The organism is Oceanobacillus iheyensis HTE831 (assembly GCF_000011245.1).
GTDB lineage: Bacteria > Bacillota > Bacilli > Bacillales > Amphibacillaceae > Oceanobacillus > Oceanobacillus iheyensis.
On record NC_004193.1, the window covers coordinates 2,236,344 to 2,294,014 of the forward strand.

Annotated in this window: 49 protein-coding genes, 1 pseudogene, 1 riboswitch and 1 other annotated feature (1 of these 52 only partly in view); of the genes and pseudogenes, 17 read left to right on the forward strand and 33 right to left on the reverse strand. The window is 35.2% G+C overall.

What is annotated here, in order from left to right:
- Window positions 1-35 precede the first annotated feature (35 nt).
- A complete protein-coding gene (locus OB_RS11315; protein WP_011066596.1) occupies window positions 36-518 on the forward strand; it encodes a GAF domain-containing protein in 483 nt (160 codons plus the stop codon).
- Window positions 519-734: 216 nt separating this feature from the next.
- On the opposite strand, the gene OB_RS11320 is transcribed toward OB_RS11315, so the two are convergent.
- Both OB_RS11320 and OB_RS11325 read right to left on the reverse strand, forming a co-directional pair.
- Window positions 735-2,132 (reverse strand): M24 family metallopeptidase, encoded by a 1,398-nt coding sequence (locus OB_RS11320; protein ID WP_011066597.1) that lies wholly within the window; start codon window positions 2,130-2,132, stop codon window positions 735-737.
- Between the two features lie 340 nt (window positions 2,133-2,472).
- The gene (locus tag OB_RS11325; RefSeq protein ID WP_152023705.1) at window positions 2,473-4,257 is read right to left on the reverse strand and encodes a sensor domain-containing diguanylate cyclase; all 1,785 of its coding nucleotides are present in this window, start codon (window positions 4,255-4,257) and stop codon (window positions 2,473-2,475) included.
- Between the two features lie 355 nt (window positions 4,258-4,612).
- Between OB_RS11325 and rpsD the strand changes: the two genes are divergently transcribed.
- Window positions 4,613-5,215 (forward strand): 30S ribosomal protein S4, encoded by a 603-nt coding sequence (gene rpsD, locus OB_RS11330; protein WP_011066599.1) that lies wholly within the window; start codon window positions 4,613-4,615, stop codon window positions 5,213-5,215.
- Between the two features lie 275 nt (window positions 5,216-5,490).
- Here rpsD and OB_RS11335 read toward each other — a convergent pair whose 3' ends face one another.
- The 6 genes from OB_RS11335 to OB_RS11360 form a co-directional block, all read right to left on the reverse strand.
- Window positions 5,491-5,805, reverse strand: a complete 315-nt coding sequence (locus tag OB_RS11335) for a hypothetical protein (protein WP_011066600.1) — start codon at window positions 5,803-5,805, stop codon at window positions 5,491-5,493.
- A 134-nt stretch (window positions 5,806-5,939) separates the two neighbouring features.
- Window positions 5,940-6,647 carry a hypothetical protein gene (locus tag OB_RS11340; RefSeq protein ID WP_011066601.1) on the reverse strand — a complete coding sequence of 236 codons (708 nt, stop codon included), beginning with the start codon at window positions 6,645-6,647 and terminating at the stop codon, window positions 5,940-5,942.
- Window positions 6,648-6,893: 246 nt separating this feature from the next.
- Window positions 6,894-7,928: an aldose epimerase family protein gene (locus tag OB_RS11345; RefSeq protein ID WP_011066602.1), complete on the reverse strand. Its 1,035-nt coding sequence runs from the start codon at window positions 7,926-7,928 to the stop codon at window positions 6,894-6,896.
- Window positions 7,929-8,166: 238 nt separating this feature from the next.
- Window positions 8,167-8,802 carry a queuosine precursor transporter gene (locus OB_RS11350; RefSeq protein WP_011066603.1) on the reverse strand — a complete coding sequence of 212 codons (636 nt, stop codon included), beginning with the start codon at window positions 8,800-8,802 and terminating at the stop codon, window positions 8,167-8,169.
- Between the two features lie 47 nt (window positions 8,803-8,849).
- Window positions 8,850-9,347 carry a preQ(1) synthase gene (gene queF / locus OB_RS11355; RefSeq protein WP_011066604.1) on the reverse strand — a complete coding sequence of 166 codons (498 nt, stop codon included), beginning with the start codon at window positions 9,345-9,347 and terminating at the stop codon, window positions 8,850-8,852.
- Window positions 9,348-9,415: 68 nt separating this feature from the next.
- Window positions 9,416-9,462: riboswitch (PreQ1 riboswitch) on the reverse strand.
- 73 nt (window positions 9,463-9,535) lie between these two features.
- Window positions 9,536-10,303: an SDR family NAD(P)-dependent oxidoreductase gene (locus tag OB_RS11360; protein ID WP_011066605.1), complete on the reverse strand. Its 768-nt coding sequence runs from the start codon at window positions 10,301-10,303 to the stop codon at window positions 9,536-9,538.
- Between the two features lie 164 nt (window positions 10,304-10,467).
- On the opposite strand from OB_RS11360, the gene OB_RS11365 reads away from it, so the two are divergent.
- From OB_RS11365 to OB_RS11385, 5 genes are read left to right on the forward strand one after another with little or no spacing between them, the layout of a single operon-like run.
- Complete coding sequence (locus OB_RS11365; protein ID WP_011066606.1) at window positions 10,468-11,214, forward strand: IclR family transcriptional regulator; 747 nt, start codon at window positions 10,468-10,470, stop codon at window positions 11,212-11,214.
- Window positions 11,215-11,233: 19 nt separating this feature from the next.
- A complete protein-coding gene (locus OB_RS11370) occupies window positions 11,234-12,187 on the forward strand; it encodes a sugar kinase (RefSeq protein WP_041544217.1) in 954 nt (317 codons plus the stop codon).
- Window positions 12,188-12,217: 30 nt separating this feature from the next.
- Complete coding sequence (locus OB_RS11375) at window positions 12,218-12,850, forward strand: bifunctional 4-hydroxy-2-oxoglutarate aldolase/2-dehydro-3-deoxy-phosphogluconate aldolase (protein WP_011066608.1); 633 nt, start codon at window positions 12,218-12,220, stop codon at window positions 12,848-12,850.
- Window positions 12,851-12,865: 15 nt separating this feature from the next.
- Complete coding sequence (gene dgoD / locus OB_RS11380; RefSeq protein ID WP_011066609.1) at window positions 12,866-14,014, forward strand: galactonate dehydratase; 1,149 nt, start codon at window positions 12,866-12,868, stop codon at window positions 14,012-14,014.
- Between the two features lie 41 nt (window positions 14,015-14,055).
- Window positions 14,056-15,417, forward strand: coding sequence for a GntP family permease (locus OB_RS11385; RefSeq protein ID WP_011066610.1), 1,362 nt, complete (start codon window positions 14,056-14,058; stop codon window positions 15,415-15,417).
- 304 nt (window positions 15,418-15,721) lie between these two features.
- On the opposite strand, the gene OB_RS11390 is transcribed toward OB_RS11385, so the two are convergent.
- Together OB_RS11390 and tyrS are read right to left on the reverse strand one after the other, a co-directional pair.
- Entirely contained in the window at window positions 15,722-17,365 is a 1,644-nt protein-coding gene (locus OB_RS11390) for an AMP-binding protein (RefSeq protein WP_011066611.1), read from the reverse strand.
- A 1,089-nt stretch (window positions 17,366-18,454) separates the two neighbouring features.
- A complete protein-coding gene (gene tyrS, locus OB_RS11400) occupies window positions 18,455-19,741 on the reverse strand; it encodes a tyrosine--tRNA ligase (protein WP_011066612.1) in 1,287 nt (428 codons plus the stop codon).
- 57 nt (window positions 19,742-19,798) lie between these two features.
- Window positions 19,799-20,004 (reverse strand) — a binding site (T-box leader).
- Window positions 20,005-20,124: 120 nt separating this feature from the next.
- Between tyrS and OB_RS11405 the strand changes: the two genes are divergently transcribed.
- Window positions 20,125-23,052, forward strand: a complete 2,928-nt coding sequence (locus OB_RS11405) for a transglycosylase domain-containing protein (protein ID WP_041544222.1) — start codon at window positions 20,125-20,127, stop codon at window positions 23,050-23,052.
- A gap of 51 nt (window positions 23,053-23,103) precedes the next feature.
- Here the strand turns inward: OB_RS11405 and OB_RS11410 are convergent, their stop codons facing one another.
- Window positions 23,104-23,574, reverse strand: coding sequence for a VOC family protein (locus OB_RS11410; protein WP_011066614.1), 471 nt, complete (start codon window positions 23,572-23,574; stop codon window positions 23,104-23,106).
- A gap of 134 nt (window positions 23,575-23,708) precedes the next feature.
- Here OB_RS11410 and OB_RS11415 point away from each other — a divergent pair, with 134 nt between their 5' ends.
- The 3 genes from OB_RS11415 to OB_RS11425 are packed head-to-tail and all read left to right on the forward strand — an operon-like array spanning window position 23,709 to window position 26,195.
- Window positions 23,709-24,362 carry a GNAT family N-acetyltransferase gene (locus OB_RS11415; RefSeq protein WP_011066615.1) on the forward strand — a complete coding sequence of 218 codons (654 nt, stop codon included), beginning with the start codon at window positions 23,709-23,711 and terminating at the stop codon, window positions 24,360-24,362.
- Between the two features lies 1 nt (window position 24,363).
- Window positions 24,364-25,011 (forward strand): acetoin utilization AcuB family protein, encoded by a 648-nt coding sequence (locus tag OB_RS11420; protein ID WP_011066616.1) that lies wholly within the window; start codon window positions 24,364-24,366, stop codon window positions 25,009-25,011.
- Entirely contained in the window at window positions 25,008-26,195 is a 1,188-nt protein-coding gene (locus OB_RS11425) for an acetoin utilization protein AcuC (RefSeq protein ID WP_011066617.1), read from the forward strand. The genes OB_RS11420 and OB_RS11425 overlap by 4 nt, the downstream gene beginning before the upstream one ends.
- Window positions 26,196-26,325: 130 nt before the next feature.
- Here OB_RS11425 and motS read toward each other — a convergent pair whose 3' ends face one another.
- From motS to OB_RS11445, 4 genes are all read right to left on the reverse strand, one after another.
- The gene (motS, locus tag OB_RS11430) at window positions 26,326-27,081 is read right to left on the reverse strand and encodes a flagellar motor protein MotS (protein ID WP_011066618.1); all 756 of its coding nucleotides are present in this window, start codon (window positions 27,079-27,081) and stop codon (window positions 26,326-26,328) included.
- Window positions 27,071-27,898, reverse strand: coding sequence for a flagellar motor protein MotP (gene motP, locus OB_RS11435; protein WP_011066619.1), 828 nt, complete (start codon window positions 27,896-27,898; stop codon window positions 27,071-27,073). Before motP ends, motS begins: the two co-directional genes overlap by 11 nt.
- A gap of 103 nt (window positions 27,899-28,001) precedes the next feature.
- On the reverse strand, window positions 28,002-29,000 hold the full coding sequence (gene ccpA / locus OB_RS11440) for a catabolite control protein A (protein WP_011066620.1): 999 nt from the start codon (window positions 28,998-29,000) through the stop codon (window positions 28,002-28,004).
- 500 nt (window positions 29,001-29,500) lie between these two features.
- Complete coding sequence (locus OB_RS11445; protein WP_011066621.1) at window positions 29,501-30,574, reverse strand: bifunctional 3-deoxy-7-phosphoheptulonate synthase/chorismate mutase; 1,074 nt, start codon at window positions 30,572-30,574, stop codon at window positions 29,501-29,503.
- 156 nt (window positions 30,575-30,730) lie between these two features.
- Between OB_RS11445 and OB_RS11450 the strand changes: the two genes are divergently transcribed.
- On the forward strand, window positions 30,731-32,842 hold the full coding sequence (locus OB_RS11450) for a cell division protein FtsA (protein ID WP_011066622.1): 2,112 nt from the start codon (window positions 30,731-30,733) through the stop codon (window positions 32,840-32,842).
- Between the two features lie 54 nt (window positions 32,843-32,896).
- Here OB_RS11450 and OB_RS11455 read toward each other — a convergent pair whose 3' ends face one another.
- The 7 genes from OB_RS11455 to OB_RS11485 form a co-directional block, all read right to left on the reverse strand.
- Entirely contained in the window at window positions 32,897-33,412 is a 516-nt protein-coding gene (locus OB_RS11455; protein WP_011066623.1) for a YtxH domain-containing protein, read from the reverse strand.
- A gap of 20 nt (window positions 33,413-33,432) precedes the next feature.
- Window positions 33,433-33,846, reverse strand: a complete 414-nt coding sequence (locus OB_RS11460; protein ID WP_011066624.1) for a DUF948 domain-containing protein — start codon at window positions 33,844-33,846, stop codon at window positions 33,433-33,435.
- A 235-nt stretch (window positions 33,847-34,081) separates the two neighbouring features.
- Window positions 34,082-35,398, reverse strand: a complete 1,317-nt coding sequence (murC, locus tag OB_RS11465; RefSeq protein ID WP_011066625.1) for a UDP-N-acetylmuramate--L-alanine ligase — start codon at window positions 35,396-35,398, stop codon at window positions 34,082-34,084.
- Window positions 35,399-35,795: 397 nt separating this feature from the next.
- Window positions 35,796-38,273, reverse strand: a complete 2,478-nt coding sequence (locus OB_RS11470) for a DNA translocase FtsK (RefSeq protein WP_011066626.1) — start codon at window positions 38,271-38,273, stop codon at window positions 35,796-35,798.
- Window positions 38,274-38,418: 145 nt separating this feature from the next.
- A complete protein-coding gene (gene ytpR, locus OB_RS11475) occupies window positions 38,419-39,027 on the reverse strand; it encodes a YtpR family tRNA-binding protein (protein WP_011066627.1) in 609 nt (202 codons plus the stop codon).
- Window positions 39,028-39,044: 17 nt separating this feature from the next.
- The gene (locus OB_RS11480) at window positions 39,045-39,851 is read right to left on the reverse strand and encodes a DUF1444 domain-containing protein (RefSeq protein WP_011066628.1); all 807 of its coding nucleotides are present in this window, start codon (window positions 39,849-39,851) and stop codon (window positions 39,045-39,047) included.
- Between the two features lie 17 nt (window positions 39,852-39,868).
- Window positions 39,869-40,261: a thioredoxin family protein gene (locus OB_RS11485; protein ID WP_081427515.1), complete on the reverse strand. Its 393-nt coding sequence runs from the start codon at window positions 40,259-40,261 to the stop codon at window positions 39,869-39,871.
- 93 nt (window positions 40,262-40,354) lie between these two features.
- On the opposite strand from OB_RS11485, the gene OB_RS11490 reads away from it, so the two are divergent.
- Complete coding sequence (locus OB_RS11490; RefSeq protein WP_011066630.1) at window positions 40,355-40,795, forward strand: YtoQ family protein; 441 nt, start codon at window positions 40,355-40,357, stop codon at window positions 40,793-40,795.
- A 133-nt stretch (window positions 40,796-40,928) separates the two neighbouring features.
- Here the strand turns inward: OB_RS11490 and OB_RS11495 are convergent, their stop codons facing one another.
- Together OB_RS11495 and OB_RS11500 are read right to left on the reverse strand one after the other, a co-directional pair.
- The gene (locus OB_RS11495; protein WP_011066631.1) at window positions 40,929-41,441 is read right to left on the reverse strand and encodes a DUF84 family protein; all 513 of its coding nucleotides are present in this window, start codon (window positions 41,439-41,441) and stop codon (window positions 40,929-40,931) included.
- Window positions 41,442-41,493: 52 nt separating this feature from the next.
- Window positions 41,494-42,564 carry a M42 family metallopeptidase gene (locus tag OB_RS11500; protein WP_011066632.1) on the reverse strand — a complete coding sequence of 357 codons (1,071 nt, stop codon included), beginning with the start codon at window positions 42,562-42,564 and terminating at the stop codon, window positions 41,494-41,496.
- A 166-nt stretch (window positions 42,565-42,730) separates the two neighbouring features.
- Here OB_RS11500 and OB_RS11505 point away from each other — a divergent pair, with 166 nt between their 5' ends.
- Window positions 42,731-43,045 (forward strand): PepSY domain-containing protein, encoded by a 315-nt coding sequence (locus OB_RS11505; RefSeq protein ID WP_011066633.1) that lies wholly within the window; start codon window positions 42,731-42,733, stop codon window positions 43,043-43,045.
- A gap of 48 nt (window positions 43,046-43,093) precedes the next feature.
- On the opposite strand, the gene OB_RS11510 is transcribed toward OB_RS11505, so the two are convergent.
- Complete coding sequence (locus OB_RS11510) at window positions 43,094-43,936, reverse strand: YtnP family quorum-quenching lactonase (RefSeq protein ID WP_041544226.1); 843 nt, start codon at window positions 43,934-43,936, stop codon at window positions 43,094-43,096.
- Window positions 43,937-44,150: 214 nt separating this feature from the next.
- On the opposite strand from OB_RS11510, the gene OB_RS11515 reads away from it, so the two are divergent.
- From OB_RS11515 to OB_RS11525, 3 genes are all read left to right on the forward strand, one after another.
- Complete coding sequence (locus OB_RS11515; protein ID WP_011066635.1) at window positions 44,151-44,333, forward strand: hypothetical protein; 183 nt, start codon at window positions 44,151-44,153, stop codon at window positions 44,331-44,333.
- Window positions 44,330-45,802, forward strand: coding sequence for a sodium:solute symporter family protein (locus OB_RS11520; protein ID WP_011066636.1), 1,473 nt, complete (start codon window positions 44,330-44,332; stop codon window positions 45,800-45,802). Before OB_RS11515 ends, OB_RS11520 begins: the two co-directional genes overlap by 4 nt.
- Window positions 45,803-46,060: 258 nt before the next feature.
- A complete protein-coding gene (locus tag OB_RS11525) occupies window positions 46,061-46,531 on the forward strand; it encodes a YndM family protein (RefSeq protein WP_231846942.1) in 471 nt (156 codons plus the stop codon).
- A 70-nt stretch (window positions 46,532-46,601) separates the two neighbouring features.
- On the opposite strand, the pseudogene ltrA reads toward OB_RS11525, so the two are convergent.
- From ltrA to OB_RS11570, 8 genes and pseudogenes are all read right to left on the reverse strand, one after another.
- A pseudogene (ltrA, locus tag OB_RS11530) lies at window positions 46,602-47,861 on the reverse strand (group II intron reverse transcriptase/maturase).
- 616 nt (window positions 47,862-48,477) lie between these two features.
- The gene (locus OB_RS11540) at window positions 48,478-48,666 is read right to left on the reverse strand and encodes a hypothetical protein (RefSeq protein ID WP_041544228.1); all 189 of its coding nucleotides are present in this window, start codon (window positions 48,664-48,666) and stop codon (window positions 48,478-48,480) included.
- A 132-nt stretch (window positions 48,667-48,798) separates the two neighbouring features.
- Window positions 48,799-49,851, reverse strand: coding sequence for an FUSC family protein (locus OB_RS11545; protein WP_011066638.1), 1,053 nt, complete (start codon window positions 49,849-49,851; stop codon window positions 48,799-48,801).
- A 92-nt stretch (window positions 49,852-49,943) separates the two neighbouring features.
- Complete coding sequence (locus tag OB_RS11550) at window positions 49,944-51,332, reverse strand: NAD-dependent succinate-semialdehyde dehydrogenase (protein WP_011066639.1); 1,389 nt, start codon at window positions 51,330-51,332, stop codon at window positions 49,944-49,946.
- 208 nt (window positions 51,333-51,540) lie between these two features.
- Window positions 51,541-52,707, reverse strand: coding sequence for a hydroxymethylglutaryl-CoA synthase (locus OB_RS11555; RefSeq protein WP_011066640.1), 1,167 nt, complete (start codon window positions 52,705-52,707; stop codon window positions 51,541-51,543).
- Between the two features lie 120 nt (window positions 52,708-52,827).
- Window positions 52,828-53,529 carry a ribonuclease H family protein gene (locus OB_RS11560; RefSeq protein WP_231846943.1) on the reverse strand — a complete coding sequence of 234 codons (702 nt, stop codon included), beginning with the start codon at window positions 53,527-53,529 and terminating at the stop codon, window positions 52,828-52,830.
- Between the two features lie 36 nt (window positions 53,530-53,565).
- Window positions 53,566-56,655, reverse strand: coding sequence for an AAA family ATPase (locus tag OB_RS11565; protein WP_011066642.1), 3,090 nt, complete (start codon window positions 56,653-56,655; stop codon window positions 53,566-53,568).
- A 15-nt stretch (window positions 56,656-56,670) separates the two neighbouring features.
- On the reverse strand, window positions 56,671-57,671 hold the 3' portion of the coding sequence (locus OB_RS11570) for an exonuclease SbcCD subunit D (protein WP_011066643.1). It continues 166 nt past the right edge of the window; only the last 1,001 of its 1,167 coding nucleotides appear in the window; its start codon lies beyond the right edge, outside the window; its stop codon occupies window positions 56,671-56,673.

Here is a 57,671-nt window from a genome sequence, read left to right on the forward strand (position 1 = left end):
GTCATACGTTGTAAAACCATGTTAGGGGGATATATATGTTTGAACAAAAAAATTATTCTGGTGAAAAAGCAAAAGATTATGAACTACTGATTAAACAACTTGATGCATTATCTGAAGGTGAAAATAATAAAATCGCATTATTATCAAATGCCTCTGCATTATTAAACCAATTCTTAACCGAAGTAAATTGGGTAGGTTTTTATCTTTGGGAAGAAAACGAACTCATCCTGGGGCCTTTTCAAGGTTTACCAGCATGCATACGAATTCCATATGGAAAGGGAGTATGTGGTACGGCTGTCTCTGAGCAACAGACACAGAGAGTTGATGATGTTCACGCCTTTCCTGGTCATATTGCTTGTGATGGTGCCACTAATTCAGAAATCGTAGTACCTATCACCATCAATAACCAAATCTATGGAGTACTTGATATTGATAGCCCGATTAACAATCGTTTTGATGAAGAAGACCAATATTTCTTAGAAAAGTTTGTACTGCATTTAACAAAACACTTACAGTAGAGTGTAAAGTATCCATTCAAGTCGGATAAATGAACCTAAACTAGAAATATACAACAAGAAATAAGAAAAACCACCTAAACTGCCTTCTCCCTGGATGAACAAGGGAAAGGCAGTTTTGATTTTGAAAACAGTCGTTTATAAATATAATAATACTTCTTTTTAAATAACGTAAATCTAATTCCTTAAATTAGTAATAATTTATCTATATTTTGCCTACTATTCAACACATGTTAATGCTGCTGATTTATTTAATAAAAACGGTCGAAGATAGGCCACCAAATTAGAAAGCGGCAATACATGTTCTGGTAGAAGAATTCCTAACTCGTTCGCTATATAATTTCTACGCTCTTCGATTCGTCCCCATAAATCTGTATACCCATTCTTAATTTGACCTCGTAGATCCTCATCGGCTAGAGCTATACACTCTTCTGCACTTACTCCTCCATAACCGGGTATAGAGGGAATAATATCTACCTGAAATATCATTCCGCTTTTTAAAATCTCTTTTGAAGATGGATATATCGGGGATGACATCCATTCTTCATCAGCGACTAGATGCCCTGGGTTTAGATGCCAATGATTCTCTTCCTTTGGATATACATCTTCAATCATTTTATAAAACTCTCCACCCTGCATTCCAATACGAATGTTTTCTAGCCAAAATACCACAGCCTTAAAGTATGGAATTACTACTCTTTCCAGATAGTCTCTTTGTTTATTAGGTAGTTGTTCTGCGCTTTCAACCACAAACCCAGCTCTACTAGATAGTCCACCTTTATAACCTGTAGTAAGCGAAAGTGTGTCTCCTAAAGAAACTTGTTTACTTGTAGGATAAAGATTTGCATTTTCAAACCTTACTCCAGTAGCTGCAATTGTAACCACATTGTTTGTTTGACCATCAGCATTTAACAAATTTCCTAAATGACTTTCCTTCACCCCCACTTCAACAGCATTCATCGCTTTAAGCATACTAGTTGAAGACAAGTTAGCACCATATTCATAGTGAGCAATTTCATTAGCATTGTTAATGGTCCTTGCTCCCTTATCTCCCCCAATAAATAAATATGCTGCATTCACAATTTCATTTACTTCAGTACAAATGTTACGAACAGCATCAACAATAAAATATGGTATATCAAAGATTGTAGAATTGTCATATTGAGTTGAGGTAAACATTTTCCATCCAATCAGTCCAATTTTTTTATCATTTGAGAAATCGATTTCATTGAATATTGAGACCAGACTTTTTTCATTATTCATCGGTTGATTACTCAATGAAAATAGCGGGTAGTGATAAAGATTTCCTTGGAGACGCGAATGTTTTGGCATTTTCAAGTTTTCATTGCCTAGGATGTAAGATGCTTGTCCTGATTTCTTGAGTACTAGCAAACCTTCTTCAAATCTAGGAATAAATCCAGTTAAATACTCAAAATTATTCCCGTGCTCCTTATCTGCATAAATTATCAGAGAGTCAAACTTATCTTCTTTCATTCGTTCTAAAATTTTTTTCTTTCTATGTTCCATCGTAGTTTCAGTTAGGTATACTGGATCAACCTCACTAAAAGTTTTTGGTAATTGAATATTTCTAAGTTGTACTTTTGAATTGTGATTCATCGATTATTCTCCTCTTTTTTAATTCAGCAATTAAGAAGCGGCACTACCAACGCATTTACAACATATTGATATGACATTCTATCTGCAACTAACCTCAATCTTATCCAAGAAACAGACTTTACAGAAACCAAATATATCAATCTCGGTATGGTTAGCTAGAGCAACATAAGAAAAAGACTTCCCTTTTTTATTTAAGGAAAGCAACTATTAGTTTTAAAGTATATTCGTTAAAAAGTTGAACGATTATCCGTAAAGCTAGATGCTTCAGTTAATCGTTCAACTTGGTTTTTACTATTATTGAGTATAATAAAATTTTAGCATATAACAGATTCAAATGCTTCTATTTATATACCACTTTATTCTTCCCGAGTTCCTTTGCTTCGTACAAAGCTTTGTCAGATCTTTCCCATATCGTGTTTGCAGTATCATTTTCATCACTTGACCAAGATGATACTCCCGAAGAAATTGTCACACGTGGATTGGTTGTATGCTCTACAATCTCACAAGCTTCTTTAGAAATTCTTATTGCTTCTTCAAGAGAAATTTGCTTAGCATATATAGCAAGCTCTTCTCCCCCCCACCTAGCAGCTATATAATTATCCGCTACTACTTCCTGTAAGGCCTCTGCAACTTGAATTAGCACTTGATCTCCAATTAAATGTCCATACGAGTCATTTACTCGTTTGAAATCATCAATATCAAATAGCATTAACGCACCTTTATTTCCTTCTTGCATATGATTAGTTACCGTTTCTTCTAAATATTTCCTCGAGTATAGTCCAGTTAGATGATCTACAGCCAATGCTTTTGTAAGCTGTTCTTTCTGCAATGAATTTGCAAAAGCTACTACTGAATGCTGTATCATACTTTCCATTAATTTATATTGATGATAATCATATTGATATTCATCTTTATGTCCTATAAATACAATTCCAATTAAGCTATTTTCATGTTTCATGGGAACTGCCATAACTGATTGAAATATAGAAGCAGGCTCATTATCTTTAAAATTACCACTAAAAAATGTTTCTTCATAATTTTTCGTATAGGTTTTCAAGTTATCAAGAAACAACATTCCTTCTTCTTTTTCAAAGTACGAATCATTACCTACACTTGTTGCAGCATAATTACCATCTAACGGTAAGATAGCAAAAGTAGAGTCTGAAGAATAAGAAGCAAACTGATCCTTTAACGTATTAATAATCTCACGAAAATCTAATCTAGAATTTAAATGATTAGTTGTTTGATTTATCATCGTTAATTGATCGATTTTATTTCTAGAATGTTGAAATAAAAAAGCTGTTTCTAACGATTTACCACACACTTTTGCAACTTCAGTCAAAAAATATTTTTCATTATTATTCATTCCATTTATAAGGCTTCCTTGCATTTCAATAACTCCATAGTTACCTTGCTTACCCGTAATAGGTAAGTAAACGGTTGAATTATCATTATCAAATTGCATAAGACCGCTCATAAAAGTTTGTTTCACTTCTCTACTGAGTGTCGCGTCATTCCAAGTCATTATTTTTACGTTTATATGATCAGGAACGGTAAAATCCTGAGTTACCAAATAGGTTACTGTAATATCATGGAATGCTGATTGGATAACTTCAGTTATTTTTTGGAATACAAATGAACTGTGAGTGGAACCTGATAATTCATTATTTAATTCCAAAAGCCGATTATTGAATAGAGACATATGTATATTATGTGAAATAGATGCAAAAGTACTAAGAAATTTGTTGACTTCTATTTTTACAATATTGACTTTTAATTGATCCATGCTATCGTTCGGAGTATTATTTATAATAATAACCCAAGGGCATAAATAGGAATCTAACTTTAAAATTATAGTTGATTTATCATGAACAACTTCAAAATGATTTGCCATTAATACATAAGGTACTTTATTATTATTAGAATGGTAATTTAAATAATAACAAGATTCACTTTCATTCCACTCATAAACCGTAATATCCCTACAGTTTAAATACGTACCAATTGTATCGATTAATGAAGGAATCCAATTTAAATTCTTATTTTCAATAAAATCAGACATATTACGGTATAGCTGTTCTATAAATTTACTTCGTGATTGATTCGAAACGTGCAAAATAATCACCTTTTCTTCATAGCTAAACGAATTATTTAAAATTAAATCACCAAATCGATTATTTTCTACTATAATTATACATCAACTAGTCAAATTTTCCTATACCAAGAAAATTATTACTTTTATTATGGCTATTGACATGGATATATATAAATTATATACTGTAGTTTGTGTAAAATAATTAGGTAGCCTAAGTGCATCGACGCTTGCAACTATTTTGTTCCTTACTTATCCAATCGATAAGAAGGTGTATCGTGTAACTCTCTGCTGCTGGAGCGATGGTACATGAAAACAAAATAGACAACGAAACGATCACGCTCGTTTTATTTTATGCAAATAAAACATATAAAGGAGGAAATGACCTATGGCACGATATACTGGATCCGTATGGAAAAAATCCCGTCGTCTTGGCATTTCATTAACTGGAACTGGTAAGGAATTAGATAAGCGCCCTTACGCTCCTGGTCAACATGGACCGAACCAACGCAGAAAACTATCAGAATATGGCTTGCAAATGCAAGAGAAGCAAAAATTACGCTTCATGTATGGATTGAACGAACGTCAATTCCGCACACTATTCGATAAAGCTGGAAAAATGAAAGGTATTCATGGTGAGAACTTCATGATTCTTCTTGAATCTCGTCTTGACAACCTTGTTTATCGTTTAGGACTTGCACGTACTCGTAGACAAGCTCGTCAGCTTGTAAATCACGGTCATGTAACTGTTGATGGTGGACGTGTAGATATTCCATCTTATGCTATTAAACCAGGTCAAGTTATTGGACTTCGTGAAAAGTCTAAAAACCTTGATGTTGTAAAAGAAGCATTGGAAGCTAATAGCTTTGTACCAGAGTACACTAGCTTTGATGCTGACAAAATGGAAGGTTCTTACACTCGCTTCCCTGAGCGTTCTGAACTTCCAGCTGAAATTAACGAACAACTTATCGTTGAGTTCTACTCTCGTTAAGAGATATTGTTTGTGAGTTTGTATAAAATCCCCTTGAAATTGTTGTTATATCAACTTTTCAAGGGGATTTTGCTTTTGAATACATAATAGGATAGAAGCTAGATTTTTTGAACTAAAAAAGAGGGAACCGAGATTAAAAATAGTGACTGGCAATAATCACGGAAAGTAAACTAGCGGTTTATAAGTGTTCAGAGTTTGTTGATACACTATTTTTGATGAATAAAACAAGTTTATTGGATAGTTGTTAGTTGAGGTAAATATACTATAAAAATATTCTACGGAGCATGCCTAATCGTAGTTTCTGGAGTCATATTGGATCTATTTGTTATTTTCTCTGTCACTTGAGGTTTTTGAGATGGATATTCCTCCTTAATGGTAAGCGAGAGTATAAATCCTGATAAATTAGATATGAATGCTGTTCCATATAAAATAACCGAGTATACGTTATTAAATTTAATACCAATATATAGAGCGAAAATACCCAATAGTAGATAACTGATTACAAAATAAAATCTGTACTTTTTCTTCTTTAATAAAATGGCAATCATGATAATCGCAAAAAGCAGTAGAGATAAAGTAATTAACTCCATATAATCACTCCTTTATATTGCAATAATAACTGGGTTACAGCTATTTCACAATATATATTAAGAACTCTTCATCTGCTCTTTACATTAGTTTAAATTAAGCGTTACAAAAAGGTATTTATCACTATACTCATCTCTTAATCAATCCGAAAAAAATCTAGAACTACAACACCCTGATAATTTATAATGTTTTCTATCCAGCTATTTTCAAGTATTACATCCGGTATATCAGATACAAATACAAATTCATATATGTCCTCTTTTACCTTATTATACAAAATGTGCTCACCTTTTAAATAGTTAACGATAAGATTACTGATAATCTTCATCGTTTGTTGTTGATCTACATTTCCTGCTACGCTTATCTTAAGTTGGTATCTATTCCTTTCCACACTCCCTCCTAGCGTATTAAAATTTAGAAACTGTTTATATAACTTTATTCTTTCAATTCCATCATCCGATAAATGATTGATTTTACTTTCACTACCAATTTTGCATTTGTTTTCCCCTATCTTCTCCATATTGCTCATTTTCTTATGCGCATCTACTAAATCAGTAATATCAAGCATTGTAATATTATCTACTTTAACCGCAACATCTTTTATATGATTAATTACTTCATTTCTCATATTGATTACTGAAGTTAACATGCGTTGATTATCTTTATTCTGCTGCAAGGACATGGATATAGCCACTATAGCTAAGGCAATAGAAACAGAACTAGAAATAATTCCAAAACTCACAGTGAAATCGACTAGCCACAGTGAAAAAGCCAAAATAATAATGGCAATCAGAATTCCAGTTAGCCATTTCCAATCTTTATTCGTCCATTTAGTCACGAGCATATTCGCTCCTTCTTTAATTATTATTAACTTCAAATTGAAGAAGAGGCTGGGACAAAAGTATACATGCAAAAGATAAATAAGAATGATTTGCTTTGGAATACCGCTTTAGAAATATACTACGCTTATTCTAGTTTTCATTCGTCTTTTGACCAGAATTTTTTGTTATGTCCCAGCCTCTATCTAAGCAAATATAATTCTTATCCTATACACTATGCTATTAAAAAAACTATTATTACTCTTACTGAACTAAATTACCCCAAACTGGAATGTTGTTGTTTTTTGATAAGGCTGATTCGCTTCTAATAGAATTGTTTCAAGGTTATCATGGTGTAAAGATGCAGGGCTCCCCTGAGTTTCAAAACACACGGCAATGTATTTCTTTGCCTCGCCTTCATAAAATTGCTGACTAGAATCTACCGAATTTGATGTATACATGACCATCCCTGGTTGATTAGTAGAAATAAAGAGCTGCCTGCCACTTCTAGGTTCAACCATATTCACGACATGTTTTTTTTCATGATTAAATAGAAAAAAGTGATCATATCCCGATCCAACAATCTTATTCTGATAGAAATCGTTGTTTAAGCCAATACTCAGACAACGTCCGCTTCGAAAATCAAATGGTGTCATATCTACATCTACCATTTCTCCTGTTGGAATCAATTCTTCATCTAGTTCCAGAAACTGATCACTGTCCAATGTCATCTCATGTTCATGTATGGTTTGTTCTAGATCTCCACTTAAATTAAAATACGAGTGATTCGTCAATGTAATCGGAGTCTGCTTATCACTTATTGCATTATAATCAATTGTTAATTCATTTTGATTATCCAAATAGTACGTAATAGCTACATTCACATTACCTGGAAAATCACTTTCATTCTCTTTACTTGTATAAGTTAGTCGAATTCCTACATAGTCCGGTTTTTCAATTGTTGTTACATCCCATAAGATCTGATGAAATCCACTCTTCCCACCATGAAGCACATGATAACCTTCGTTGGCTTGTAATTGAATTTCTTTATCTCCTATGGAAAAACTACCATTTTGAATTCTTCCTGCCACTCTACCAATTATCGCCCCAAGATATAATGGATTCTCGATATAATCATCTAAATTTTTATATCGTGCAACAATATTTCTTTTCTGTTCATTCCTATCTGGCGTTATAATACGTGTAATAATCCCTCCATAATTTAATATAGAAACTTCCATGTCACGATCGTTAATTAATGTAAATTGTTTCCAATTATTATGTACATTTTCTCTACGAATTTGCATATTTTATCACTCCAAACTAGTAATCTTTTATAATTTACAGATTGATTTTAAAAATATATTTGAAAAGACTTATCTATTTCGAGTAACACTTATCATTCTATCTATATCTATTATTGTAACCTATCTATCATTTATAAAAAACATAATTAATTACTTGGTACGTACATATTAAAAAAGCTTCAAGCAATATTTACTTTTCCATTACTGGATAAGATGACTTTGCTTAAAGCTTTTTTTATTAAGATGCTTTTATCACATAATCTGGATTATTTCCTTCTTTTTTTCTGGTCCATTTAACCAAAATATAAGCAAATGGTGTATCCAATAATGCAACAAGACATTTCCAAATATATTGAGAAACAATCATACCTAGCAGTACATTTGTTGGTACAATTCCCCAGAATGCAATGGTAATAAATAATACAGTGTCTATAAACTGACTAGACATTGTTGCTAAATTATTTCGTAACCATAATTTTTTCTTACCATGTTTATGTTTAAACCAATGAAATATAGATACATTTAAATTTTGACTTATAACATACGAAGCCAAGCTAGCAAATATAAGTCGAAAACTTCCACCTAGAATTTGTTCAAATTCTGCTTGTGCATGAAAATCAGGTGCAGGTGGTAATTGTATAGAAATGTAAATAAATATCATTGCAATTATTTGCGTAAGAAAACCAGCTAGGACGGTTTTCCTTGCTGCAGCCTTACCATAAACCTCTCCAATAACATCTGTCATTAGATATGTAATAACATAAACGATAGCTGCACTTGGGAGTATAAAACTTCCCATTTCAAATAACTTAACTGAAAGAATATTTGATAGTAATAACAATCCTACAAAGATTGCACTAAAATAAATATACATAATGTCCTCTTCCCCTTTATTAGGCTAGAGGATCTTACACTTTCCCTCTATCGATTATCTATTTTTTCCGGATACATATCATGTTGGATAAGTCGTTGATCCGCCATTTGCTCAAATTTTGTGCCTGGTCGACCATAATTACAATATGGATCAATGGAAATACCGCCACGTGGAGTAAATTTTCCACGAACCTCAATATATCTTGGATTCATTAAATCAATTAAGTCATTCATAATAATATTAATGCAGTCCTCATGAAAATCCCCATGGTTCCTAAAACTAAACAAGTACAATTTTAATGATTTACTTTCGACCATTTTAATATCTGGAATATAGCTAATATAAATAGTCCCAAAATCAGGCTGATTTGTCTTTGGACACAACGTAGTGAATTCTGGACAATTAAATTTAACAAAATAATCACGTGATACATGTTTGTTATCAAAAACCTCTAACACTTCCGGTGTGTAATTAAAATCATAAGTAGTCCCTTGACTTCCTAACAACTGAACATCTTGTAGTTCATTTTCATCTCTTCCCACCATACTTATTACCTCCTTTTCCATAAAAAAAGTCATGTCCCCTAAGGAACATGACTTGAATAAATCATTGTTTGTCCTTAGTTTTTTATAGAGGGTTGAAGCTAAGAACCTCTAACAAAATTATGTTTGTTGTACAATCAATGATTATAAGTATTGTTAGCGTTTATGTCAATCTTATTATTCCATCTTCTTTATACAGAGGTCGCCCCTTGACCTCCATCGATTCGATAATACGAACCACTAATAAATGAAGCTTTATCTGAAGATAAGAATAACATGAGGTTGGCAATCTCCCCAGCTGTAGCATAACGATTCATTGGGACAGATGCTTCAAATTGAGCTCTAGCCTCTTCCGCCTTGTCACCCATTGCATTCTTCTCAATACTTCGCATCATTTCTGTGTTAACTCCTGAAGGTGCAACGGCATTTACGCGTACACCATATTCCGCCATTTCTAGTGCCGCTGTTTTATTTAACCCTATTACAGCGTGTTTAGAAGCAACATATGCACTCATACCCGGTGCTCCTAGTAACCCACCATTAGATGCAGTGTTAATGACTACACCAGATTTTTGTAGTTTCATTACTTGTAGTACATACTTCATTCCAAAAAATACACCCATAACGTTAACATCAAATACATTACTAAAATTCTCTTTTGTCTGTTCTATGATATTTTTGAATTGACCATTGATACCTGCATTATTAATAAATATATCTATTTTTCCATATTGTTCTTTTGTTCTATCCACATAGTTTTTTACATCTTCTTCTTTTCCAACATTAGCTGTAATTAGTAAAATTTCTTCGGTCTCGATCTCACTAGCAGCCTTTTCTAATGCTTCATTTTTAAGGTCTACTAGTGCCAATTTTGCTCCCTCATGCGCATATGCTTTTGCAGCCTCTAAACCTATCCCTCCGGCCGCGCCGGTTATTAAAACGACTTTATCTTTAAACATATCATACACTCCTTTAACAAATTAAAACTTTACTTAGCTTCTACTAATTCGGGCATAATATGCTTTAAAAAAATAGTCTTTACGAGATAAATAAAGTGTGGTATATTCAACAAAATCACATACATGATTATTATTCACATATGTGAATTTAAGGGGGTGGAATAGTGTCTGTTAAATCTGCTAAGCGTGCTTTGGACATTCTTGACTTATTAGCAAAACATACTAACGGTCTAACCATTAAAAACATCGGCGACAAGTTAGAATTACCACAAAGCAGTACGTTTAATCTTTTAAAAACATTACATAGTGAAGGATACGTACGACAGGATAGCATGAAACTATATTACTTAGGTGAAAAGTTAATACCTCTAGGAACAAGTGCTTTAGAATCACTAGATATTCACACGGTTGCAAAACCTTATTTAGCCGATCTAATGAAAGCGGTTAAGGAAACTGTATTTATGGCGATGTTATCTAAAGATGAGTTAGTGTATATTGCAAAAATGGATGCTGACCGGTCGATACGAACAACGGCACAACCCGGATATAAAAAGCCAATATATTGTACCGGACTTGGCAAAACATTCTTAGCTTTTATGCCTGAAACAGAGAAAAACAGCTTATTAAATCACATAACATTAGAGAAAATCACTGCAAATACAATTACCGATAGATCTCAATTAGAAGAACAACTGCAATTATTTCAGAAACAAGGATACAGTATTGATGATGAAGAAAATGAAGAAGGTCTCTACTGTTTAGCTGCTCCCATCTTTGATAGTCAAAGACAGCTTTTAGCAGCCGTAAGTGTGGCAGGTCCAAAAGATAGAATGCTAAAACAAAAAGAAACAGTTATTACAAACTTAAGAGATACAGCCAAACTTATTTCAAATGGTATGGGATATGTTTAAGGAGAGGAGTATGAAAAGAATGGATGTTATTGGAATCGGAGAAACAATGGTATCACTAACCCCAGATAAATACGGTCTTATTAGGCAAACGTCCTCCTTTGAACCACGTGTTGCTGGTACAGAAACCAATACGTTAATTGGATTAAGCAGATTAGGTCACAATACTGGTTTTATAAGTCGATTAGGAGAAGATGAATTGGGAGCAATGGTATTAAAAGAATTACGTGGAGAGAACGTAGATACGAAGTTAATAGACTTGGATCCCTATCATCAGACCGGATTATTTTTAAAAGAAATCATTAATGAGTCAGATGTTCATGTTTATTATTACCGTCAACATTCAGCAGCTAGCCAAATGACTCGAGAGTTACTTGATGAGAGTTATATTTCTTCCGCTTCTTATCTATTTATAACTGGAATTACTCCTGCGATTAGCGAAAGTTGTAAACAAACCATTTTCACAGCAATAAACATGGCAAAAAATAATGGGGTGAAAATAGTATTCGATCCAAATATTCGTAAGAAACTTTGGTCCGAATCAGAAGCTAGACAAACATTAATCGAAATCTTAAAGTTATCGGATATTATTCTACCGGGTATTAGTGAAGGACAATTTTTATTAGATAGTAATGACCCAGAAGAAATCGGTAAAAAATGTGTAGATTTAGGTGCAGAGTTAGTTGTAGTAAAACTCGGTGAAAATGGAGCCTATTATTGTACAAGTGATCATGGGGATTATGTCCCCAGTTTTCCTGTAAAACAAGTGAGAGATCCTGTTGGTGCTGGAGATGCGTTTGCAGCTGGTTTATTATCTGGACTAATTGATGAATTATCTATTGAAAAAGCAGTAGAACGTGCGTGTATTACTGGTGGTTATGCCACAACTTATGTAGGAGATTATGAAGGATTTCCTGATAAATCTCGATTAGAACGTTTAACCAATCTATCTACGAGCGAAGATGTGAGTCGTTAATTTAATCATTTATAAAAGGAGACTAACTCAATGGATATCTTAAAACAGGTTGAAAAAGAAAAGCTAATTGCTATTATACGTGGGTACGATACCAAAGAAACTATTAAAATAGCAAAAGCTCTATATGAGGGTGGTATTAGATTACTTGAAGTTACACTTAATAGCGATAATGCTTTACAAACAATAGGTGCATTACATTCGGAGTTAGAAAATGATGTTGTTATAGGTGCAGGAACAGTACTTGATTCCGAATCAGCTGTTTTAGCTATAAAAGCTGGAGCAAAATTTATTATTTCACCAACATTGGATATAGAAACTATTAAAGCGACCAAAAGATATGGAGTGATTAGCATACCTGCTGCTTTTACACCTACTGAAATTTTATCCGCCCAAGAAGCAGGAGCTGATATAGTTAAATTATTTCCCGCTTCATCATTAGGTCCAAATTATGTTAAAGATGTTCACGGACCATTACCACATATAAAATTACTTCCAACAGGAGGAGTAAATGTAGAAAATGTAACCGAATTCATTCAAAAAGGCGCAGTCGGAGTAGGATTAGGCAGTTCCTTAGTCCCTAATACCGTAAATGTTACAGATGAATTCTTAGAACAAGTAACAAACAATGCAAAGCAATTCACATCAAAAATGAAAACGTTATAAATTGGAGTTGATCATATGAAAATAACAGATTATAAAATATATCAGGTACCACCTCGTTGGTTGTTTTTAAAAATAGAAACAGATGAAGGTATTGTAGGTTGGGGAGAACCAGTTATCGAAGGTAGAGCAGCTACTGTGAAAGCGGCAGTTATAGAACTTATGGAAAATTTAATCGGCAAGGATCCTCAAAGGATTGAAGATCATTGGAATTTAATGTATCGTTCAGGTTTTTATCGAGGCGGTCCCATTTTAATGAGTGCTATCGCTGGGATTGACCAGGCATTATGGGATATAAAAGGAAAATTCTTCAATGCACCTATCCACCAGTTACTAGGTGGAGCTTGTAGAGATTCAATAAAAGTATATTCTTGGATTGGAGGAGACAGACCTTCAGATGTTGGAGCAGCTGCTAAAGAAGTAGTTGATAGAGGATTTCAAGCAGTTAAGATGAACGGGACAGAAGAATTACAATATATTGACTCTCATCAAAAGATTGATGCGGTAATAGAAAGAATTGCTGCTGTTAGAGAATCGGTTGGTCCCTATGTTGGAATTGGAATTGATTTTCACGGTCGTGTCCATAAACCGATGGCTAAAAATTTAGCAAAAGAATTAGAACAATTTAGACCGATGTTCATCGAGGAACCTGTACTCCCAGAAAATAATGAAGCGTTGAGAGATATCGCAAACCATGTGACCACTCCAATTGCAACTGGTGAAAGAATGTTCTCTCGCTGGGATTTTAAACAGCTATTAGCAGATGGATATGTAGACATAATACAACCAGACCTTTCACATGCAGGCGGAATAACAGAAGCGAAAAAAATCTTTTCCATGGCAGAAGCGTATGACGTTGCAGTGGCTCCCCATTGCCCATTAGGGCCAATTGCTCTAGCTTCATGTCTTCAGGTTGATGCATCTTCTCATAATGCATTTATTCAAGAGCAAAGTTTAGGAATCCACTATAACGTAGGAAATGATTTATTAGACTATATTGTTGATAAAGACGTGTTCACCTATGAAAATGGTTATGTCAAAATTCCAGACGGACCAGGACTAGGTATCGAAGTGAATGAAGAATATGTTAAAGAAAAAGCAAATGATGCAGAGAACTGGCGTAATCCAATTTGGAGACATAAAGACGGGTCAATTGCAGAATGGTAGTTTTCAAAAATTAAAGTTTTTATTACAAAGGAGGATTTCTTATGTCCAACACTACTATGTTGATTATGGTTACGATACTTGGTATAGCGCTATTACTTTTCTTGGTTATGCGATCAAAGCTGCAAGCTTTTGTTGCATTACTTATTTCCAGTATCTTTATCGGTATTTTATCCGGAATGGATTTAAATGATCTTATAGCTACCATGGAAGAAGGTATGGGAGGAACCTTAGGTTTTATTGCAGTCGTAGTTGGCCTTGGTGCAATGTTCGGTGAAATGCTCCGAGTTTCTGGGGGCGCGGAACGTTTAGCATTAACGTTAGTTAATAAATTTGGCGATGGGAAAGTTCAGTGGGCACTTGGTTTAACAGGGTTTATTGTAGCAATACCGGTTTTTCTAGATGTTGCCTTGGTAATCTTAATCCCAATTGTATATAGTTTAGCTCAAAAAACGAAAAAATCATTATTATATTTCGGTATCCCTTTACTAGCAGGATTAGCTGTTACCCATAGTTTCATACCACCTACTCCAGGACCAATATCGGTGGCTTCTATTATAAATGCCGATCTAGGTTGGGTAATTTTATTTGGTGCTTTAGCAGGTTTACCTGCGATGATTATAGCAGGACCGATATTTGGTAATTATATTTCTAAAAAAATTCATTTAGAAGTTCCTAAATATATTGTAGATAAAGAATATCTTGAAAACGAAGTAGAAAAAACGAATCGTGAACTACCAAGCTTTAAAACTGTATGTCTATTAATATTAATTCCACTCTTTTTAATACTTATTAACACTGTATTTGGATTAATATTAGAAGAAGGAACGTTTATACATTCATTCCTTACATTTATCGGACATCCATTTATTGCTTTAACAATATCTACCCTATTAACATTCTATATATTGGGTACAAAAAGAGGATATTCAAAAGAAGAAGTACAGAATATTGCAACGAAATCATTAGAACCTGCAGGTATTATTATCCTTATTACTGGTGCAGGCGGAGTTTTCAAACAAACGTTAATTGATAGTGGTGTAGGTGATGTACTAGGTAATATGTTAGCGACATCAAACCTTCCTTTAGTACTGGCAGCATTCATCATTTCGACTTTTGTGCGAATAGCACAAGGTTCAGCTACAGTTGCTATGATTACTGCTGCAGGCTTAATGTCGCCAATTATTGGTATGATGGAAGTTTCTGAACCTATGTTAGGTTTAATTGTTATATCCATAGCGAGTGGTGCTACAGTATTCTCTCATGTAAATGATTCAGGATTCTGGTTAGTTAATAGATTTTTCGGAATGACAGAAAAGCAAACCTTACAAACATGGACAGTAATGGAAACTATCATTGGTTTTGTTGGATTTGCAGTCGTATTTGCAATTAGCTTCTTTGTCTAACATATAAAAATATAGTAGTAGATAGGGACATGAATTCGGATTGACAACCCGCTTCAGAAATATACTCTGCTTTCCCTGGGTGGCTGGTAAGCCTCCGTTTGTTAACGCAACCGGGGTCTTACCAAGGCCTCTTCCCACAAGACAAAGAAGACTTTGACAGCATTGTATCACACGAAGAAAATTGATTTTTATATTCAAGGGGTCTTCATATATTTCTTACGCTCACTTTAATATCATCCATTATGTGAACAAAGTATTTAATTATGTCCCCCCTACTAACTTCCCAGATATAAATTCATGCTATTTATATCTTTCTTTCAACTTCATTCAACGATTTTTCACGTAACTTAAATTTTTGAATTTTTCCTGAAGCAGTCATTGGATACGCGTCAGTTATAAAAATATGTTTAGGAATTTTATATTTAGAAATCTGTCCATTACAAAACTGTTTTATTTCATCAGATGAACTAATCTCTCCCTCTTTTAGTATAATCCAAGCATGAACTTCTTCTCCAAATTTTTCATCTGGTACACCAACAACTTGAGCGTCTAATATTTTCGGATGTTTATATAATAATTCTTCAATTTCTCGTGGGTAGATATTCTCCCCACCTCGAATAATCATATCTTTCAATCTTCCAGTTATCTTACAGTACCCATTATCGTCCATTATTGCGAGGTCACCTGTATGCAGCCATCCGTCTTCATCTATTGTTCGTTGGGTCGCTTCAGGGTTTTTATAATAACCTTTCATTACGTGATATCCCCTTGTACATAACTCCCCTTGTGTATAATGCGGTAATTCCTCATTTGTCGCTGGATCTATAATTTTCACTTCCACATTCGGCAGTGCTTTTCCAACTGATTCTACACGTAACTCGATTGGATCATTTGCTCTCGTTTGTGTAATTACCGGTGATGATTCTGTTTGTCCATAGCAAATGGTTATTTCAGACATATTCATCTTATTCATTACATTTTTCATTACTTCCACCGGGCAATTAGATCCTGCCATTACTCCCGTTCGCAATGAACTCAAATTATATCGTTCAAAATTTGGATGATTTAATTCAGCAATGAACATTGTAGGTACACCATGTAGCGCTGTGACACTTTCCTGCTCTACCGTTTTTAATACTTGTTCTGGTTCAAATTCCTGAATAGGTATCATAGTTGCTCCTACACTAACTGCTGCTAATGTACCAATTACACATCCAAAACAATGAAAAAATGGCACAGGGATACATAACCGATCTTCTGCAGTCAATTTCATACAATTAGCTATATTAAAGCCATTATTTGTGAGGTTACGATGTGTTAACATCACACCTTTAGGAAAACCTGTTGTTCCTGATGTATACTGCATATTAATTACATCATTTGGATCGAGATTTTGAGATTGAAATATTAATTCTTCTCGTGAAATTTCTTCTGCCTTATCAATAATATCATTCCAATGAAAAGCTCCTGGATACCTTTTTTCTCCCATTATTACAACATTTTTCAATGATGGTAATCGTTCAGCATTCAACTCTCCAGGGATTGATTCATGTAGTTCTGGGCAAATTTCGTATAAAGTATCAATATAAGAGTGATCCCGATAATTTTCTATTAAAAATATAGTTGTAGAATCAGATTGTTTAAGTAAATATTCTAATTCATTCGCACGGTAACTCGTGTTTACCGTAACTAGGACTGCCCCCATTTTTCCAGTAGCATATTGAAGAGTTAACCATTCAGGAGTATTTGTACCCCATACTGCTACGTGCTCACCTTTGTCAATCGATAACGCCATTATCCCCCTTGCAACCTTCTCACATAGTTGATTAAATTCTTTATATGTGTATCGCAACCCACGATCTGAATATACCACTGCTTCTTGTCCTGGCATGTCATCTGCACGGTCTTGTAGTAATTGTCCCACTGTTTTGTGAATTAGTTCTGTCATAACATCTACTCCCTTTTATAATTTCATATAATCCAATCAGATATCACTAAGTAACCGCTTACAAATTTTATATAACTCCCCTATACTATGATTAAATAAACTTGTGCATTATTTTATCATAGTTATTTCCACTATCCAATAAATTGTCTGAAATATCATAATTATTAACTATAATAGTAATACCTTTTTAAGAACAAAAGCGCAAGCGCCCTCACCGTATGTCCTGCGCCCCTGTTTTTCAAGGGGTGGTTCGACTGGTCGAACTTCTTTATTTCTTTGAGATAAAGGAAACACGATAAGCGTATGCGAATCGATGTTGACTTTCACCGCAAGGGTATAAGTGCGACTATGCCTCACAAAGAACATTCGGCAGTCTTCTTTTCACCATTGGCATAAGTGCGACTATGCCTCACAAAGAACATTCGGCAGTCTTCTTTTCGCCATGGCATAAGTGCGACTATGCCTCACAAAGAACATTCGGCAGTCTTCTTTTCACCATTGGCATAAGTGCGACTATGCCTCACAAAGGACATTCGGCAGTCTTCTTTTCACCATTGGCATAAGTGCGACTATGCCTCACAAAGGACATTCGGCAGTCTTCTTTTCACCATTGGCATAAGTGCGACTATGCCTCACAAAGGACATTCGGCAGTCTTCTTTTCACCATTGGCATAAGTGCGACTATGCCTCACAAAGGACATTCGGCAGTCTTCTTTTCACCATTGGCATAAGTGCGACTATGCCTCACAAAGGACATTCGGCAGTCTTCTTTATCGTAAGGAGGTTTCCGGAAGGACAATAGGTGATGGGCGCTGGAGCTGGACGTGGCTAAATAACTTAGTTGTTTATCCACAGTCCCAAAATTTTATAATTTCCTTAGATAATAAATAAGGAACACAACAAATACTCTAATGAGTGATATTGAGGTGTCCCTTCCTTGCATATTTTTTGTACTTGAGTCAATTTTATATTATTCAAAAATCACATATCTAAAGGTCATTAAGTTAGCTGAGGCTGTGCCTACTATGAAGCGACCGTCTGTAATGAAAATCAAAACAGTCAACATTTGGGTTTAACTAAAATATCCTATTATGAAATTGATTCTACTTGAATAAGGAAATACTTTTTCTTCCCGCGACGAACAACAGTGAATTTATTACCCAAATGATCTTTTTCTTCTACATGATAATTCATATCCTGCACGCGTTCACCGTTAATATAAATTGCACCATTTTTTACATCTTCTCTTGCTTGTCGTTTTGAAGATGATATTTTCGCATCGACAAGTAAATCGATTAAACCAACAGGTTCACGTGTAATAATATGGTTTGGAACATCTTTAAATGCTTGTTCTACCTCTTCCACGTTTAATTGTTTAATATCTCCACTAAACAATGCATTTGTAATACGCTTCGCTTGTTCTAATGCAGCTTCATCATGAACGGTTTTTGTCATTTCTTCAGCTAAACGTTTTTGGGCAACGCGCTTTTCTGGTTGTGTTTCTACTTCTTTTTCCAGTTCAGTTATTTCTTCTACCGATAAGAAGGTAAAATAGCGAATAAAACGAATAACATCACGATCATCCGTATTAAACCAAAATTGATAAAATTCGTATGGTGACGTTTTCGATGCATCAAGCCAAATAGCATTGCCAGCTGTTTTACCAAATTTCGTTCCATCTGCTTTTGTGATCAGTGGCACTGTTAAACCGAAGACTTCAATATTTTCATCCAGATTTTCTCGTGAACGGCGGATGAGTTCCATACCTGCAGTGATATTCCCCCACTGGTCACTTCCACCAATTTGTAATGTACAGTTTTCTTCCTCATAAAGTTTTAAGTAGTCTAATGATTGTAAAATCATATAACTGAATTCTGTAAAAGTAATACCTTGTTCAATTCTTGCTGATACAGATTCCTTTGCTAACATATAATTTATGCCAAAATGCTTCCCTGCATCACGTAGAAAATCAATTATTGTCATATTTCCTAACCAGTCATGATTATTACGTGCTACTACCGTATTTTCGCTTGCATTACTTTCCATATCAACTAACTTTGCAATTTGCTGTTGTAGTTTTGAAGTGAATCCATGTACCACTTCTGGAGCATTTAGACTTCTTTCACTTGATCGTCCACTAGGATCTCCAATCATCCCTGTTCCCCCACCAACAAGAGCAATAGGTTTATGGCCAGCTTGTTGAAATCGTTTTAACATCGTCAACGGAACTAAATGTCCAATATGCAAACTATCTGCTGTTGGGTCAAATCCACAATATAATGTTACTTGATTATTTTGTAAATGTTTCTCTAACCTTTCACGGTCAGTTGTTTGATGAATTAAACCTCTGCTTTCTAAATCCTGTAAAATATCCATGTAATCTCACTCCAAAATTTATATTTTTCAAATAAAAAACTCGTCTCCTCCTAAAATGGAAGGGACGAGTTGTATTCGCGGTACCACCCTTGTTGCTGGATTACCAGCCACTTGGAATTGTTAACGATGTTTCCACCGATCTCTAAATGAAGAGAATTACTCCAGATTGTAATTCACCAGCAAATATATACTGACTTGCACCACCCGTCAGTTCTCTTAAAATAGTGATTTGCATAGCTACTTCGATCCTTCTTCGTATTTAAGTTTATTGTATGATACTATTCATAGCATATTGAGAATGTGAATGCAACTATTTTATAATCTACGCTCCTAAAAAATATGTCATATGCTATAATAGTTTAGAGAATTTAGGAGGTCTATACATGAATATGAAAGAAAAACTACTACGTTTTTGGGATACATTAAAGCGTTGGTGGCATGAAGGTATCGTCCAACGAACTTCTAGAATTACATATGATGTTATTTGGAATATTATCTTATTTGCCTGCGTTATCATGTTCATCGGATTCTTTTTAGTTGGAGGTATCGGATTAGGTTACTTCGCATCTTTAGTAAAAGACGAACCTATTCGTGATAAAGAATCTATGGCGATGGATATTTACAATTATTCAGAGACATCTAGTATTTACTTTGCTGGTGAAGTATATGCAGGCGATATACGTTCTGATTTATATCGAGAAGATACTACATTGGAAGAAGTATCTCCAGTTTTAATCGATGCTGTAATTGCTACTGAGGATGAATATTTTATGGAGCACGAAGGAATTGTTCCTAAAGCGATCTTAAGAGCAATGGTACAAGAATTTACCAACTCTTCGATTCAAACAGGAGGTAGTACATTAACACAGCAATTAATTAAAAACCAAATACTAACAAATGAAGTTTCGTTTGAAAGAAAAGCAAAAGAAATATTACTTGCAATGCGGTTAGAACAATTCTTCGAGAAAGATGAAATAATGGAAGCTTATTTGAATATTATTCCGTATGGTCGTAATTCTTCTGGTCGTAATATCGCAGGGATTCAAACAGCTTCACAAGGAATATTTGGTGTGAATGCAAATGAACTCTCACTATCACAAGCTGCCTATTTAGCTGGATTACCACAAAGCCCTTCTGTTTATACACCTTTTTTAAATAGCGGTGAATTAAAAGATGAAGATGGCTTGCAACCCGGAATAAATCGAATGAAGACAGTTCTACGTCGTATGCATGAAATGAACTACATAACAGATGAAGAACTGAACGAAGCGCTAGAATATGATATTGCACAAGATTTCACCAATGGAAAACCGTCCATTATAGATCAATATCCTTACCTTACATTCGAAGTTGAAAAACGTGCAAAAAATATTATTAAAAATGTTCTGATGGAACAAGATGACATCACAAAAGAAGAGCTGGATGAAGATGAAAATCTCGAAGCAGAGTATGAAGAACTAGCGGAACGCGCTATGCGTATGGATGGTTATGAAATTCATACGACGATCGATAAAGGAATCTATGATGTGATGCAAGAAGTAGCCCGTAACTATGAAAATTATGGTTACGATCGTACGTTTACGAAAACCAATGATGAGGGCGAATCATATGAAGTAACAGAACGAATACAAACCGGTGCAGTAATGATTGAAAATAGCAGCGGTCGCATTATTTCCTTTGTTGGTGGAAGAGGGCATGATGAAGACCATTCGAACAACTATGCATTTAATACAGTACGATCAATTGGAAGTACAAGCAAACCAATTCTTGTCTATGGACCTGCTATGGAAGCTGGAGTCGTACAACCAGGGACACCGATTGCAGACTATCCTAGAACATTTGGAAATTGGACCCCCAAAAACTATGGTGGCGGAAATTATGGTATGATATCCGCTCGTAAAGCATTGGAAAGTTCCTACAACATACCGGCTGTCGATACGTATATGAGAATAGTTAATGAGGATCCAGCTGCAAATTATTTGGAAAAAATGGGAGTTACTTCGCTAACAGAAGGTGATCACTATAATCTTTCTTTCGCTTTGGGTGCAACGGATTATGGTATTAGTGTAGAAGAAACGGTAAACGCATATAGTACGATTGGTAATGGCGGCAAATTTTCAGATGGGTATATGATTGAAAAAATTATGAATCCTGACGGGGAGGTCATCTATGAACATGAATCCGAACCAGTGGACATATTTAGTCCGCAGACAAATTATTTAACACTTGATATGATGCGAGGCGTAGTTTCAAGCGGTACTGCCGGTTATTTAAATTCCCAGTTAAATAATACAAGTGTCGATTGGGCTGGAAAAACAGGTACCTCCCAAAACTATCATGATGCTTGGTTTATGGGTACCAATCCAAATATTACACTGGGGACGTGGATTGGATACGATACTCCGTATTCGATTAATGCACAGAATCATCCCCTTTCTTATAGCCATAGAAACTTGCAGCTCTGGGCAAAACTGATTAATGCAGCCGCAAATGAAAATCCGGAGTTAGTTACACCTACTGATCGCTTTGAACGTCCTGGCGGAATCGTCGAACGTAGTTATTGTGCAGTTTCAGGTATGCTTCCATCAGAACTTTGTGAGCAGGCAGGGTTAGTGAAAACTGATTTATTCAATGAGAAATTTGCTCCATCGGAAGAAGACGATAGCTTAATTTCTGGTAGTTACGTTGTAGTAAACGGAAAATCGGTAAAGGCTGGTTCAAATACACCTTCTGAATTTGTAGAAGGAGATGGATTAATGTTCAATCCCGAATGGTTGGAACGTAAAGGCTATAATAATCTCAATGATATTAGTCAACTCTATCCAAGAACAGAAAGAGATAAATGGGAAAAAATTGCTGCTCCAAGTGGTTCTGTAGGCTCGTCTATCGAAGACGATGGTAAGGCTCCCGCAAGTCCAACTTCCTTGAAGAAATCAGGAAGTAATTTGACCTGGAACTCATCTTCTAGTAATGATGTAGTCGGTTATCGTGTTTATCGCTCTAGTGAACCAGGTGGTAACTTCAAAAAAATCGGTAGTACAACTTCTACAAGTTATGAAATCGGAAATGATAACGGAGTATATATTGTACGTGCAGTCGATTATTTTGGTAAAGAATCCGATAATTCCAGTGAAGTTATTGTTGGTGAGACATCAGATAAAGAAGAAGAGACTCCTGATAACGAAACAAATGAGGAGTCAGAGAATGACTCAGAGGAAGACTCCAATAGCAATGATGAGAATCAAGAAGAAAATTCTGAGGAAGAAACTGATGAAAATAATAACGAAGAATCAAGCTCTGATGAAGAATAATACTATCTTTTGTTAAGAAGATAAGAAATACCCTCTAATTACCGTTTCAATCTAATTAGAGGGTGTTTTTTGTTTAAAGCTAATTATTATCAACATATCTTGCTCATCAAATTCCCACATATCCCCGTAAGCAACTTCCCATAAATGTCCATCTGGATCTTGAAAATAACCGCTATATCCTCCCCATTCAACTTTTTCAGGTAGCTTTAGGATTGTTGCTTCCGCATTTTTTGCCAACATAAATATCTCATCTACTTCTTGTTTTGATTTCGCATTATACGCTAATGTTACTCCACTAAAGGCTGATTTTTCTATTGATGGTGGGTTTTGTTTATAAATATCTTCAGCTAATAAATTCATCGGGTAAAGGGAAATTTTTGAACCGTTATTATTAAAAAATACAACGTCTGGATCTTCAGGATCCCCGTATATTTTCACATCAAATCCTAATCCTTCCCGATAAAAATTATAGCTTTTTACAATATCACGAACACCCAAAGTAACTAAATTTAATCGATTCATAGTCATACTCCTTAATGTTTGATGTCCTTAATGTACTATTTTTTTATATAAATTTCAAAAAATACTAAAAACAGTTTTGGGTTTCCTGTATAATAGAAATTGAAATATTATGTATTACTACAGGTGGTGAATTAATGGAACATACAAAGAAACACCATTCTATCTCCTATTCAACGAATCTTGGAGAAATTACTATTGAAGGACCTATTCCGCGTAAAGAACTAGAAAAATATGAATTTCATTCTGAACTCACAGCTTTTCGTCCCGCTCCCAAACAATTTGATGCTTTATTGGATATTGCTGAATTCCCTGAAGGAAGAATTATTATTGTGCGAACAGAAGATACCATAATTGGATATGTAACCTACCTTCATCCTGATCCATTAGAAAGATGGTCTGCTTTTAAAATGCAAGACCTTATTGAATTAGGAGCCATTGAAATTATCCCCTCATATCGCGGTGCAAGAGTAGCATCTAACTTATTAAAAATATCCATGATGGATGAATATATGGAAAATTACATTGTTATATCAACAGAGTATTATTGGCATTGGGATTTGGATGGTACAAAGTTAAGTATATGGGAATATCGTAAAGTGATGGAAAAAATGATGGCTGCAGGAGGTCTATTACCAGCACCAACTGATGATCCAGAAATTATTTCCCACCCTGCAAACTGCTTAATGGTACGAATAGGTAAAAATGTTAGCCAGAAATCAATTGAACAGTTTGATGAATTACGTTTTTTAGGAAGATCAAAATACAGAAATATGAGAGAAGGTCTTTAACATGTTAGTTGAAGAAATTATGAAAACGGAGGTTATCACGCTTCCGCCAAAAGCAACCATTAACGATGCCCTGCAATTATTACAACTGCATAAGATTCGCCATATACCAATTGTAAATGATGATTTTCAAGTAATTGGAATTGTTTCTGATCGTGATGTACGAGATGCTAGTCCATCTACTTTTTTTGAGCAACCAGATATCGGTATATTAAATAATACCATTGATTCAATTATGACCAAGCAAGTTATTACAATACATCCGATGGATTTTGTAGAAGAAATCGCAGCTATTTTTTATGATAGAGAAATTGCTTGCTTACCAGTCGTTAGTAACAACAGACTTATTGGAATTGTAACGGAAAAAGATATGTTATATACATTAATTCAACTAACTGGGACACATGTCCAAAGCTCTCTTGTTGAAGTAAAAGTACCAGATCAACCAGGGATTCTACCTGAGGTTGCAGCTATTTTTGGTAAACGAAAAATTAATATTGTATCCGTTCTCATTTACCCTTATAAAGATCCAGATTATAAAATATTGGTATTTCGTGTAAAAACATTAAATCCCATGCCGATCATACAAGACTTACGAGAAGCTGGATATCCATTATTGTGGCCAAATAATATTGCGGAGCCGAAACGATGACTGGTACTTCAGGTTTTGTATATTCAGCCGATTATTTGAAATACCACTTTCACGAAAACCATCCATTTAATCAAAAAAGAGTGCTTTTAACGAAAGAGTTATTGGAAGCTCATCAAGTATTAAGTAATCATGATTTAATATCTCCTCGATTGGCCACTGAGGAAGAATTATTATTATTTCATCATCCTAACTATATGGAAACAGTCAAACGAGCTGGAAGTGGAGAAATTACAGAAGAAAGTGCTTTAGAGTATGGAATAGGAACAGAGGACACCCCTGCTTTTTTTCAAATGCATGAGGCAGCTAGCTATTTAGTAGGCGGTACATTAGCAGCAGTTGATGCTGTATTAAATAATAATTATACACATGCATTAAACCTAGGAGGGGGACTGCATCATGGTTTTAGAAGTCGTGCCTCCGGATTTTGTATATATAATGATAGCGCAGTAGCTATAAAATATATTCGCAAACATACCAATTTTAAAGTTCTTTATGTTGACACAGACGCACATCATGGGGACGGGGTTCAATCTGCATTTTATGATGATCCAAATGTATGTACTTTCTCCATCCATGAAACTGGTAGATATTTATTTCCCGGAACAGGTAATATAAACGAACGCGGTATTAAAGAAGGCCATGGTTATACCTTTAATTTACCGATTGATGCGTTCACGCAGGATGAATCATTTTTAGCATTATATGAAACCGCATTCAAAGAAATTGCTGCTTTTTTTAAACCAGATATTATTGTTACTCAAAATGGAGTAGACGCTCATTGCTTGGATCCACTCACTCATTTATGTGGAACGATGCGTATATTTGAAGAGATTCCTCGAATCGCCCATGAACTTGCTCATGAATATTGTGACGGTAAATGGATTGCTATAGGTGGTGGCGGCTATGATATGTGGAGAGTAATCCCTAGAGCCTGGGGACAAATATGGAATGTAATGAAAAACAATAAAGTTAGTTATGGTGAATTGCCTACAACATGGTTAGAAAAATGGCAAGAGCAATCATCCGTTGAACTACCCCACTTATGGCAAGATCTTGAGGATATTCAACCATATATTCCTAGGAAGGATGAAATTACAGAGAAAAATTATCAGTTACTACAAAGTCTATTAAAATATACAAAACCGATAAATTATTCAAATAATTTATCGGCAAAGCAAAAGTAAAATTAGTTCACAATTAAAGGGGGGCATGCTCTCCCCCCTTTCTGTTTGTGAGAAAACAAGATATCTACGAGCCGTCTATCTTTACTCTATCTTTTTTTCTATTAACTGATTCTCCTTCGACTATAATTTTTCAATCATTATCTAATATTATAATTTCCACACGCCTATTCTTACTCATATTAGCCTCATTCGAATTTGGTTCTAACGGGACGGTATCAGCATATCCAACTGTTGAAAACCTTGACATATGAAGCGATTCAGCTTCTATAAAGTAACGAACAACGCTACTGGCTCTTGCACCGGATAATTCCCAGTTAGAAGGGTATCGATAATTAGATATTGGTCTAGAATCGGTATGACCTTCAACGTTTACTTGATTATCTAATTCACTTAACAAGGTACCAATATGATTTAGAAAAGGTCCTGCTTCCTCTAATATTTCAGCTTCTCCTGACTCAAATAATATTTTTTCTTGTAAGACAAGAACAACTCCACGCTCATTTCTGTTCGCAGTAATAACATCTTTAAGATTATTTTCTTCTAAGTATTGCGACACATTCATCATTAGTTCATCAAGTTCATCCGTACTTTTTTCTTCTTCTTCATTAGCGAGATATATTGGTTCAATTTCATCGATTTTACCGTCCTCACTATTTTCACCAGTACTTTCTGTCGGATTCTCCAAAGGTACAGCTGAAGGCAAGAAATCTAGTATCATACGGTTTTGAAAGGATTCTGTTACTTGATCGAACTTGGTTTGATCAATTTGCGACATAGAAAATAATAAGATAAAGAATACTAGAATGAGTGTTATCATATCAGAATATGTGACCATCCACTTTGGAGCACCTTTTTTCGACTGATGCCTTATAGATCTACGCTTCATTTAACTTTTCTCCAGCGTAGGACTTTTCATTTATTTTATTTTTCTCTGTTTGTATATCCTCTTCAGTTAAAAAAGCACTGAGCTTTTCTTCTAAAATTCGTGAATTTTGGCCTGACTGTACTCCAATTATACCCTCAATAATTATCTGTCTTATAAATACTTCTTCTTCCGTCTTAGACTCAAGTTTTCCAGCCATTGGAGTGAAAAATAGATTAGCTAAGACAGTGCCATACAAGGTAGTCAATAATGCTACCGCCATGCTGGGACCTAACGATGCAGGCTCAGCTAACTTATTCAGCATAAGCACTAAACCTATAAGGGTACCAATCATCCCCCATGCAGGAGCATATTCCGCTGCTTTCTCAATTAACTGACGTCCTTTGTAGTGCCGATCTTCCATGGCAGTAATTTCTGCCGTTAATATATCTGTAATTACTTCAGGCTCTACACCATCTACCGCTAACATCATACCCTTACGAATAAATGGATCTTCTACTTCATCCAATTCATTTTCTAAGGCAAGAATTCCTTCTCTTCTAGCACGATCTGATAAATGAATAAATAATTGAATTAGTTGAGGAATGGACCGTTGGCTTTTGTGAAATGCTTCCTTTAATACTCTTTTTGTCAGTCGAATTTGTTCCATTTTAAACGTTATCAGCATGGATGCAGTTAATCCGCCTATCACGATAAATATAGATGAAATATCTGCAAATGATGATATTCCTTCAGAACCACTGTTAGACATAATTGCTACCATTATCATTGTAAATCCAAGTGTAATACCAAGTGGAGTTAATAAATCACGTTTTGTCATCTAATCATTCTCCCATAGCTTTTCTGACATAAGAGAAGTTCAAAATGTTACCTATAAGATAACCTTTTGAACTTCTATTCATCTATACCTTTTATCGGTATTATTATTGAATTGTTGAGTTTCTAAACTCAATTCGATGAGGTAAAACAACATTTTTTTCATCGACTTGCTCTTTGTTCATATATTTCGTTAACAATCGCATCCCTACTGCGCCTATATCATATGTTGGTTGTACGATAGTTGTCAATGTAGGTCGAACCATTGTTGATAAGCGAATGTTATCAAAGCCAAATACTTCTAAGTCATTAGGCACATCAAGTCCTTTATCCTGAGCTCCATGGATAACTCCTAATGCTATTTCATCGTACATAACAAACACAGCATTAGGCTGGTCATCTAAACCTATAAGATATTCTACTGCTTCAATTCCAGTTTGATAAGCATACTCATCTTTATATATATAATCTTCATTTACTTCTATATTTGCTTCTTTTAACGCTCTTAGATAACCACTGGTTTTCAAGTTGTTTACACTAGTGTCTGCTTTACTTCCAACTAATGCAGGCTGCTTATTTCCTTTTTGTATTAATTGCTTTGTTGCTTCATATGCAGCAAGTTCATAATCAATATTCACTGAAGGAATAGTATCTGTTGGATCATATGTGGAAGCTAATACGACAGGAACTGACGAAGTTTGAAATTGGTGAATATGTTCTTCTGAAATATTACCACCCATAAACAGTATTCCATCAACCTGCTTTTCCAGCATGGTATTAATTAATTCTAATTCCTTATCCTTGTTTTGATCCGAACTACTCAAAATTATATTATATTTATACATGGTAGCAATATCTTCAATCCCACGCGCTAGTTCTGAAAAGAATATATTGGAGATATCAGGAATAATCGCTCCAACAGTTGTTGTCTTTTTACTTGCAAGCCCTCTTGCTACAGCATTGGGACGATATCCAAGTTGTTCAATTGTTGCTAATACTTTCTTTCTTGTTGTTGGTTTCACATTCGGGTTTCCGTTAACCACACGAGAAACCGTAGCCATGGAGACATTTGCTTCTCTTGCTACATCGTAAATAGTCACATTCATTATATATACCTCCTATTAGACACTCACTCATCACCAAAATCTAGTGGTGCAAGCTTCATTTGCGATCATGTAGTAAAGAATATTTATACTTTCTAAACTGACAAAATGACAATATCCACTGTTCTTTCTATATATGATACTCTAACGTGAAAAAAATTACAAAGTTTTCATGTAAACAAAATGAAAATTTTTCATAACTGTTTTCATTCTTGTCAAAAATACCAGTTTCTAACTACTGAATCAAGTTTTTTAACATTTACTGTTAGATTTAATTAAAAAATGAAAAACACTTTCTGTTTGAATTTCTCCTCTAGTTAAAGGTATTCTCTAAGTAGTTTGAACACAATGAGAGATTTACACACAGTATTCCCTATTAAGACTATTACATATCCGTCTATTACTACACATGAGATAAATTTGTCTCCTTTTACATATGCCAAAATGCTCCCCTTTAAACTTTTTAAAGAGGAGCATTTTTCAGTACACAATTATAAATTTGCTTATTTCAAACGACCTTCTACTTCTTTAATTTCTTTATAGAATTGATCGAAAGTTGGAATATCCATTTGTTGAGCAGAATCAGATAATGCTACTGCAGGATCAGGATGTACTTCTGCCATTACACCATCTGCACCAACCGCTATTGCTGCTTTTGCTGTTGGCAGCAAGAGGTCTCTACGACCAGTGGAATGCGTAACGTCCACCATAACTGGTAAATGCGTTTCTTTCTTTAATATTGGTACTGCTGATATATCCAATGTATTTCTTGTTGCTTTTTCGTATGTTCGAATACCACGTTCACAAAGGATAATGTCCCCATTTCCTCTAGACATAATGTATTCTGCGGCATTTATAAATTCTGAAATGGTAGCAGAAAGTCCTCTTTTTAATAATACAGGTTTTTTCGCATCGCCTGCTGCTTTAAGTAATTCAAAGTTTTGCATATTTCTAGCACCAATTTGAATAACATCTATATAATCGATTGCTTCTTCAATATGAGCAGGATTCACAATTTCACTAATTACTGCTAAATCATATTCGTCTGCCACTTTTTTAAGTATTTGTAACCCTTCTACTCCTAAACCTTGGAAATCATACGGAGAAGTACGAGGCTTAAATGCTCCACCTCGAAGTAGTTTTAGGCCTTTTTCTTTTACCGATTGAGCTACAGCTGCAACTTGCTCATAACTCTCAACTGCACATGGTCCAAAAACATAACTTAATTCACCATTTCCAACTTCTTTTCCTTTTAAATTAACTACAGTATTCTCTGGTTTCTTCTTACGTGATACTAATAAAGCTTTACTATGATCATCTTCCTGCAACTCTAAACTTGCTTTAAAGATTTCTTTAAATATATGTTCTAACGTAGCATCTTGGAATGGCCCGTTATTATTCTCTTTAATATAATCTAGCATTTCTCGTTCACGAACTGGGTCAAAGCGAATAATGCTCTGTTTCGTTTTTAATTTCCCTATTTCTTGTACAACACTTGCACGTTGATTGATTAAATCTAGTATTTCTAGATTTATATCATCCATTTGCTGTCTTAGTTGGTCCATTTCATTACTCATTTGACACGCTCCTTGAAGATACAATTTATATTCTTTTCGAATAATTAGAGACAATTATAGCTAAAATTTTTTCATTTGTCACCATTAAGTTTATAATAAATTTAGAATGATATAATTATATCAATAGTTTACGAGAAAGAAGGGAGCTTTATACCTATGCCTCATACCATGTTTGCACTAGATATTGGTACGCGCTCCGTTACTGGTATTTTATTAGAAATGGAAGAAAGCACTTATGAAGTCTTCGATTATGTAGAAATAGAACATACAGAACGGTCCATGCGAGATGGTCAGATACATCATGTTGTTGCTGTAGCTGAAGTGATCAAACAAGTAAAGCAAACATTAGAAGAAAGAAATGGTCTTACGTTAAAAACTGCTTGTGTAGCAGCTGCTGGACGCTCTTTAAAGACAGCAAAGGCAAAAGCAACTATCACACTTAATAATCAACCAATTACGAACCAAGAAGAAATAAAACACATGGAACTTTTAGCTGTTCAACAAGCTCAACGCAATCTAGTGATCGAAGAAAATCAGGATACTATAATGCACTATTGCGTCGGGTATTCTGTACTAAAATATCAATTAGATAATGAGGACATCGGATCATTTATTGATCAACAAGGAGATACTGCAACCGTACATATTATCGCTACGTTTCTACCGAAAGTCGTAGTTGAATCTCTTTTGGCTGCACTTCAACGCGCAGAATTAGAAATGGAAGCATTGACTTTAGAACCAATTGCGGCTATACAAGTATTAATCCCAGAATCTATGCGAAGATTAAATGTTGCTTTGGTCGATATTGGAGCCGGTACAAGCGATATTGCACTAACTGACCAAGGAACGGTAATTGCTTATGGTATGGTTCCTGTTGCCGGAGATGAAATCACAGAAGCAATAAGTGATCATTACTTATTAGATTTTCCGAAAGCAGAACAAATGAAACGCCAAATTGTTAATGATGGTGAATCACAGATAGAAGATATATTGGGTTTTGAGACAAATGTTACCTACAATCAATGTGTTGAGGATATTCGTTCTTCCATACATCATTTATCTGATCAAATCACAGAAGAAATCCTCAGACTAAATGAAAAAGTACCACGTGCTGTCATGCTTGTTGGAGGAGGAAGTTTAACTCCCGAACTCAGCAAAAACATTGCTGCCAACCTAGAATTACCTGAAAATAGAGTGGCGATCAGAGGCATTGAAGCCATTGCAAGCTTAAGTAAGACTGCTCGCACACCACAAGGACCGGCTTTTGTAACTCCTATTGGTATTGCAATTGCAGCCAGCCAAAATCCAGTTCATTATGTGACAGTTACTGTGAATAAGAATCGTGTTCGTATGTTTGAAATGAAAAAATTAACGGTAGGAGATTGTATTATTCAGTCAGGAATTGATACAAATAAACTATATGGAAATTCAGGAACAGATATTTCCATAGTCGTAAACGGACGAGACTTAGCTATCCCAGGAACTGCTGGGGAGCCTCCTGTAATATATGTTAATTCGGAATTAGCGTCCATTGATGATTCCGTAAAAAACGGCGATATTATTGATGTACAAACAGGAGCTTCAGGTAATTCTCCTCATTTACAGTTAAATGAAATTATCGATCCACCTAAACTAACTATTTATTATGGACAAGAGCTTGTTACACTTCCTACAAAAATATTAGTTAATGGACTAGAACGTAGTATGGACTATATTATCCTAGATAAAGATAAAATAGAGTGGAAAGAAAAGCTAACGGTACTAGATTTTATAGAATTAAAATCAATTCCTACAAAAGATGACTTTAACGTATATGTGAATAATCGAGAATTTACAATTCCAGAAGCAATAACAACTATCCATATTAATGGCCGAAAAGGTACAAAAGAATCCACTATCTCTACTAATGATAAGTTGGAGATTTCATCCTTTATATCTCCATCTGTATCTGATCTTTTACATCAATTAGATATAAAGATGGAACAAACATGTGAAATTATGTTTAATAACCAACCTCTTGTTATAAGTCAGCCAATTGCATGGGTATATCGAAATCATGAGCAATTGGCTAAAGATTCTTTACTATATAATGGAGATCACATTCAATTAAAGGAAGACGTCCTAAAACCATTTATTTTTCAAGATATTTTTCGTTTTATCTCATTAGATATTTATAATCTAGATCCTGGATTTAAAATCTATCGAAACGATCAACCGTCTTCATTTGATGAAACGATCCATCCAGGGGATCGACTAGAAATCAAATAAAAAGATAAAAGACTTGGAGGTATTAATACCTCCAAGCCTTTTATTATTTACCACTTATTTTTTAACTTCTTGTGCTTCTTTTTTTGATGTGTTTTTTGCTTCTGCTTTCTTCTTTGTTGCTTCAACTTCCAACTCTGCTTTTTTTATCTCTGCATCTGCTTGAATTTCTTTTTTCTTATTTGATGCGTCTTCTTTCACTTCTCCTACTTTTTCAGCTGCATTATCTTTAAATTCAGAAGCCTTCTTCTTTACATTGTCTGTAAAATCTTGTGATTTTGATGCAACTGATTTTGAAAGATCTGAAGTTGTATCCATCGCTTTCTTCTTAAATTCTTTAGATGTTGTATATGCCTTATCTTTCCACTCTGAGCCTTTTTCTTGAGCAACAATTTTCCATCCGTCTGCACGATGCTTCACTTGTACAGCACCATCATTTATATCACCACGTAAATCTTTTCCAGACTTCGGAGCAAAAAGTAGTGCTGCAGATGCCCCAACTAGTCCTCCTATTAGTGATCCGATAAGAAAGTCCTTCGTGTTAATTTGATTATTATCTTGATTATCAGCCATATCGTATTACCTCCTAAGTATTATTTCGATTTATTCTTTCTGTTATTCCAGAATTCAAACAGCGATGCACCCCATTTAACTGCTTGTGCTGCTTTTTCCTGATCTTCTTTCGAATGTTTAGAAATAATTTTTGATAGATGTGCTAATGTCTGATTAAAATCTTGAAGCGTATTTCCAATTCCTTTTGCACTTTCAAACAGACTATCTAATTTTGATGATTTTTGATTCATATCTTCTGCAAGTCGATTCGTCTTATTTAATAATTGTGTAGCCTCGGATGTTACACCTTGCATTTGCTTTTCCAGCCCTTGCAATGTACCTGAAACATCATTTAGTGTTTGCTTTGTTGCTTTAAGTGTAATAATTACATAAACCACCAGTATTACAAAAGCAAGAGCTGCAATCCCTGCGGCAATGTATAGTATGATTTCCATTTTTTCTAATCAGCTCCTTTTATGTTGGTTGTTCAGGTTATACAGCTCAAATGTATAAGGGCTTATTAGTATCTTGTTCGTTTTATTCCCGAAATTCAATTTTATAAACCTATGTAATTTCTATTTGAACTGTACATCCATTGTATATTATTTCCCATAATTTGTACAAATACTAACATTTTCATGTTAAAAAATACAAAAAACCGAGCCTTATTTTCTAAAGCTCGGTTCATAATTAATCTTGAAAATTTGTTGATTTAGTAGTTGTTTCTTCATAAGCAGCCTGGAATTTCTGAATATCTCCCGCTCCCATAAATATTAGAACACTATCTTTAAATTCTTGTAAAACTTCTGTTTCCTTTAAAGATAATAATTGACTGTTAGGAATTAATTTCTGCAAATCATTAATGGTTAACTGTCCTGAATCTTCACGTGCCGATTTAAATATATCACACAGATATACATTATCCGCTTCATTTAGACTATCTGCAAACTCTTTTAAGAATGTTTTTGTACGAGTAAATGTATGTGGTTGGAAAATAGCTACCACATTTTTATTTGGATATTTTTTCCTTGCAGACTCTATTGTAACAGATATTTCTTTAGGGTGATGTGCATAATCATCAATAACAATTTGTGATCCTATTTCCTTTTCTGTGAATCGACGTTTAACTCCTTCAAAGGTATCCAATTGTTTCATATGCTCAACGGAAATCCCTTCATAATGACAAATGGCAATAACAGCCAGTGCATTCAATACCGTATGATTTCCATACGTAGGAATTATAAAGTGATCATAGTAGGTGTTCCGTACAAATACGTCAAATTCAGTGCCATTTGCTGTTTCTACTACGTTTTGTGCCTGAAAATCATTAGAATCATTAAAACCATAGTAGATGACAGGTACCTTTGTATGAATTCCTTGTAATTGTTCATCATCACCGCATGCCACAATACACTTTTTAACTCGATCTGCCATAGACTGAAATGCATCAACGACATCATCTAAACTTGTAAAGTAATCTGGATGATCGAAATCAATATTCGTCATAATCGCATAATCAGGCTCGTATTTTAAAAAGTGTCTACGATACTCACATGCTTCAAAAACAAAATATTCGCTATCTACATGACCATTGCCAGTTCCATCCCCAATTAAATAGGAGATTGGATAAGCAGATTTTAAAACATGTGATAACAAACCAGTCGTTGAAGTTTTCCCATGCGCTCCAGTGACTGCAATACTTGTGTACTGTTTTAGCCATTCACCTAGAAACTCATGATAACGGTAAAATTTACATCCAAGCTCTTTAGCCTTCTGAATTTCAATATGATCATCAGAAAACGCATTACCTGCAATTATTGTATAATCTTCTTTAATATTTTCTTTAGAAAACGGTAAAATAGTAATATTTTTTTGCTCTAACGCTTCTTGAGTAAAGAAACGCTTTTCAAAATCAGATCCTTGCACTTTTTCTCCAGAGTCATGAAGAATTTGTGCAAGTGCACTCATTCCAGTTCCTTTTATACCTATAAAATGGTAAGTTGTCATAAACGAACCTCCAACATGTTCTTACAATCATTCATTCTTATGATGTTTAGTACTTTTTCATACCGGTACATTATAGCAAAAAATCGATCTCTTTCAAACTTAAATATATTTATTCCGTATGTTTTTCCAGTTTTCACCTTTTATGCTTCTTTATACATTTATCTTTTGCTCTACATTTCTGTTTATTACTTTTAAATATAATACAGGATACACCTACATATATAACGAATCCTTGGTTTTATTCAAAACAGTTCTCGCACTCTTTACCCCAGTGTATACAATTACTAGGTAAGATGTTCTTACACTAGCTTTAATAGCTATGAGGAGTTTCCCGTATTATTTTTTTAATGCATCTTATGGCTAACTATTACTAGGAATGAATTTATCACCATTTCTTTTACATGTCATCCGCCTGGGTTTTAGAAATTAGTATTTCTCTAGGTTTACTACCGTTTTGACCAGATATTATTCCTCGACTTTCTAAAGAGTCTATTAATCTAGCAGCCCGGTTATACCCAATTTTAAAGTGTCTTTGCAGTAGTGACGTACTCGCACCATTCTGAGCAATTACAAATGATATCGCTTCTTGTAGAAGCTCATCTTCCTCTTCATCAACAGTAATTTGTTCTAATAGCTCTTCTTGTTCAAATAAATAATTCGGCTCAGCAATTGATCTTGCGTACGTCGCAACTCTTTCAATTTCGTCATCGGACACAAATGGTCCTTGTAATCGAACACTTTTCCCAGCACCATTTTCAACAAATAACATATCACCTTTACCGAGAAGCTTTTCTGCACCGCTAGAATCTATGATTGTTCTAGAATCCACTTGTGAGGATACACTAAAAGCAATTCTTGTTGGGATGTTTGCTTTGATTAAACCAGTAATTACATCAACAGAAGGACGCTGTGTAGCTAACAGTAAATGAATTCCACAAGCTCGTGCTTTTTGCGCAATCCGACTAATGGCATCTTCGACATCTTGTGGAGACATCATCATTAAATCAGCAAGCTCGTCAATTACAATAACGATGAATGGCATCTTCTTATCAATTCTGCCTTGCTTAATCATTTTCTGATTATATCTCTCAATGTCCCGAACACCTTCCTCAACAAAACGTTCATACCGGTCTTCCATTTCATTAACAGCCCACTTTAAGCTTTGCGTTGCTGCTTTGACATCTGTAATTACCGGGGATACTAGATGCGGGATACCGTTATAGGGGGCAAGCTCCACCATTTTAGGATCAATAAGCAGAAACTTCACATCTTCATGACTTGCTTTATAGATTAAGCTGATTAATATAGTATTTATACACACACTTTTTCCTGATCCAGTAGCCCCAGCGATGAGGCCATGGGGCATTTTTTGTATATTCGTCACTTTTGGATTTCCTTCAATTGTCAAACCAAGTGCTATACTAAGTGGTGATCTGCTCTCTTTAAATGATGTACTTTCAAAAATTGATTGCAAACCGACCATCTCAGCATGACGGTTTGGTATTTCAATTCCTACTGTGTTTTTCCCCGGTATTGGTGCTTCTATACGAATATCTTGTGCTGACATATTTAATTTTAAGTCGTCCGCTAAATTCTTTATTTTACTTACCTTAACCCCCATTTCAGGTTGTACCTCAAAACGGGTTACAGAAGGACCTTGCGTTGCATGAACTACTTTTGCCTTCACCTGGAAATGCTTTAATGTTTTTTCCAACAGTTCCCGTTGTTCGTTCAACCAAACACTATCATCTTCCGTACGACGGATGGGGTCATCCAATAGGTGGTATGGAATCGATAGGTTAGCTTTCGTATTTTCTGCGGGTGTTTCTTCTTTCACTACATTTTTTTGCCCATTCTCTAAATTCAATTTTTGTTGCGCTTGCTGTAATGCAGCTTCTCGCTTGCGTTCAGATTCCATTAATCGAGAGTGTGTCTGTTCCCTTTTTTTCTGTTCATGCATATTTTTTTTATCTCTTGGAGTCATCATTACATTGAATGGTGTAGCATTCTTCTGAGCAGAGTGCTTTCTATATGCCTGATTACTCTGATTATCATCCACCGGGTTGATTTTTTTATCATTTGTTGGTTTTTCTTCTTCTTGTGTAACAACTGGTTCCGCTGGTTCCGTCGTAGAAGCAGCTTCATTATTTGCAAAACTCTCAGTTTCTGGTGGCTTAGAATCTAACGTAGCTAGACTATTATCTTCTGCCTTTTTTTCTATCGATGAAGTTTGCTGATCCTCTTCCTTCTCTTGTACTAACAAATGATTCCCGACTTTATTTTTGTTACTATCTTCAACAACTTCGGTATCTTCATGAAGATGATTTTCTTTTTTACGTTGGAAAGCTGGTATATCATCAATCGATGTAGAATATCTTTTTTGATATCCATAGATTGGTGATGGTACGTCTGTTGGTTGGAAAGGAATATCTGGATTTTTCTTGTATACCTTTCTACCATTATTATCCGTCGTCTGTGTATATTCATCATTTGATCTTATAAATTGGTTTTCTTTATAGTTACTGGTAGATTTTCTATAAGTATATGTTTGATCTTGATCTGGAACTTGATTTTGTTCTGAAACTTGAACTTGATTTTGTTCTTGCTTTGTTTCTTCTTGTTCCCTTCTTAAACTGCGTTGGGAATGTCGTTTTTTATAAGCAGGTTCATATGTCTGGTGATTCGTTTGATTTTTTTCCGTCTCATCGGGAATTACAGGAAATTTAAATGAAGATCGAGACGGGTACTGATAAGTCATTCTTGCCTTTACTTCTGACTTTGGCTCAGGATTATCTACTTCAACTTCAATCGTCTCTTCGACTTCAACTTCTTTTGTAAATACATTTTTTAATTTTTCTATCCATTGTTCCCACATTTCATATTCACTCATTTCTCTAAAAGATCGTACATGCTTAGTTTATCAGTTTTTCAACCTATTTGGAATCATCCATTCGATGTGGGAGAATGGTGGTCTAATGACACAAGAAATCCCCCTGCAATAATAGCTTAGGGGGCATGTGTTAAGACAATTTGAATTCTTCTCCCACGTTATAAGAATCATCCAATACATAAATTCCTTTTTCTTTTGGTGCATTAGGGATTCCTAATTCTTTTTGGGAGCAAATCATTCCGTTTGAAGGTACTCCTCGGAGTTCGGAGTCTTTAATTTTCATTCCGCTTGGCATCGTTGCACCGACTTTAGCAACTACCACTTTTTGGTTTGCATCAACATTTGGTGCACCACAAACAATTTGCAACTTCTCTGTTCCCACATCAACTTGACATACACTTAGTTTGTCAGCATTTTCATGGGGTTCTTTCGTGGTCACATACCCTACTACAAACTTCGGAGTCAAATCAAAATCAAGGGGGTCTTTAATGCCTTTTTCCCTAAAGAGTTTTCGTATTTTTTCTAATAAATCTTCACTTAAACGAATAGGTCCATTTCCATTTGGTAAGTCCAATACTTGGGAAGCTTGGAAAATATTATATCCAAGCAATTCTCCGTCAGCAGAAGTTATTCGTGTTACATTGTCATAATTAGTTGATTCCATTTCATATCGATTACCGTCTTTTAATGGGATGAGTAATACATCACCAATTCCATTTGGATTATAAAATACATCCATTGTTATTCAGCTCCTATTTATTTTTCTGGTTTGTTTTTCGCTAAAATAAAGATAGGTTCCAACTTTCTATCTTCATACACAAAGGAAAGTGATGTTATTGGAATTCGTCCTTCAGCAAAAAACTTCATTGTCATCTGCGCTAAAATATCATAACCCATTTTATTTTGTATGTCAGCAATAATTAACACGTCTTGATGTGGTACAGCTACTGTTAATTCACCTTGCGCATTTGCTTTCATCTCTTCTAGAAATGCTTCGTTTAAAATACGACTAGCATCATAGCCATCTTGAGTTGCTAAGAAATAGAAATCATTATCAGCTACCTGGTCTTTCTTTACTTCATGTGATAATGAGCGGACATTAAAGCTAGCAATTTCATCTAAACGGTCCAAGGTCCATTCTTCTTCTTTTAATAATTCTTCATCAATAAGACGATACGATTTCCCTAAGTCTAAAGCATAAAAAACTCTCGTCTCGGCAGTGTGATCCTTATAAATTAGTTTCTTCCCAGCTTTTGTTTCTATCGGAAAAGACGGAGATCGTAATACAGGAAATATGTGCTTTTCCATCCCTTGTAAATGATGCGTTTCATTCATTATCTTTAAAGCTTCTATAATATGTTCTTCCATTTCTTGAATGGCGATATCACCACGATTATTGTATTTGGTAATAAGATTAGGGAGTGACACAGTCATCCCTTGTCCAGAATCTCTCCATTCAATACGGAGAGCATCATCATCTCGTTTATATACGATACGATACTCCGGATTTTTCAAACGATCTTCGAGGAGTCGTTTCATTTTTATAGTTGTCATTTTAGCCATCAAAATTCCTCCTCCGACTATTCTTTAAGGCTGAGAATAAAGTGTTCAATCTCTTCTTTTGTTTTTCGGTCTTTACTGACAAACCGGCCAAGTTCTTTCCCATTTTCAAATGCTAAAAAACTTGGTATCCCATACACATTATTGGATTGACATATTTCGATAAAGTCATCACGATTTATTTCTACAAATTGATATTCATTAAATTGTTGTTCGATTTCCGGTAAAATAGGCTCTATTATTCTACAATCTGGACACCATCCAGCAGTGAACATAAAAATAACTGGACCCTCTTGTTTATAGGATTCAAATTGTTCGTTCGTTTCTAATAGTTTCATGTAATCTACTTCCTTTCTACACCTATCATAGCTTGCATTGTAATTCGTTTCAATTATCGTGATTATACCATACATAGCACTAGTTGAGCATATCGTGATAGCGACTTACTTTTCAAATTATTGAAAAACGTTTACTATGAGAAATAGATTAAATTAGGAGGGGTTTACATGGAATTAACGGTTTATTTAGCTGGACAAATTCATGATAATTGGAGAGATGAGGTGGAAAAAATAGCAAAATCGAAGAATTTACCTCTTCATTTTGTGTCTCCGCAAACGACCCATGATCGATCCGATGATATTGGTGAGACAGTAATCGGCAAACAACCGAGTAATTTACATAGAGATGATGCAGCATCGAGTATTAATAATTTTCGTACACAAGTCCTTCTTTCTAAATCTGATATTGTTATTGCTTTATTCGGTGAGTCCTATAAACAATGGAATACGGCAATGGATGCTAGCATTGCACTTACATTAGGAAAACCAACGATTATCGTCCGACCAGAATCTTTAATTCATCCTTTAAAAGAAATTTCCAATAAAGCAAATGTAACCGTTGAGACGGTTGAACAAGCTTTAGAAGTTATTGCTTATATTTATGAATAAAGTAGAACTTCATTCAGTGGGGAGGTTCATACTTCCCCTTACTGAATGGTGGTATAGCAAGGGCATCAGCCAGCTAAAAGCCCTTGAATATAACCGGACATGTGTAGACGGTAAATCATTACAATTTCTTTCATTAATGGTTGTTGCTATTTAATAGCATCCATTGACCTTTTAACAAAGTGACGACATGACGAAACATTTCTTTCCTAGTAATCAGTTGGTTTGTGAAAATACCAATTGCGCCTTCCTTTTTACTAACATCCTTTTTTTCCGCATATGTATCCATTAATTCTCCAAGTTCTATATTTTTTAATAAGCCCTCTTCGACATCATTAGGGATTTTTATTCTTGCGCCACTAGCTGTAATGATATCATTTTCAGGTGTAACTAATGCTCCCCAGTTACAGAGATACAACTCGTTGTCTATATACATAACTCCACCTTCGAGACCTACTCCAATTGTATATGGATTATTCATGGCGCAATATTTCGCTCTGGTAATAGCTCCTAATTTAGTTTCTTCATCACTAAAAGGTTGCGCACTCACTCCTGATTCTGCCTGAACTCCGATTACATCTATATTTGGAAACATTTCTTTTACTGCTTGAATTTTCGTTGGATTTTGTGATCCTACTTGTATTTGCATATTAATAATCTCCTATGAAAGAGCAGCTACCTAAAGGCAACTGCTCATCTCTTTATTTTTCTTTTAATTGGGATACGAAGGAACTATCTGTACCTTTAACTAATTTTATAAGCAATTCTTTTGCAGCTGCATAATCATCTACATGAATAATAGACGCTGAAGTGTGAATATAGCGTGAACAAATTCCGACTACTGCAGAGGGAACTCCATCATTAGCAAGATGTACACGACCTGCATCTGTTCCTCCTTGTGAGATAAAATACTGATATGGAATATTATTGCTTTCTGCAGTATCAAGTACATATTCTCGCATACCATTATGTGTTACCATTGTTCGATCAAATATACGAAGTAATGCTCCTTTTCCTAATTGACCAAATGCTTGTTTATCTCCAGAAGCATCATTGGCTGGAGATGCATCTAATGCATAGAACACATCAGGTTGAATCATATTTGCCGCTACTTGTGCTCCTCTAAGTCCAACTTCTTCCTGTACCGTTGCTCCAGAATATAGCTGATTTGGTAGCTGTTCATTTTGTAACTCTTTTAACAATTCAATAGCTAATCCGCATCCATAACGATTATCCCAAGCTTTTGCTAAAATCTTTTTTTCATTGGCCATAGGCTCGAATGGTGTGATTGGAACGATACTGTCGCCTGGCTTTACACCTATTTTCTTTACATCTTCTTTATCGTCTGCACCAATATCAATAAGCATATTTTTAATTTCCATTGGTTTACTGCGTTGCGCCTCCGTAAGTAAATGGGGCGGTATCGAACCAATAACCCCAATAACCGGTCCGTTTGCAGTCATAACCTGAACTCTTTGTGCAAGCATAACTTGATTCCACCAACCACCAAGTGGTTGAAAGCGTAACATGCCGTTATCTGTAATTTGTGTGACCATAAATCCAACTTCATCCATGTGACCTGCCACCATAACTCTAGGTCCATTCCCATGCTTCACACCAAAAGTTCCGCCTAGATTATCTTGTATAACCTCATCCGAATATTTTTCTAATTCACCCTTCATAAAATTACGTACCGGGTGTTCATTACCAGGTGCACCTTGTAGTTCCGTTAATGTTTTAAAAAGCGATAGCGTTTCTCTCTCCACTCTCATACTCCCCTTTCTATTTTTTAATGCTATGTAACATCTAATTAGTAGTATAACTGAAAAAGTCAAAATCTTTCCAGTAATCATATCAAATCGTTGTCATTTTTAATTCGTTTCCTGTATACTTACAACTAAATCCTTCAATAAATTATAGTTAGTAGGGGTGAACAATTTGAGTAGAAAAAATGTACTTCTTGCTGCAGCAGTTGGTGTTGCAATTGGTTATATAGCAAGAGAACAAGTTAGCAAACAAACAAAAATCACACCAGAAAAAGCATTAAATCAAGCGAAGGAAATGTTTAAACGTAAAGGTCCAATTAGTGGTTCCTGGATTTATATGAAGCCAGAAGAAATTGAGAAAAATGGTTTATTATATGACGTCTACCGAGGTGGAGTAACCCGCAATATAGATGGCGATAATAAACAATATGAGTTTTATGTAGATATTGAAACTGGTGCTGTAATAGACACAAAAGAAGCTGTGTAATACAAAAAATGCTGTCGAACTTAGTTTGACAGCATTTTCATCGTAAGATTATCGATTTCTTTCAACATGGTTCAACTTTTCACCATGTTCATCGAATTTTATTGCTCTATAGTAGGCGTCATGATAAAACGTAATCCACGATTTTTCTTTATAACAAACTTCCATCCATTTCTCTTTTTGATGCACAGAATCAATTGGATAATCATCATATGCCAATACCCATAACGCACTTTGATGTGCGTGCGTTGGCATGAGATCGGCCATATGCGTGAATGTATACTCCCCATCCGTAAATCGGATTATAGAATGACCATCGCTGTGTCCGCCAGTATGTATCATCGATAAACCAGGTAAGATTTCAATTTCTTCTTCAAAAGGGACTATCTGTTTCACAATTGGTTTCCAATTCATCTCCCAATAAGAATTTATCGACCGAATATTTGGATTACGCATTTCATCCCATTCTATTTGTGACACATAGATATCCGCATGAGGAAATACACTCTGATATCCTTCTTCTAGAGTTTCCGTCAATCCACATGCATGATCATAATGCAAATGGGTCATTAATATAATTCCAATATCATTTACTGTTAGATTTAAACTTTCTAAGGAACCCACTACATTTGATTCTTCTCTCACTCCAAAGTTACGTTTCTGTTTTTCAGTTAACTTATTTATGCCGATTCCAGAATCAATTAATATATTTTTTCCATCCAGTTGTAATAATATCGGATCCGTTCGTAACTCAATTTGATTCTTATCATTGACAGGATATTTTTTTGACCACAGTGGTTTCGGAACAACCCCAAACATTGCTCCTCCATCTAAATGCGTTACTCCTCCATTTAACCAGGTTAATTTTGCCCGTCCAATTTGTAGAGTTTCCACTTTCAATCTCTCCCCTTCCCCCGTCTAGTTTATATAATGTAAACCTTAATTGCAAACGCTACCAATTACCTAAATTTTATTCTTTTAAAATAAATGTGGCAATTTTGTGTACGGTCTGCTATGATTATTTTTGGAGTTTTAAATGTAAGAAATCGCATTGTATTGTGAATAATTTCACAATCATTAGATTAAGTTGAAAGGAGAAGCTTTCGAAATGACTGAGAAAAAATGGGCTATATTAATTGGTGTCATCGTGTTATTAGCATTCTCTTTACCATTTACATTACTTACAAATATTGATAAATGGTATGGTAGTTTTTTTATTTGGATTGTTCTAGCATTAATCGTTGTTATCTGTAATATCACTTTGACAAAGAATTGGGGTAAATTTAAATGAATACAACAATGATTTGGACTGGAATAGTTATCTATATTGTTATTGCAATCATTATTGCATTACTTTCTCGACAAGGAAAACAATCCAATATGACCTCTTATTTTTTAGGAGATAGAAAGCTAGGCGGATTTGTTTCTGCTCTTAGTTATAGTGCAACTACATATAGTGCCTTTATGTTAGTCGGACTAGCAGGTTTAACTTACAGTGGTGGTGTAGGAGCTTTAGGGTTTGAATTAATTTATTTAATGGGGGTTTCCCTCGTTGCTTTTTTCGGCCCTCGATATTGGCTCGTTGGAAAAAAATACGGATATGTTACACCATCACAGATGCTCGGTGATCGGTATCAACATAGAGGTGTTGCCATTGCTGTTGCTATCGCTAATGGATTATTTCTAATTCCTTATAGTGCTGTTCAACTAGCAGGGATTGGATATTTACTACAAGGCGTGTCAAATCAAGCAATTACATTTAGCACTGGAGTAATTATCGCAACACTTTTAGCTATTGTCTTTTCATATATAGCCGGTATACGTTCAGTTGCTTGGACAGACTCATTACAATCTTTATTTATGATTATCGGTTCTACACTGGTTGTTATATTCTTGGTTAATAAATTAGGTGGTATCAGTGGATTCTTTAGCCAATTAGAAACTCACAGTCCAGAGATGTTAACCGTTCCAGGTAATGGATTTTTTAGCTTTTGGACATTTTTAGGGTTAACCATTCCTTGGTTTTTCTTTAGTATTTCCAATCCGCAAGTTAGTCAGCGATTGTTTATGCCTGCTTCTTTAAAAAGTATGCGTCAAATGTTAATTGGTTTTATGATATTTGGATTTATTTATACGATTGTTGCAATTACGTGGGGATTCACTGCTTTTATCTTAAATCCAGGTATGGAAAATGCTGATCTCGCAACACCGTTCATTCTGTCATCAGACGCTATCCCTTCTGTATTAGCAGTCATCGTAATGATTGGTATTATGGCAGCAGCTATTTCAACAATTGACTCTATTTTACTTACCGTGTCATCTTTGTTTGCAAAAGACGTCTATGGTAACATTCGAAAAAATAGTAATGATCAAACTCAATTAAAAGTAGGAAAAATCGTAATTCCTATTATTGCTATTCTTGCATTTTTATTTGCAGAGTTACAATTAAATCTCATCGCAGTTTTATCAGTGGCATCATCAGCGGGACTTATCGTTGTAGTTCCAGCAATTATAGGATGTTTCTTCTGGAAAAAAGGAACTGCTGCAGGTGTTCTATCCAGTGTGATTATTGCTGGATTACTTGTTTGTATTTTAGAGATTTTTCAGTTAAATCCATTAGGGATAGCTTCTGGTCTTTGGGGATTATCCGTATCGACCATATTATTTATCGTTATTAGTTTACTAACGAAAGCTCCTAAACAAAAAGCTGATGAATTTATCGACTATATTAAAAATGAAATGAAAAGAATCAATGCCTAATAAAAATATCCTATTCAAGGGGGGTACTTGTTCTTTTCCTACATAATGTTAGCATCTCAAGGCATAACGTAAAGCTCTTAAAACCAACAGGCATCTTTGATCAATTATCTTTGTTTTGAGAAACATTTTCGTCTTGTTACTCCAATTACATTTGCGATATAAACAATAATTACTTTTAAGGTATGGATATATTTCTAGTTGGTTATCCTATTCCGTAGATAAAAGCAAAACTTCATTCACTTGATGAATTGCTGCTCTATGCAGAAAGGAAAACTAACGATGAAATATATTGGAGCATTTTTTTTAAAATTTTTAATTACATTATTCACGTTGTGGATAGTTCTCGGATTTATATATGGTAATTTATTTAGCTCTATTTTTCTATTAAGTGTAATTATAGCAACGATTACCTACATTGGAGACTTATTCACCTTGCCAAGGTTAAGTTCACAAGCAGCTATCATAAGTGATTTCATCTTATACTGGATTGTACTTTGGCTTGCTAGTATTACCATAATTAATGAAGTGTATAGTATCACTATAGCTACACTTATATCTGCTATTTCATTATCTTTAAGCGAAATTTACTTTCATCATTACATGTTGGATGATGTCATTCGTCAAAAAAAGATGGGAGAAATCGCATACTTTCCTACACATCGTTTTCAAACTGAAACTAGTGAAGAAATAACTCCATCTGAAAATGACGATGATAGCAATAAAGAATAGAGTAGAAGGGGGCGACTAACCCCCGTCCTCTCACACCACCGTACGTACCGTTCGGTATACGGCGGTTCAATTAAGTATTACGAATAAATTCATACCTTTGATACAGACTTTTGAGCCCTAGTCTACTCCAATAGGAGTTGCCTAGGGTTCTGCTTAAGATTGGACTCTTGGAGATACGCCAATAATTCTTTCTGGTGTTTCCCCATTCGTATGCTTTGTGGTCAGGAACACCCAAGCTAATCAGCTTTCGGACTTTTGTCCGTGGAAGCTTCCATTGTTTCCACATACACATGCGCAATCTTCTTCTTATCCACTTATCGAACTCCTCAAACTTTGAAGGTGTCTCCGCTAAAGCGTAATACCCGCACCAACCCATCAGGTATTTGTTTAATTTCTCAATTCTTACTTCCATAGGAAATGGCTTGGAACGTGAAGTTATTTCCCTGATTTTCTGTTTTAGACGCATAATACTTTCTTTTGCGATTCTAATTTTTGAATTCTTTCCATTGGTGAAACTAAAACCAAGAAACTTACGTTTCCAAGGCCGGTCCACTGCTGATTTCTCTTTATTTACTTTCAAGTGAAGTTTCTCTTCGATAAATGTAGTAATGGAATTCATTACACGATTCCCAGCTTTCTTTGTTCTCACATAGATGTTGCAGTCATCCGCATAACGAACGAAACGTAGCCCACGCTCCTCCAGCTCCTTATCTAAATCATCTAATATAATGTTAGAAAGAAGAGGGCTCAACGGCCCGCCTTGCGGAGTGCCTTCTTCGGAGCTAACTACTATCCCATTTATCATGACGCCAGATTGTAGGTATTTCCGAATAAGCCGAAGCAGTTCCTTATCCTTGATGCGCTTCGCTAAAACACCCATGAGCTTATCATGGTTCACCTTATCAAAGAATTTCTCTAGGTCCATATCAATTACCCATCTGTATCCTTCTTTAATAAACCCCCTTGCCTTCCTCACAGCGTCATGTCCTCGACGGTTGGGCCTGAATCCATAGCTATGTTCTGAGAAGGAGGGGTCAAAAATTGTATGAAGCACTTGGGCAATAGCCTGTTGAATGAAACGATCCGTCACGGTTGGAATACCTAACATCCGAACTCCTCCGCTTGGTTTCGGGATTTCGACACGGCGGACAGGAGAAGGTGTATAGGTTCCTTTCCTCAAGTTCTCCCGAAGGGAATCCTAGTTATCATAGAGATGTCTTCGTAGGAATTTTACGGACATTTCATCTATGCCATGACTTCCTTTATTTCGTTCGACTCGCTTTAGTGCGAGAATGAGATTGTCCCGTGACAGAATTTGGTTCATCAACATACTTGGGTTTCCTTTCTTCGTGAATGTGACGTTCTATTTGTGCAAGTTCCACTCCACCCTTCCAAAGTCCCCTGTAGATTCACTACGTCCTCCTTTGGATAAGCCCTTCCGGGTTGTCTGTGTCTGCATGAAATCTTAACGCCTAGTGTCACATTTCTCCTTAATTGTTCCGTCCTTCCCCTTACATTCTCGAGTATGCAGGGTACTATGACTTCTGCTGACTTCTGACCGTTCAGCCATCCATTGCTGAATGGGTTACCAAGAGTGCTTGGCGTTTCGATCAGACCTCCCCGGGTAAGAATGCAGTCTTTCCCTTCATCAATCTGCTTCATTTACTCTGTACCAACTTTGGCAGAAAGGACTTTGTTTTGTTATGCAAACTCATCCATTGATACCTAGCCTCATATGAAGTTCGTGTTCCTCAGACCGAAGGTTTGCCGTCCGCTTCCTTCAGATTCCATGTCGCCACGGACACCCTTGCGTTAGGCTAACTGTTACTTCTGCCTTCACAGTTCGGGACTCTCACCCTATAGACTGCACCCATGCCGGGCACACATAAAAAACAGGACCCTAATTTACTTAGAGGTCCTGTTACTTTACTTTATCTTCATATTAGCTATGTTAATTTTGATATTAACTGATGTTGAATTTGCTTTGCCAACTCTAACTCCGTTTGTAATTTAAGCTTATCTTTCTGATTTGGATTTGCATCCATAAACTGGACTAATTGATGATAAGCCTGCTCATGTTTATTTAAAAGATAATATAAATTTTCTAGCTCATGATGGGATAAAAACCTTGTCAAATTCTTCTCGCTCTCCTTTATTTTGTACGATATAACTCGTTATTTACTATATACAAAAAATTCAACTTTTATACCAACATATGTTCATATTAGTATATCTTTATCCATCTTTTTTTTAAAATTATAATATGTTTACTGATCATATTGTTTTTGTTCTTTACGACGTACAAACCGCTCCAATTTATCCAATTCATAAAACAGTTCGATAATACTATTAGCAACCGGAAAAACATAGTGCCATTTTTCATAGTCACTACCTTGAAGAGCCTCAATTAAGTTATTAATCGTTACTCGCATTGCGTTTTTTGTTTCTTTTTGTAAATCTCGATCCAATACGATGCGATCTTCATACATTAAAAATACATTCTCACTATAATTATTAATCTCACTTACCAACTTTTTGATTAGATGAGACTTTCCGCTAGCGATTTTTTCTATCTCATGTAAATTCTTCTCTAATTCAATAATTAATGTAAATTTCTTTCTTAAAACTTGAATCATATGCTTATAGATTATAATGTTTCTTAGAAAATCTATACGCTTACGAATAAATAAGCGATTTCTTTCATCCGTAATTATATCGAAATAGTCTCTAGCTTTATTGATTTCCTTTTCAATCTCCCGTTCCTCGTCTCTTACTTGTGGAATGCTCATTGTTTTACTTGGAATAACCCGAAGAAGAAAGTTAGATTTTTCACTCGCTCGTTTTATCATACTAAACAATATTTTTTGATGATCTGGTGGATTCACAATGACATTAATAACAAAAGCAGATATTACCCCTACTGCTACTAAAGAAACTCGTTCTACAATGTACAACATATTTGCATGATCATCCGTACTTGCCAGCATAATGCTGACTATTGTTAAAACTGTTAGACTAACCGTCTTATTCAAACCTAATTTAATGTTAATTGCGATTGCAATAATTACAACCGCTCCGACAGATATCGGATGACTTCCTAACAATAGAATACCGATGACGGCAAAAATAACACCTACCGTGTTTGATAGTAATACTTCTTTAATGTAATTAAAAGACCGCATAATAGATGGTTGCATGGCAAGAACTGTTGCAATTGCAGCAATGATCTCAAATTGCACATCAAACAATCCTGTAATAAGTAATGTCAGTGCAACCGCAAGACCAGTTTTCACCATACGCGGTCCAATATTAAATTCCATTTTTTTGCACCTCACTAGCAGTAGTATACCTTTTTCTTTGATGACTGTCACCACAAATATTGAGGGAATACAGCTGATAACACGAAGAGATTTTAAAGCTGTATAGAAATATATTTAACCTCTACATACTCTTCCATTCCATGATGGCCGCCTTCTCTTCCTATTCCACTTTCTTTAAAACCACCAAAAGGTGCTTGAGCTGTGGATGGTACTCCATCATTTATACCTACAATACCATATTCTAATTGTTCACTTATACGAATTGCTGTAGCCAGATTCTCAGTAAATAGATATGCTGCAAGTCCATATGGAGAGTGGTTTGCTCGTTTGACTGCTTCTTCTTCCGTTGAAAAAGTAGTAACTGGAGCTACCGGTCCAAATGTCTCTTCCGTCATACATAACATATTATCAGTTACATTGGATAATATAGTCGGTTTATAAAACAAACTATCATCCCCCACCTTATCTCCTCCATATACAATGGAAGCTCCTTTATGAGCTGCATCTCGTATATGTGTTTCCACTTTTTCTAATGCATCATGGTCAATCAGTGGTCCGATGTCAATGCCTTCTTCTAAACCGTTACCTACTCTTAACTCTCTTACTTTCCGTTCAAATGCTTTGATAAACTCATCTTTAATGGATTCATGAACGTATATCCGATTCGTACAAACACAAGTTTGACCAGCATTTCGGAATTTTGATGCTGTAGCTCCTTCAGCGGCTTTTTCGATATCAGCATCTTTCATAACGATTAAAGGAGCATGTCCACCCAGTTCCAAAGAAACTTTCTTTACAGTTTCTGCTGATTTTTTCATTAATATTTTCCCTACTTCAGTAGAACCAGTAAACGATATCTTCCTTACTCTACTATCTTGCATCCATGCATCACTAATATCACCAGAACTACCAGTTACAACTTGCAGAACTCCTTTTGGAATACCTGCTTCTTCCGCTAATTCTGCCAATCGGATTGCTGTTCTAGGGGTTGCGCTTGCAGGTTTAACGACGGCTGTACAACCAACAGCCAATGCAGGAGCAACTTTGCGAGTAATCATAGCTGCCGGGAAATTCCAAGGAGTAATCGCTGCTATAACACCAACTGGCTGACGTTGCACAAGAATCCTTTTGTCTGCTTTTGAAGCAGGTATCGTCTCTCCATATAGGCGCTTTCCTTCCTCAGCGTACCAAGATACAAAATTATTCGCATATTGTACCTCTCCTAAAGCTTCCTTAATAGGTTTTCCTTGTTCCATTGTCATAATTTCCGCTAACTCATCCTGATGTTTTGTTATTAACGCATTCCAATTCATTAACAACTCACTTCGTTCATAAGCCGTACGTTTGGACCAATCATTGAAAGCCTCTGAAGCTTTATCTACAGCTTCTCTTGCTTCAACTTTCCCTCCACGCTCCACACGATCAATCACTTCACCTGTTGCTGGATTCGTTACTTCAATCCACTCTTGCATCTTTACCATAGTTGCACCCTCCCTATATTATTCCTATTCATTTTCTTGACTCTATTATACCTTTTCCAAAATTCCCATACGACGTAATCGTTCGACAATAAATGATAATAGATTAGACTTAAAGGAGGTATAGTTAAATTCTACTTGAAAGTCAAAAAGCCCAACTCTTATAAAAGAATTGGACTTCCGTACAATTTTAGTATATTTTTTAAATCAATTATTTCACTTGATATATACGTTGATGATTTTGTATCCCTGTTAGGCAAATCTCAGCCGGGTCCTCTTTTGTTGACCATTCCGTAACTGAACCGTCCGTTGGGATTTGTTGTTCGAAGATTTTTTCATATTCAGATACCGATATTTTTTGTCTTTTCTCAAACATCGCATTATGTTTTGTTTGATGTAATTGTTTTTCAAAACCTTCTTGTAATACACCAGAGAAAAATTCCCCAACAGCACCAGATCCGTAGCTATACATACCTATTTTGTCACCAGCTGTTAATTCATTACTGTTTTCCAATAATGAAAGTAAACTCAAATAAAGCGAACCTGTATAGATATTACCGATATTGCGATTATATTGGGTACTTAATCGATATTGTTCCTTCAGATGCGTTTGAGTATTTTCTTCTACCTCATCCAATACAGTACGCAAGGCCTTTAAGCCCATTTTCGTATATGGTAAATGAAAACAAATTGCTGCAAAATCTTCTAAACCACGATTTGTCTGCTCTTTATATGCATTCCAAACTTTTTGAAAAAATGCAATATACTGCTCATTGGAGTACTTACCATCAACAAATGCTATGTCTGAGTAAACCGGTCTCCAGAAATCCATAATATCATCCGTATAGTAGGTACTTTCTTGTTCAATTGCCATAATACTTGGATCAGCGGAAATTAATAACGCAACCGCACCCGCTCCCTGTGTTGATTCTCCTGGTGTTCTTAATCCGTATCGTGCAATATCTGATCCTAACACTAATACTTTACGATTCGGATTTAAAGCTATATGTCCTCTCGCCATCTGAATACCTGCTGTAGCACCATAACATGCTTGTTTTAATTCAATAGCACGTGCATGCGGTTGTAATCCTAATAGTTGGTGCACATTTACCGCAGCTGATTTGGAATGATCGATACCTGACTCTGTTCCAAAAATCACCATGTCAATATCTTGCTTATCCGTTTCATCTAATATCTGTGCAGCCGCATTCGCAGCTAACGTAACTGTGTCTTGTGTAATTGGCGGTACGGCCATTTTTTCTTGGCCGATTCCTATTGTGAATTTTTCTGGCTCGACTCCACGTTCTTCAGCTAATTCATTCATGTCTAAATATAAATGCGGAGCATAGAAACCAATCTTATCTATTCCAATCTTCAATGTCATTCTCCTTCACTATTACAACTTGTCTTATTCATATATTTCTAATAAAATGCTCGAAATCCAATACTTAAATGATAATATAATCAATCTCAAAAAATCAACTAAGTTAGCTATTTCTTATTTTCTTTTATTTATTTCCAATGTACTTTCAATTTGTATACCTTGAATTGATTGTGATGCTAATTGGTCAGCTTCCTTATTATCTTTTCTCGGAATAACTTGATAATCAGGTTGGATTCCAAGTTGTTCTATCTTATTTTCAATACGATCAATCCAACGTTGAAGATTTTCTTCATAGCAAGGCCACTCTTCTTTCAACTGATGAATAACTACCATTGAATCGCCTTTAAAGGTAATTGACTGATGAGTCGCTTGCATTTCTTCAAGTAGCTCTAAACTATGATATAATCCAGCATATTCTGCTTCATTATTATTATCTAACTGCTCTAATTTGACGTTTTTTCTACGTCGAAAGTATTTTTTGTTTTTTTCGTAGTAAATTACAACTCCAACACCTGCAATTAAATCATTTCTATCAAATCCACCATCAAAGTAAACCAAAATATGATGGGGTTCTTCTTCCACTTGAGCTACTAAGCGTTTTAATTCTTTAGTCGACCAGGTTCGATCCAGATCATCTATTGCATATAGATTTTGAACAGACTTCTCTTTCTCTAACTTCTCCGCAACTATAACGCCATCTTCTATACGCATTTCATCCGACATAAAATTTATCTCGATTCCTTTAGCTCGATACATATATGCTAAACGTATATTCACTTTATCTCCACCGATCATCTTTTTTTCATTCTTAGTCATTTCCCAAAATATGAAAAAAGATCGGATATCCGATCTTTATTTCACAATTAATTTAGTATGACTATACCCTTCTTTCGTCTTTTTAACTTCAATGGTCGCAGGTAGTATATCTTTTAACTCTTGAACATGCGATATTACACCGATTAACCTTCCTGATTTTTGTAGCTGTACTAACGTATCAATTGCCTTTGTTAGTGATTCCTCATCCAATGAACCAAAACCTTCATCTATAAACATCGTTTGGATCATAACATTCCCTTGAAAACTTTGAATCACATCAGACATACCTAAAGCCAGGCAAAGAGACGCATTAAATTTCTCTCCGCCAGATAACGTTTTAACATCCCTTGTTTGACCAGTATAGGTATCATAAACATCTAAAGCAAGCCCACTTTGTCGACCATGAGATTCTTGTCGATCACTTCTTGTTAGATAGAATTGTCCATTAGATAAGTCTTTTAGTCGATAATTAGCAGCTTCAATAATCTGTTCTAGATATTCCATTTGTAAATATCTTTCAAAAGATACTTTTTTCTGATTTTGCCCACGTAATACATCATAAACTTCTGTAATTACCATTAGTTTATTTTCTGTTTCTGCAACTTCATTGTGTAGTACTTCCATCCGCTCTTTAATAGAACGAATTTCTTGGTCAAATTTTTTAAGTGTATTTAATTCATTTAAATTTTGTTCGAAATCATGTTTTAAATCCCTAAGTCTTTCTTCTAAGAAACCAAGATCTTGTCTTTCTTGTTGCGCTAATATTGCTTCTAACTCTTTAACTTGATTGTCTATTTGTTGCTTTTCTTGTTTGTAATTTTCAACTTGTTGCTTACGCTGAAGTAAAATACTTTCTTCTAATTTCGCTTCTTGATAAGTCTCTCGAGTAAAACCAGCTTCACTGATTTTTTGTTCAAATTCCTTGTTCGCCTTTTCGACTTGCTTACTCAGATCTGTTATCTGTGTTTGATAATTTTTCACTTCAGAGCGGATTTCCAAATGCCTTTGTGTTATTTGTTGATATTCTTGTTGGATCTCTTTCCATGCTTGTTCCATTTCTTGTTTTTGTTGTTTTTGAATACGTAAACTATCTTTTAGTTTCGATAACTGATGGAATTCTTCTGGTACTTGCTTCTTTTTCTCTATATGGCTAGCTTGCTTTGATTTTAACAGAGAAACTTGCTCTTGATATTTTTGCTTCAGTTGTTCAAAAGCTTCCTTATTCTTTTTATCTTCTCTTTTTTGTTGCTCTACCTTTGCTTCATAATTATTTCGTTTCTCTTTTGCATGTTGGATATTTTTTTTTTGTTCAGCTAATTGTTTGCCCTCTTGTACAATTTCATCGAATGTGATAGATGGATTATCTAGTGATATTCCCCATTCGTTAAGTTCAGCAGACACCTCTGTTAAAGAGGTTTTAGTTGAAGATAGCGCAACTTGTTGTTCCTGCCAATTTTTATTCTTTTCTTCCTTCTGAATCCGAAACGATTCTAACGCTTCTTTCGTAACGGATTGATTTTCAATAGAAGCTTTATTAGGATGGGTAGTACTTCCGCAAACAGGACATTCTTCTTCATCATGTAGATGTGAAGCCAACACAAATGCTTGATTATTTATCCAATTTTGTTCTATTTCTTGATATTGTTTTTCACTATTTTCATAATCTTGTTTTGTTTGTTGATACTTGTTTTGTATATAAGCTTCTTCTTTTTGCAAACTAATAAGCCTTTGAAGCAACTTTCCAACTTGCCTTAATTCAGTTAACCGCTTATTTAAGTCGGAAGCTTTTTCAACTTGCTTTGTTAATTTCTTTATTTCCTCAGATAGACTTTCTTGTTCTTTTTCTTTTCTCTCAAGTAACTGTCCATCTTCACGTATCTTTTGCTCCTGTTGTACATTTTGATTTTTCAAAGATTGGATTTCATTTGATTCAGAGTCCAGCTGCTCAACTATTGGAAGATACGATTCAAGTTGACTAATATAAATCGATATTTTTTCTCTTTGTTCGCTCTTTTCTTCTTCATTTTTATATTTTGCAGTGACTAACTTTAATTGTTCAGCTGCTTGTTGTTCTTTTTCAGTCAGCGTTTTTAACTGAATCTCTTTTTCTTGTAATTGTTGTTGGTAGTTTAATGCAAATTGCTCTATCGGTTCAATTCGTTGCGCTTGCTCCGCAGCTTTCAGTTGATTCTCTATAAGGCGTATCTCTGCTTGCTTGTTCATTAGCTCCTGACTACGCTGTTTTTTCACTTGAAGTTGATCAAACTGTTCATTTATATGTTTTGCCGCATAATATTCCTTCTGGGCAATATCGTGCTTCTTATAACTCGAAGTGTATTGCTGGGTTTTCTTTTCTATTTCTTGATGATAATATGTTTTTTCCTCATTCAACGCCTCAAGTACCTGCTGTACATTATAATACTCTGTTTGAAAAACATATTGTAACTTGGAATTCTCACGAAGTGGAAAAGTAGAAGAAACTTGTTTCATTGTTTGGGTTAACTGATCCGAAACACGATTATACGATTGTTCAAACGTATTTTTTTTCTGACGCAATATTTCATTCATATACTTATAATGTTCTGTTTTAAATAACCGTCTTAATATCGCTTCTTTATTCTCTGTTTCTGAGGTTAATAATTTACGAAATTCACCTTGAGGCAACATTACGATTTGTTTAAATTGATCTTGTGTAAGACCTATTAGTTCTTCAATTTTCTTATCAACTTCGCTTACAATCTGTCTGTCTACGATCGAGATTTCCTTTTGTTCCGTTAATTCGAACAGTTCATACTTCTCACCGGTTTTTGTTTTATTTCCTTTTTTTATATGGCCAGGCTGACGCAATACTCGATAGGTTCTCTCTTTAATTGTAAATGTTAACTCTACAGAGGTGTGAGTATGGTCCTCGGCAAAATCACTTCGGAGTAAACGATTATCTTCTCTATCAGAGCCGCTAGCCCTCCCATATAAAGCAAAGGCAATCCCATCAAATATCGTTGTTTTTCCTGCGCCGGTATTACCGGATATAGAAAAGAGCTGTACGTCACCTAATTTTGTGAAATCAATAATTTCTGTATCTTTATATGGTCCAAACGCTGTTAGTTTTAGATACAACGGTCGCAAAGTTCACACCTCCAGTCATTTTGTATTAACTTCTATATGCTCTTCTTCTTTATTTAAATCATCCATTATTGTTTTAATAATTTCTAAAGCCTCTTCGGAAGGTCCTTCACCTTTTACTTCTTTATAAAAAGCATGGAAAAGTTCCATTTCATTCATTTTTGTCTTCGGTATTGAATCTTCTTCTTTTACAGAAATCGGTGATATCAGTACTCGTTCAACATGCATTGCATTTGGATAAATAGACCGGATTTTTTCCATTGGTGATAATACTGGAGTTTGATCCATTAATTGAACAAATACATAATCATCGCTAGGCTTTTCGTTAAATATTTCTTCCATCGTCATTTTCACACGACGCATATCTCGTCGTGGATTTAAAAACTTCTTCTCAACAGAGACTTCCCCATTTTCAGCCAAGTCAACTATAAGAAAACCCTTTTTATGATTTTCTTCAGAAATCGAGTATTTTAAAGGAGATCCAGCGTAGCGAATTTTCTCATCCAATACATGATGCGCCTGGTGGAGATGCCCAAGTGCTGTATAGTTAAATATTTTAAAATGATGTGCATTTACATATTCTGCTCCACCTATGGAAAGTGGCCGTTCTGAATCACTTGTATTCTCACGTTCTTCACCAAATGGCGTTACAAAAGCATGTCCAATCGCGACATGCCTTGCATGAGGGTCCATATTTTCACGAATTTTATCTGTAATATATTTTGCAGCATCATCATGTGTACGTATGTCTTCATTTTCAAAAGTATTGCGTACCATACTAGGATCTGCGTAAGGAATGAAATGAAAATGCACTTCTCCATACGAGTCTTTCAAAATGACTGGTTCTAGTTCTCGGGATATTTTACCGATAACATGGTAACCATTCTCTTTCATTAATCCACTTCCAAAATGTAACCTTCCAGGACTATCATGGTTCCCAGCAATTGCTAATACCGGGATCTGAAGTCCGTGAATTATTTTATCTAATATCTGATCTAATAAATGAACTGCATCAACTG

What these genes read in the sequence shown, in the direction of transcription:
- OB_RS11345 (WP_011066602.1), bottom strand. Translation starts at nt 7,928, where the DNA reads ATGCAAATTCGTAGAGAAAATGTACATAATAATTGGAAACAATTTACA.
- OB_RS11410 (WP_011066614.1), bottom strand. Translation starts at nt 23,574, where the DNA reads ATGAATCGATTAAATTTAGTTACTTTGGGTGTTCGTGATATTGTAAAA.
- OB_RS11550 (WP_011066639.1), bottom strand. Translation starts at nt 51,332, where the DNA reads ATGGTAAAGATGCAAGAGTGGATTGAAGTAACGAATCCAGCAACAGGT.
- OB_RS11385 (WP_011066610.1), top strand. Translation starts at nt 14,056, where the DNA reads ATGTCCAACACTACTATGTTGATTATGGTTACGATACTTGGTATAGCG.
- OB_RS11350 (WP_011066603.1), bottom strand. Translation starts at nt 8,802, where the DNA reads ATGTATATTTATTTTAGTGCAATCTTTGTAGGATTGTTATTACTATCA.
- OB_RS11545 (WP_011066638.1), bottom strand. Translation starts at nt 49,851, where the DNA reads ATGGAATTTAATATTGGACCGCGTATGGTGAAAACTGGTCTTGCGGTT.
- OB_RS11445 (WP_011066621.1), bottom strand. Translation starts at nt 30,574, where the DNA reads ATGAGTAATGAAATGGACCAACTAAGACAGCAAATGGATGATATAAAT.
- murC (WP_011066625.1), bottom strand. Translation starts at nt 35,398, where the DNA reads ATGACAACTTACCATTTTATAGGTATAAAAGGAACTGGAATGAGTGCA.
- OB_RS11480 (WP_011066628.1), bottom strand. Translation starts at nt 39,851, where the DNA reads ATGGCTAAAATGACAACTATAAAAATGAAACGACTCCTCGAAGATCGT.
- OB_RS11370 (WP_041544217.1), top strand. Translation starts at nt 11,234, where the DNA reads ATGGATGTTATTGGAATCGGAGAAACAATGGTATCACTAACCCCAGAT.
- dgoD (WP_011066609.1), top strand. Translation starts at nt 12,866, where the DNA reads ATGAAAATAACAGATTATAAAATATATCAGGTACCACCTCGTTGGTTG.
- OB_RS11420 (WP_011066616.1), top strand. Translation starts at nt 24,364, where the DNA reads ATGTTAGTTGAAGAAATTATGAAAACGGAGGTTATCACGCTTCCGCCA.
- OB_RS11405 (WP_041544222.1), top strand. Translation starts at nt 20,125, where the DNA reads ATGAATATGAAAGAAAAACTACTACGTTTTTGGGATACATTAAAGCGT.
- OB_RS11320 (WP_011066597.1), bottom strand. Translation starts at nt 2,132, where the DNA reads ATGAATCACAATTCAAAAGTACAACTTAGAAATATTCAATTACCAAAA.
- OB_RS11490 (WP_011066630.1), top strand. Translation starts at nt 40,355, where the DNA reads ATGGAATTAACGGTTTATTTAGCTGGACAAATTCATGATAATTGGAGA.
- queF (WP_011066604.1), bottom strand. Translation starts at nt 9,347, where the DNA reads ATGGTGGGAAGAGATGAAAATGAACTACAAGATGTTCAGTTGTTAGGA.
- OB_RS11515 (WP_011066635.1), top strand. Translation starts at nt 44,151, where the DNA reads ATGACTGAGAAAAAATGGGCTATATTAATTGGTGTCATCGTGTTATTA.
- rpsD (WP_011066599.1), top strand. Translation starts at nt 4,613, where the DNA reads ATGGCACGATATACTGGATCCGTATGGAAAAAATCCCGTCGTCTTGGC.
- OB_RS11425 (WP_011066617.1), top strand. Translation starts at nt 25,008, where the DNA reads ATGACTGGTACTTCAGGTTTTGTATATTCAGCCGATTATTTGAAATAC.
- OB_RS11500 (WP_011066632.1), bottom strand. Translation starts at nt 42,564, where the DNA reads ATGAGAGTGGAGAGAGAAACGCTATCGCTTTTTAAAACATTAACGGAA.
- OB_RS11390 (WP_011066611.1), bottom strand. Translation starts at nt 17,365, where the DNA reads ATGACAGAACTAATTCACAAAACAGTGGGACAATTACTACAAGACCGT.
- OB_RS11415 (WP_011066615.1), top strand. Translation starts at nt 23,709, where the DNA reads ATGGAACATACAAAGAAACACCATTCTATCTCCTATTCAACGAATCTT.
- OB_RS11375 (WP_011066608.1), top strand. Translation starts at nt 12,218, where the DNA reads ATGGATATCTTAAAACAGGTTGAAAAAGAAAAGCTAATTGCTATTATA.
- OB_RS11525 (WP_231846942.1), top strand. Translation starts at nt 46,061, where the DNA reads ATGCAGAAAGGAAAACTAACGATGAAATATATTGGAGCATTTTTTTTA.
- OB_RS11315 (WP_011066596.1), top strand. Translation starts at nt 36, where the DNA reads ATGTTTGAACAAAAAAATTATTCTGGTGAAAAAGCAAAAGATTATGAA.
- ccpA (WP_011066620.1), bottom strand. Translation starts at nt 29,000, where the DNA reads ATGAATGTGACTATTTACGATGTAGCAAGAGAAGCAAATGTCTCCATG.
- OB_RS11335 (WP_011066600.1), bottom strand. Translation starts at nt 5,805, where the DNA reads ATGGAGTTAATTACTTTATCTCTACTGCTTTTTGCGATTATCATGATT.
- OB_RS11455 (WP_011066623.1), bottom strand. Translation starts at nt 33,412, where the DNA reads ATGGCTGATAATCAAGATAATAATCAAATTAACACGAAGGACTTTCTT.
- OB_RS11495 (WP_011066631.1), bottom strand. Translation starts at nt 41,441, where the DNA reads ATGCAAATACAAGTAGGATCACAAAATCCAACGAAAATTCAAGCAGTA.
- OB_RS11560 (WP_231846943.1), bottom strand. Translation starts at nt 53,529, where the DNA reads ATGACTAAGAATGAAAAAAAGATGATCGGTGGAGATAAAGTGAATATA.
- OB_RS11360 (WP_011066605.1), bottom strand. Translation starts at nt 10,303, where the DNA reads ATGTTTAAAGATAAAGTCGTTTTAATAACCGGCGCGGCCGGAGGGATA.
- motP (WP_011066619.1), bottom strand. Translation starts at nt 27,898, where the DNA reads ATGACAAAACGTGATTTATTAACTCCACTTGGTATTACACTTGGATTT.
- OB_RS11460 (WP_011066624.1), bottom strand. Translation starts at nt 33,846, where the DNA reads ATGGAAATCATACTATACATTGCCGCAGGGATTGCAGCTCTTGCTTTT.
- OB_RS11340 (WP_011066601.1), bottom strand. Translation starts at nt 6,647, where the DNA reads ATGCTCGTGACTAAATGGACGAATAAAGATTGGAAATGGCTAACTGGA.
- ytpR (WP_011066627.1), bottom strand. Translation starts at nt 39,027, where the DNA reads ATGGATGTATTTTATAATCCAAATGGAATTGGTGATGTATTACTCATC.
- OB_RS11470 (WP_011066626.1), bottom strand. Translation starts at nt 38,273, where the DNA reads ATGTGGGAACAATGGATAGAAAAATTAAAAAATGTATTTACAAAAGAA.
- OB_RS11485 (WP_081427515.1), bottom strand. Translation starts at nt 40,261, where the DNA reads ATGTATGGTATAATCACGATAATTGAAACGAATTACAATGCAAGCTAT.
- OB_RS11450 (WP_011066622.1), top strand. Translation starts at nt 30,731, where the DNA reads ATGCCTCATACCATGTTTGCACTAGATATTGGTACGCGCTCCGTTACT.
- tyrS (WP_011066612.1), bottom strand. Translation starts at nt 19,741, where the DNA reads ATGGATATTTTACAGGATTTAGAAAGCAGAGGTTTAATTCATCAAACA.
- motS (WP_011066618.1), bottom strand. Translation starts at nt 27,081, where the DNA reads ATGAAGCGTAGATCTATAAGGCATCAGTCGAAAAAAGGTGCTCCAAAG.
- OB_RS11520 (WP_011066636.1), top strand. Translation starts at nt 44,330, where the DNA reads ATGAATACAACAATGATTTGGACTGGAATAGTTATCTATATTGTTATT.